Annotated in this window: 28 protein-coding genes and 1 pseudogene (1 of these 29 running past the window's edge); 22 read left to right on the top strand and 7 right to left on the bottom strand. The window is 51.1% G+C overall.

The window, feature by feature from the left end; genetic code table 11:
• Window positions 1–57: 57 nt before the first annotated feature.
• The 4 genes from PEH01S_RS13725 to PEH01S_RS13710 form a co-directional block, all read right to left on the bottom strand.
• Window positions 58–375: a hypothetical protein gene (locus tag PEH01S_RS13725; protein WP_127486075.1), complete on the bottom strand. Its 318-nt coding sequence runs from the start codon at window positions 373–375 to the stop codon at window positions 58–60.
• Between the two features lie 423 nt (window positions 376–798).
• Window positions 799–1,482, bottom strand: a complete 684-nt coding sequence (locus PEH01S_RS13720) for a hypothetical protein (protein WP_127486073.1) — start codon at window positions 1,480–1,482, stop codon at window positions 799–801.
• A gap of 1 nt (window position 1,483) precedes the next feature.
• Window positions 1,484–2,353, bottom strand: a complete 870-nt coding sequence (locus tag PEH01S_RS13715) for an ATP-binding cassette domain-containing protein (RefSeq protein ID WP_127486071.1) — start codon at window positions 2,351–2,353, stop codon at window positions 1,484–1,486.
• Window positions 2,354–2,360: 7 nt separating this feature from the next.
• The gene (locus PEH01S_RS13710; protein WP_025846084.1) at window positions 2,361–2,729 is read right to left on the bottom strand and encodes a GntR family transcriptional regulator; all 369 of its coding nucleotides are present in this window, start codon (window positions 2,727–2,729) and stop codon (window positions 2,361–2,363) included.
• 242 nt (window positions 2,730–2,971) lie between these two features.
• On the opposite strand from PEH01S_RS13710, the gene PEH01S_RS13705 reads away from it, so the two are divergent.
• From PEH01S_RS13705 to PEH01S_RS13660, 10 genes are all read left to right on the top strand, one after another.
• Complete coding sequence (locus tag PEH01S_RS13705; RefSeq protein WP_127486069.1) at window positions 2,972–3,676, top strand: ABC transporter ATP-binding protein; 705 nt, start codon at window positions 2,972–2,974, stop codon at window positions 3,674–3,676.
• Window positions 3,677–3,678: 2 nt separating this feature from the next.
• The gene (locus PEH01S_RS13700; protein WP_127486067.1) at window positions 3,679–6,003 is read left to right on the top strand and encodes an ABC transporter permease; all 2,325 of its coding nucleotides are present in this window, start codon (window positions 3,679–3,681) and stop codon (window positions 6,001–6,003) included.
• 541 nt (window positions 6,004–6,544) lie between these two features.
• Window positions 6,545–8,335, top strand: coding sequence for a cache domain-containing sensor histidine kinase (locus PEH01S_RS13695; protein WP_127486065.1), 1,791 nt, complete (start codon window positions 6,545–6,547; stop codon window positions 8,333–8,335).
• Complete coding sequence (locus PEH01S_RS13690) at window positions 8,328–9,869, top strand: response regulator transcription factor (RefSeq protein ID WP_127486063.1); 1,542 nt, start codon at window positions 8,328–8,330, stop codon at window positions 9,867–9,869. The genes PEH01S_RS13695 and PEH01S_RS13690 overlap by 8 nt, the downstream gene beginning before the upstream one ends.
• A 141-nt stretch (window positions 9,870–10,010) precedes the next feature.
• Window positions 10,011–10,955 (top strand): ABC transporter permease, encoded by a 945-nt coding sequence (locus tag PEH01S_RS13685; protein WP_036712759.1) that lies wholly within the window; start codon window positions 10,011–10,013, stop codon window positions 10,953–10,955.
• Window positions 10,956–11,030: 75 nt separating this feature from the next.
• Window positions 11,031–11,870, top strand: coding sequence for a carbohydrate ABC transporter permease (locus tag PEH01S_RS13680; RefSeq protein WP_246062917.1), 840 nt, complete (start codon window positions 11,031–11,033; stop codon window positions 11,868–11,870).
• Window positions 11,871–11,953: 83 nt separating this feature from the next.
• Window positions 11,954–13,630, top strand: a complete 1,677-nt coding sequence (locus PEH01S_RS13675) for an ABC transporter substrate-binding protein (RefSeq protein ID WP_025846094.1) — start codon at window positions 11,954–11,956, stop codon at window positions 13,628–13,630.
• 108 nt (window positions 13,631–13,738) lie between these two features.
• Window positions 13,739–16,267, top strand: a complete 2,529-nt coding sequence (locus tag PEH01S_RS13670) for a beta-mannosidase (RefSeq protein WP_127486061.1) — start codon at window positions 13,739–13,741, stop codon at window positions 16,265–16,267.
• A gap of 47 nt (window positions 16,268–16,314) precedes the next feature.
• Window positions 16,315–18,471 carry an alpha-galactosidase gene (locus tag PEH01S_RS13665; RefSeq protein ID WP_127486059.1) on the top strand — a complete coding sequence of 719 codons (2,157 nt, stop codon included), beginning with the start codon at window positions 16,315–16,317 and terminating at the stop codon, window positions 18,469–18,471.
• A gap of 293 nt (window positions 18,472–18,764) precedes the next feature.
• Entirely contained in the window at window positions 18,765–20,876 is a 2,112-nt protein-coding gene (locus PEH01S_RS13660) for a glycosyl hydrolase (RefSeq protein ID WP_246062914.1), read from the top strand.
• 144 nt (window positions 20,877–21,020) lie between these two features.
• Here the strand turns inward: PEH01S_RS13660 and PEH01S_RS13655 are convergent, their stop codons facing one another.
• Entirely contained in the window at window positions 21,021–23,768 is a 2,748-nt protein-coding gene (locus PEH01S_RS13655; protein ID WP_174807133.1) for a glycoside hydrolase family 3 protein, read from the bottom strand.
• A gap of 126 nt (window positions 23,769–23,894) precedes the next feature.
• Window positions 23,895–24,695 carry a helix-turn-helix transcriptional regulator gene (locus PEH01S_RS13650; protein WP_246062916.1) on the bottom strand — a complete coding sequence of 267 codons (801 nt, stop codon included), beginning with the start codon at window positions 24,693–24,695 and terminating at the stop codon, window positions 23,895–23,897.
• A 392-nt stretch (window positions 24,696–25,087) separates the two neighbouring features.
• Between PEH01S_RS13650 and PEH01S_RS13645 the strand changes: the two genes are divergently transcribed.
• A complete protein-coding gene (locus PEH01S_RS13645) occupies window positions 25,088–25,885 on the top strand; it encodes a GH12 family glycosyl hydrolase domain-containing protein (protein ID WP_025846107.1) in 798 nt (265 codons plus the stop codon).
• Between the two features lie 56 nt (window positions 25,886–25,941).
• A complete protein-coding gene (locus PEH01S_RS13640; protein ID WP_127486055.1) occupies window positions 25,942–27,609 on the top strand; it encodes a cellulase family glycosylhydrolase in 1,668 nt (555 codons plus the stop codon).
• 105 nt (window positions 27,610–27,714) lie between these two features.
• Here PEH01S_RS13640 and PEH01S_RS13635 read toward each other — a convergent pair whose 3' ends face one another.
• Window positions 27,715–28,737: a DUF3231 family protein gene (locus PEH01S_RS13635; RefSeq protein ID WP_246062913.1), complete on the bottom strand. Its 1,023-nt coding sequence runs from the start codon at window positions 28,735–28,737 to the stop codon at window positions 27,715–27,717.
• Window positions 28,738–29,069: 332 nt separating this feature from the next.
• Here PEH01S_RS13635 and PEH01S_RS13630 point away from each other — a divergent pair, with 332 nt between their 5' ends.
• The 10 genes and pseudogenes from PEH01S_RS13630 to PEH01S_RS13590 form a co-directional block, all read left to right on the top strand.
• The gene (locus tag PEH01S_RS13630; RefSeq protein ID WP_127486051.1) at window positions 29,070–29,789 is read left to right on the top strand and encodes a 3-ketoacyl-ACP reductase; all 720 of its coding nucleotides are present in this window, start codon (window positions 29,070–29,072) and stop codon (window positions 29,787–29,789) included.
• A 209-nt stretch (window positions 29,790–29,998) separates the two neighbouring features.
• Entirely contained in the window at window positions 29,999–38,554 is an 8,556-nt protein-coding gene (locus tag PEH01S_RS13625) for a non-ribosomal peptide synthetase (RefSeq protein ID WP_127486049.1), read from the top strand.
• Window positions 38,551–39,429, top strand: a complete 879-nt coding sequence (locus PEH01S_RS13620; RefSeq protein WP_025846115.1) for a glycosyltransferase family 17 protein — start codon at window positions 38,551–38,553, stop codon at window positions 39,427–39,429. Before PEH01S_RS13625 ends, PEH01S_RS13620 begins: the two co-directional genes overlap by 4 nt.
• 235 nt (window positions 39,430–39,664) lie before the next feature.
• Window positions 39,665–40,021 (top strand): annotated as a pseudogene (locus PEH01S_RS36145) (DUF6597 domain-containing transcriptional factor); the annotation flags it as partial.
• Between the two features lie 48 nt (window positions 40,022–40,069).
• Window positions 40,070–40,483 (top strand): helix-turn-helix transcriptional regulator, encoded by a 414-nt coding sequence (locus PEH01S_RS34585; protein ID WP_161782214.1) that lies wholly within the window; start codon window positions 40,070–40,072, stop codon window positions 40,481–40,483.
• Window positions 40,484–40,573: 90 nt separating this feature from the next.
• On the top strand, window positions 40,574–40,951 hold the full coding sequence (locus tag PEH01S_RS13610; protein WP_025846117.1) for a VOC family protein: 378 nt from the start codon (window positions 40,574–40,576) through the stop codon (window positions 40,949–40,951).
• A gap of 617 nt (window positions 40,952–41,568) precedes the next feature.
• Complete coding sequence (locus PEH01S_RS13605) at window positions 41,569–42,444, top strand: carbohydrate ABC transporter permease (RefSeq protein WP_025846119.1); 876 nt, start codon at window positions 41,569–41,571, stop codon at window positions 42,442–42,444.
• Window positions 42,441–43,274, top strand: a complete 834-nt coding sequence (locus PEH01S_RS13600) for a carbohydrate ABC transporter permease (protein ID WP_025846120.1) — start codon at window positions 42,441–42,443, stop codon at window positions 43,272–43,274. The genes PEH01S_RS13605 and PEH01S_RS13600 overlap by 4 nt, the downstream gene beginning before the upstream one ends.
• Window positions 43,275–43,419: 145 nt before the next feature.
• Entirely contained in the window at window positions 43,420–44,718 is a 1,299-nt protein-coding gene (locus PEH01S_RS13595) for an ABC transporter substrate-binding protein (protein ID WP_025846121.1), read from the top strand.
• 179 nt (window positions 44,719–44,897) lie between these two features.
• Window positions 44,898–45,724, top strand: the 5' end (the start) of a protein-coding gene (locus PEH01S_RS13590) for a sensor histidine kinase (protein ID WP_127486045.1). 1,033 nt of this gene lie beyond the right edge of the window; the window shows 827 of its 1,860 coding nt (coding positions 1–827); it begins with the start codon at window positions 44,898–44,900; its stop codon lies off the right edge, out of view.

Here is a 45,724-nt window from a genome sequence, read left to right as displayed (position 1 = left end):
CATTTTCCGGATACCGTATGCATGCAGGCGACCGGATTCGTGAGCTGGTTTATGCCGCTATGTACTCGGGGAGTCCGGCTTCGCCCGCAGACAGGCCGTCGGACTTCCCCGGGATGGTTTTTGCCGCCTGCACCCCGGACACACGATCCGCCCTCCCGCCGATACGCTGCGGTACGTCGTGAGCACGCTTCCGCCGATATGCCGCAAGTCCTCCCCTGACTGGCGAATGCCGTCGTACACTTGGTGCACTCGGTCCGGCTGTCCGCCGTCATGCTTCAGGCCGTCGTTAGGAACCGGCAGCTGCCGTACCGTCGTTTTCCCTTGGCTGATGTATGCAGTTGTGCACCCGGGACGTGCGGCTTCACCTGCCGTCACTCTTCCGGATGCCACCCGAAGGCTGCCGTCGGCGCCAATATGTGAGTGGCGTTTTTTTAATGCGGCAAACATTCTGCTCTAAGTGATACATCTGCTTCCCCAGCTACGACTGGCCGCGAAACGGCCATAGTCCTTCACGGTACCGCCTGCACCTTGGGCCTGTGGCTTTGCCTCTTATTAAACAACCGGTCGTTCGGCTATTGCCCGCCGTCATACAGTCGGTTTTCGTAGGCATGCAACCGTCACCGCCGCACCGCTGGTTTCCCCGGTCAAGTCGTCCATCGTTAGCCACTATATTCCACGGTCGCCTGTCATTACCCAGTCGATCATTTTACTTTTTATGACCAATCACATGTGAAGAATCATATAAAGTGAGAAATCCACATTTATTCGATGTAATGCATAACCATTCACCGAGTTTATTCAATGCGTTCTTCCCCTGGTAAAAAGCCAGCCGCCGGCCACGAAAACGAAATAAAGCATAAGGGTAAATCCGACGCCCTCCGGCAGCGAGTCGTTGAATAACAGTGCTTTGAAAAAAAAGACGACATGAACGCGCAGCGAAGGAATTGCCGTTCCGATCGGGATCGCCGCAATGAGCAGCGCCCACAGCAGCCAACCGACAGGGTGGTAGGAACCGGAGATCAGCATGCTTAGAAGCGCCATCGCCATCAAATAAAAGGCGGTTTGGTATAGAAAAGAACCTGCCAAGCCAAAGTTATCCCAACGAAACGCTTCAATCAGATCAACAGTGTTCGTGTAATTCCGGATCACATTCACTTCAAGCACAAACCATAAAGAATTAAACAAAGCGATGGCTGCTGCCCAGACGGCAAAGACGAATTGAAGTCCCTTATAATATTGCTCTCGGCTTGCGCCCAAATGTACGATGCGTTTGTAATAACCGATCGGCAGTACGATCGCGAAAAGGAGCAAAATGAGAATCAGCATGTTGCCGTCCGAAAGGATAGTACTTTGGCTGCTGTCTATAAAGAGGCTAACAATGAATTCTGCCAGCCTTCCAAGAAGGATAAGAATAATGACGGCCCAGATGTAAAGCCTCATTTGCAAATAGGTTGCCTTTAAATGAACGGCCCATGCGCCCAACTTAGTGACCTCCTTCGATCAAATACGAGAAAAACTTTTGAAGTGTCAGATTTTCAATCGAAATGTCCATCGCGCGCGCCTGCTGCATGTCCCCATCGTCCAGCTTTTCGTAAATAGCGGCAAGTGTGCCGCGGCCATAGGTTTCCGTATGTAATACTCGCTTTCCGGCTGTAAACGAAGCCACCGCTTCCGAATTTCCCCGGATCAGATGAGCTGACATGCGTATCCGGTCCATCTCATCATGAAGCAGGAGGGAGCCCGCTTCAATGATGTAAACTTTTTCGGTGACTGTGGCGATTTCGTCAATCAAATGCGTAGACAGTAAAATCGTGCGAGGGTGATTGGCGTAATCCTCCAGAAGCGCCTTGTAAAACCTTTCCCGCATCAAGACATCGAGTCCGAGCACCGGCTCGTCGTATAACGTCAGCGGCGCCCGGCTGGCCAGACCGATGATGTTTCCGACGAGCGATTCCGTGCCTCTGGATAGCTGTCTGATTTTTTTGTGCGGATCAAGCTGAAACGTTTTGATCAACTCATGAGCATACGTCCAGTCCCAATTCGGATGAAAATTCGCAGCAACCTGCAAAATCTCGATAACCCGCGCTCCTCCGAAGTGTTTGTTTTTCTCGCGTACGAAACAGAAATCCTTCGGAAGTTCTCCTCTGCCCAGCTTTTTTCCTCTTACCTCGATGGTGCCGCAGTCCGGGAAGATTCCGCCTGCGATCATGTTGAGCAACGTCGTTTTGCCGGCGCCGTTTCGCCCGAGCAAGCCGTAAATGACGTTTTCCTCCAGCTGCAGATTCAGATTCCGCAATGCGTAAGTTCGACCGTATTTTTTGCTTAAATTGCCGCAAGTCAATGCTATGCTCACGGTTCGTTCATTCCTTTCTCAACTGTTTGATCATGTCCATGATCTCTTCGGTTGTCAGCCCGAGTTTGTCCGCTTCATTCAGCAGATTGGACAACAGCTCCTTGTAGAAACGATCTCTTCGCTTCATCTGAATCTTCTGTTTCGCATCCATCGCGACATACATGCCAAGTCCTCTTTTTTTGTACAGGACACCTTCATTGACGAGCAGGCCGATCCCCTTCACTACGGTCGCCGGATTAATTTGAAACAGCTGAGAAAATTGAGCCACCGAAAGAATTTGCTCGTCTACGCGGAAAGTGCCGTTCAGAATATCGTCCTCAATGATGTTGGCTACTTGTTGAAAAATCGGTTGTTTATCGTCGAAAGTGATGTTCATTGCCCCACCTTCAGTATATCGGTATGTTATCCATCCAGCATACCATAATTTATATGCAAACCATTGTCAATAACCGGTCGTTCGATCGAGTAGAGGGGCGGATTGGGCGGTATTTATTGACAACGATTAGAACATGCATTATAGTGTGCTACATGAGTAACATACTAATATGCTAAGAGAATAAAACTGACAAAGGGAAACTTGCGAAGTTTCAATAAGTATTTTTGGAGGAGATGTAAGAAGTGAAAAAGTTAATCGAATTCAAAAAAGTAACGAAAGAATACAAAATAGGAGAAGTGCCAATTAAGGCGCTTGATGGTGTTGATTTTTCCATTTCGGAGGGGGAATTCGTCGTTATTTTGGGAGCAAGCGGTGCCGGTAAAAGTACGATTCTGAATATCCTTGGCGGTATGGATACGGCTACCTCGGGCCAAGTGTTTGTCGGCGATCAAGAAATAACCAGCTTCAACGAAAAAAAATTAACCAAATATCGCGGGGAGAAGGTTGGTTTCGTCTTTCAATTCTACAATTTGATTCCGAATTTAAACGCACTGGAAAATGTTGAATTTGCCGCTGAAGTATGTAAAAAACATCTGGATGCTCAACATATTTTGCATCGAGTCGGATTAAAGGATCGAATCAAAAACTTTCCTTCTCAGCTCTCCGGAGGAGAACAACAAAGGGTGGCAATCGCTAGAGCTGTCGCCAAAAATCCTTTACTTTTACTCTGCGATGAACCAACAGGCGCTTTGGATTATGTTACCGGTAAATCCGTCTTAAAGCTTCTTCAAGATTTAAACAGGGAAACGAAAAAGTGCGTTGTATTGGTCACACATAATTCCGCCATCGCTCCGATGGCTGACAAAATTATTAAAGTAAAAAGCGGAAGGATCGAAAGTGTTGCGATCAACGATGTAAAACAGAGTGTGGAAGGGATTGAGTGGTAAGGATGAAATTAGTATTAAAATTAGTAAGGGATATTAAACTATCTATTGGGCAATTCATCGCCATTGTTTTGGTTATTGCAGTAGGAGCTTTTTTCTATGCGGGGCTGATCACGTATAGCGATAACCTTAGCGCTTATACGAAGGCTTACTTTAAAGAACATAATTTAAGCGATTTGAATGTGTATTACAGTCAAATTTCCAAAGATGAAGTGGCTGGTTTAAGCCAAATTGAAGGGATAAATAAAATAGAAGGACGTTACACGCTGGACGCCACGCAAGCGTTTGAAGGGTATAAAGCTTCCATAAAAATGCATTCGATCCCAGTGAACAATGAAATCAATACGCCTGCTATGGTGGAGGGGAGGACCCCGTCTAAAAAAGATGAGATCTTGTTAGATTCCCATTATGCCAAAGAACATCAGGTTCGTGTCGGCGATAAAATCAGCCTAAGTTCGAATAAAAAACACTATAGCTTTACCATCAGCGGTTTGTGCGAGAATGTTGAATATGCCAAAAAGAACGAAATCCAAGACCACAAAACGTTCGGAGTAGCTTATATGGCCGAAGACACGATCCCTGAAATGGTAAACGGCTTTTTCTATAACGAAGTTCTGATTGATGCCAAAGAAGGTTATGATCTTGACCAATTAGGCAAATCCATTGAAGCACAATCCAAACAACTTTCCTATTTAAACCAAGTAAGTAAAGAAAGGAGTTTCAGCTATTCTAAACTAACGGAAACGATCCATAATAATAACTTGATGAGCAAGGTGATCCCTTTCGTTCTCTTTTTGATAGGAGCTATTATCCTATTCCTTACCATGTCGAGGATGATCGATTCACAAAGAAATCAAGTAGGTATTATGAAGGCTTTGGGTGTAAAAAACAGAACGATCATGCTTCATTACATGGGATACCCTTTGCTGGTAGGGATTATAGGCTCAATTCTAGGTTGCTCCATAGCCGCTATGGTATTTATTCCTTTAGTAACTGCGTCGAGTTCTAGGGCTTACTCTCTGCCAGACATAAAATTCGCTCTTTCTTTTTACTCGTTCCTTCCTCCCATGATATTCTCAAGTGCTTTTGGGCTCCTCTCGTGTTACTTAAGCGGCATAACCGTATTAAAAGAACGTGCGGCACAAGCTATGCGTCCTAAACCGCCCAAGAAGATGAAAATGCTTCTTATCGAAAGAATTCCGGGTATTTGGAGCCGCATTTCCTACAGCTACAAACTCATTGTGAGAAATATATTCCTGAATAAACAAAAAGCTTTAGTGAGCTCGGTTGGTGTTGTTGCAAGCACGGTTTTATTGATAACGGCCTTCGGCACTCATACGGCCTTGCTAAAAGTGGCTAACCAGATTGAAGAGGTTTATGCTTATGATTTAAGAGTAGATTATGCGATAGGAGCATCTTCCGATGCGTCAAACCTCCCCTCCGGTATTAAACAAAAATTTGATTTATCCGCCTATCCTGTTGAATTCATACAAGATGATAAAAAAGAAAAGGCCACTTTAACGGTTACTGAAAAAGAAAACAAGCTCCTTCATTTCTTTGACGAAAATAATAACAAACTATTTCTGGAGAATAATGGTGTCCTGGTGCCCCAATCTTACGCCGACAAATATCGTATTGCAGAAGGGGATCTCATCCGGTTAAAGTTCACAGCGCCAGAGTTTAAAAATAAGATGATCGAGATGAAGGTTTTAAATATATCTACCCAGTATTCGAATCCGTCGTTTTATAGCACGCCAGCCTATTTGCGGAGCTTTGACATAGCCTACAATCCTTCCTCGCTTTTAGTTGAAGCCAATAGCTCTGCAGATCTTGTAAGCGTTCGTAACTTCTTTGAGCAAGATCCTCATGTAGATAAGATTACGGATAAGAATGACCTTAAGAAATCAGCCCAATATATTCTGAAGCAAAACAGCTTTGTTTTTATCATGTTTATCATTTGTGCCGTCATCCTCTCCTTTGGCGCCATTTATACGATATCTTCCATAAACATTTATGAAAGGAATCGTGAGCTTGCCACACTTAAGGTATTAGGCTATCCAAAATATAAAATAAACAGACTCATATTTCTTGAAAACATCATCCTAACCACATTTGCGGTAATGGTTGCTTTACCGATTAGCGGCTATATGTACACAATTATTGTAAAGGCGCTCTCCAGCGCCCATCAACAAATCCCTGATCAATTAAACGTTTTCGTATTGTTGGCAGCTGTTATTGTTGGATTCTTCCTTACCATTCTGGCAAACTTGCTGCTTAGGAGAAAAGTAACCCAAATCAATATGATTGAATCCTTAAAAAGTATAGAATAATGGGAGTTGAGCAAGGCGAGAAGCAAATAACAGAAGCCGCATGAACAGACAACACGCTGCCTGGCGTCTCCGTCGGCTGAGGCAGGAGAATCGGCGCTTGTGGAGACACAGGTAGCGGCTGCGCCACCGCTGTTCGTGCGTTGCTTCTGGAATTTGTGAGTTTAAACCTATATCGCTGCTCCCAAGAAGCCTCCATCGGTGCTTCCTCGATGCAGCGCAGCAAAGGCCGGAGTCACCAAGTTCACCTGCAGTCTCTCTTTCATGCCCCGTTTGATCCGTCCCCATTAATTAGGCTAAAACTAACGATAATTTAACTAAATTTGATAACGAAAATAATAACAAAATGATGAACTATAAATTTATAATCGCCTTATTTATTGATCTAAATCAGAACGAGGCGATATAATGTTCTTATATCGATGTTCGTTTTAGAAGTCATGTTCACATTAATGTACGGGAGAATCCTAATTTATCTTGTTTTTATTGATAACAAAAAAAACAAATTTTCTCGACAGGCCCGTTTTGAGGGGGGTGACCGCAGATGAAATGGGTGACCTTAAAAACGAACAATATCCAGATTAGAAAGAAGCTGATCCTATCTTATCTTCTTGTTGTGTTTATTCCGGTCTTAACGGTCGGGTTACTGTTGACAGAGTCCTTGAAGCGGATGGCTGTCGAGCATGCCGTTCAGCAGTCGATCAACAACGTCGAGAAAATTAAGAAGCGTGTCGAGGAAACGTTAAAAGTGCCGACGGACATTTCGAATAAGATTTATTTTGACAGGCGGTTGAAGGAGCTGTTGAGCAGAACGTACGAGTCCAATCTGGAGGTATACCAGGCCTATTCCGGGTTTACCGACTTTAACGATTATATGCAGCTGTTCAAAGAAATCAAGGGGATCCGGTTTTATACCTTTAACACGACGCTGCTGGAAAACTGGTTTATTTTCCAATTGGACAATCGGATGGAGCAGCAGCATTGGTACAAGGAAGCGCTTAGAAACCGGGGGAAAACCGGATGGTATTATATCCCGGATGAGACGAACCGAGGCGAGCCTTATGTCAGCCTTGTCAGGCCGATCTATTACAGCAATATGACCTATTGCGGCATGCTTGTGATTACTGTTAACCCGGCCAGCCTTCAATCGATAATTAGTCAGGAGCCGTTCGAGACGTTGATTATCTCCGAGCAGGATGAGGTGCTGGTATCCAAGGATCAATCCTTTAACGGCAGCCTGCTGGAGCAGCTGCAGCTTACGGATTTACCGGATAGTGAAGAAATTAAAGTGGCGGATACCGTCTATCAAGGGAATCCGGTGAAGGTCATCATTCAATCGATCCGCCCCGACAACAGCACGAACCACCTGCGGGTTGTCAGTATGATTCCGCTCGAATCCATTCTGAAGGAATCGAAAAGCATCAGCTACTTGGCCTATTCCATTATCCTCTGCAGCCTGCTGGTAACGATCCTGTTTATCCTGATCTTTTCGAGAGCGCTTACCAAACGTATCGCTTTGTTAATCCGGGACATTCGAATGGTTGCGAGAGGGGATTTGAAGCATAACTCGATGGTTCAAGGCAGCGATGAGATCGGGCAGCTGTCACGCCATTTTAACATGATGGTCGGAAGTATTGACGAATTGATGAAGCGAGTGGATGAAGCGCAGCGTCAAAAGCATGCGCTTGAAATCAAGCAAAGAGACATTCAGTTTAAGATGCTGGTTAATCAAGTGAATCCTCACTTCTTATTTAATGCGCTCGAGACGATTCGAATGAAGGCTGTCATTCAGGAGGAGGGAGAGATTGCCGATTCGATCAAACTGCTCGGAAAGCTGCTCCGTCATAATTTGGAAATCGGGGATGGGCCCGTGCCGCTTGCTTCGGAGATTGATTTGGTTCGAACCTACTTGGAAATTCAAAGGCTTCGCTTTGGCGATAAGCTGACCTACGAGCTGCCCGAGCCGTCGCAGGCTGAAGGGGTCCTTGTGCTTCCTATGCTCATTCAGCCGATTGTAGAAAATGCGATCGTTCACGGGCTGGAGAATAAGATGGGGAAAGGCTCGGTGAGTATCAAGCTAGAGCGGGGATCACAGCACTTCCGTATTGTTGTCCTTGACGACGGCATAGGTATGGATCCGCAGAGGTGCGAAGCGCTTCAGGAGGAGCTGCAAAACACGGAGGAGGCGCCGGGACAGCGAATCGGCTTGCGTAACGTTCATCAGCGCATAAGATTGCATTACGGTTCGAATTACGGCGTGTCTATCAGCAGTATTCCCGGTTTAGGGACAAAGGTCATCATTGAGCTGCCATGTGGAGGTAAGGAAGATGTATAAATTGGTCCTGATTGACGACGAGCCGATGATTCGCCAAGGCTTGCGGAAACTGATCGACTGGGACGCGTACGGCATTACGATTTGCGCGGAAGCGGACAACGGCATGGACGGATTGCGGCTGTGTCAGGAGCTTATGCCGGATGGCGCTATCGTAGATATTCGAATGCCGGGAATGGATGGGCTTGGGCTCATCGAGGCAGCAAGATCCTGTGGACTCGCCACGGATTTTATGATATTGAGCGGCTACTCCGAGTTTGCTTATGCCCAGAAAGCTACCGAGTTTGGCGTTCGCTGTTATCTGTTAAAGCCAATCGAACAGTCGGAGCTGCGTTCCCGCGTGGAGGGGTTGTGTGAAGCATGGAAAAAGCGGAGCAAGCAGCAGGAGCAGCTTCAGGCCTCCAGACAAGCCGTGGCACAGCATACGTTACAAAAATTCATGCTTGACGATCTCCAGGATGGGGCAGAGATGGAGCAGCTTACGGCACATCTTCAACTGCCATGGTCCACCTATCAAGTGATGCTGCTGGACGCGGAACGGCGGGAGCTGGAGTCCGGGAAGCTGCAGCGGCTTATTGCGCAGCTCCAGAACCGGTTAGGGTCGCAGCACAGAGCCACCGTATTTCCGATACGAAACTATATCGGGATTGTGACCGAATCTGGAGCGGAGGAGTTAGTTAACGAGGAGCTTTCGGCGGCGGAGGCGCAGCTGGGGCTGCAGCTGGTGCTTTCTCCGGGTCCTGAGGTGCATAGTTTTGACAAGATTCCAGACTCCTATCAGGCCGCCTATGAGCGGTTAAGGATGAAGTTCCTGTACGAACGAAAAGGAAGCATGCTCGTCTATTCGAAGCGGCTGACGCCGGAATACAAGCTCGACACGCCAGGCTTTGTGCTGATGAACTTTGCAGACCATGCCTCAAAAGCTATTATCGCGCATAACAGGGAGCTGCTAGTCAAGCTCTTGGAGGAGACGGTACACGCGATGCTGCAGCTTGGTTGGTATGAGAAGCAAATCAAGGCAAGCTATGCGGCCATGTATACCGAGCTGATCAAGCTGCTATCGGCTGCCGACGAGCGGGTGCGTTCCGTGGTGCCGGCGATTCACGAGACGGTGGAAGCCTTGGACAGCCAAACGACGCTGACTGCGGCCGTAGCCTTTATGGAGCGGCAGCTGTTCGCGCTTTGCGAGCATTGGAGCAAGGACAAGAGAAACGGCGGCTTCGCAGGCATCCTCGAATACATCGCGACCCATTACGGGTCCGAGCTGAACCTTGAGCTGCTCGCGGAGCTGTTTCATTACAACAGCTCCTATCTGGGAAAGCTGTTTAAAGCGCAGACGGGAGAAACGTTCCATTCTTACCTGGATCGGACGCGCATTGAGAAGGCCAAGCAATTTTTGTTGGACGGCTACAAGGTTTATGAGGTGGCGGAGATGGTCGGGTATGCGAGCGCGGACTATCTCCATATCAAGTTTAAAAAGGTAGTGGGGGAATCGCCGTCGACCTTCCGGGAGAGATGGAGAGGGAAACCGGGGTGATGGCTTTTCCGATAGATCCATGTCTAATTTTCACATGATTCATCTCCGATCCGTGGGGTACTGCAAACGCTTTATTTCTTTTATAGTTACAAATGTAAGTACTTACATTTGTGAAAGGAGGAGCGCTTGGTGGATACCTTGATGAAAACGCAGAACGCTGCTTCGTTAAACCGCAAAAAATCGAAGTGGAAGCTCGTCGTGGAGCAAAAATATTTGTTTCTGATGTCGCTGCCGTTTGTGATTTGGTTGATCATCTTCAACTATGTGCCGATCTGGGGATGGACGATGGCTTTCCAGAACTACAAGCCGGGCAAAGCGTTCAGCGAGCAGACGTGGGTGGGGTTCGACAATTTTATCAAGCTTTTTCAAGAGCCGCATTTTTATCTCGTGTTGCGGAACACGCTGGCCATGAGCACCATGAGTTTGATTGTAGGCTACACCGTTCCCATCTTATTCGCCATTTTGCTTAATGAAATCAGGGTGGTGGCTTTTAAGCGGACGATGCAAACGATTTCCTATTTGCCCCATTTTGTCTCGTGGGTTGTTGTGGCCGGGATTATTACAAAGATGCTGTCAACCGACGGCGGGATCATAAACGAGATTTTAGTGGGCTTGCATCTCATCGACAAGCCGATTCAATTTATGGCGCAGGGGCATTGGTTCTGGGGAATCGTTACTTTATCCGACTTGTGGAAGGAAATGGGATGGAGCTCGATTATATACCTGGCCGCGATTGCAGGGATCGACCCGGAATTGTATGAAGCCGCGAAGGTGGACGGCGCAGGGAGATTTCGTCGAATTTGGCATATTACGCTGCCGGGAATCCGGCCGACCATTATGGTTATGCTGGTTCTTTCCATCGGCTGGCTAACCAGCATCGGCTTCGAGAAGCAGTATTTGCTCGGAAATTCCATCGTACAGGACTACGCGGAAGTGCTTGATTTGTATGTGCTGAATTACGGCATCAAGCTTGCCCGGTTCTCGTTCGGTACGGCTGTAGGGATTGTCAATACGATTGTCTCTATTGCACTTCTTCTGGCGGCCAATTGGCTTTTTAAGCGTTTGACCAAAGAGAGTGTAATCTAGGAGGCGATCAAAGTGAATGCGAAAATAGGAACGAAAGTAAGCGACTATGTCTTTGATTTATTTTTGTACTTGTTCATGATATTCGTCGGGATCGTCACGATTTATCCGTTTCTGAATATCTTGGCCATTTCCTTTAACGAAGCGATGGATACGGTCCGTGGCGGGATTTATTTGTGGCCCCGGGTCTTTACGTGGGAAAACTACAAACAGATCTATACCTATAACAATTTGCTGGTCGCCTTCCAGAATTCCGTGCTGCGGACGGTCATCGGGACAGCGCTCGGCGTACTCAGCTCGGCGATGGTTGCCTATGTGCTAAGCCGCAAAGACTTTGTCGCCCGGAAGCAAGTATCGTTGATCTTCGTGCTTACGCTGTATTTTTCCGGCGGATTGATTCCAACCTACATGCTGATGAGAGACCTGCACCTGATGAACACGTTCTGGGTCTACATTTTACCGGGGCTCGTCAATGCATGGAACATTTTCGTCATACGATCGTTTATGGAAGGACTGCCGATCAGCCTGCAAGAATCCGCCAAGCTCGACGGCGCAAACGATTTGACGATTTTCTTCAAAATCGTATTGCCGCTCTGCAAGCCGGTACTGGCGACGATCGCGCTGTTCATTGCGGTAGGCCAATGGAATTCCTGGTTCGATACGTTTCTGTATAACAGTACCTCGGAGCATTTATCTACGCTGCAGTATGAGCTGATGAAAATTTTGGCGAACACGACCGCAGGCTCAAGCAATGCGAGCGTTGCCCGAAGCGGCAATCCGTCCCTCGCGGCTCAGGTTACCCCTGAATCGATTCGGGCTTCCATTACGATGGTCGCTACTCTGCCGATTTTGCTCGTTTATCCGTTTTTGCAAAAGTATTTTGTGAAGGGCTTGACCTTGGGCGCCGTTAAGGCTTAAGGCACGCAGCAGGGTCGAACCATCCGGTATGCGCGGATTTTCGGCCTGCTTATATCCTGGATTTGGAACAAGGAGGCATTCCCATGGGGAAAATTAGAAAAACGGCTGCAGTAACCTTGGCAGCGGCCTTAGCGTTAGCCGGCTGCAGCAGCGATTCCGGCACAAGCACAAAGAACGCGGGAACGGGCGGCGCGAAGGACGACAAGTCGCCGATTACCTTCACCATGTTCGCCGTCGATCCAAACACGAACTACGAGAATATGCAGAGCCCGGTAGGCAAAAAGATTACCGAGCTTACCGGTGTAACGCTAAAAATCGACTATCCGGTTGGCGATCCCAAGCAGAAGATTGCGCTTATGGCGGCAAGCGGCGAATATCCCGACCTTATCTTTGCGAAAAACGATTCGAATCTCATTGTCGATGCAGGCGGCTTTATCGATTTGGCTCCGTTGATTGAAGAGCACGGTCCAAATCTGAAGAAGCTGTACGGCGATTATTTAAAGCGGCTGAAATGGAGCACCAAGGATCCGTCCATTTACTTTCTCGGCTCCTTCGGCGTGAACGAAGTGCAGTGGGAACCGAAGGACGGCTTCCAGCTGCAGCATCAGGTTGTGAAAGAACTGGGCTTTCCGCAATTGAAAACGTTGCAGGATTATGAAAACGCCATCAAGACATTCAAGGAAAAGCATCCGACCATTGACGGAAAGCCAACCATCGGCTTGTCGCTGCTCGCGGACGATTGGCGGATCGCCCAGTCGGTTACGAATCCTGCTTTATTCGCGACCGGCGGATCGGATGACGGCGAATGGTACATTGACGAGAAGACGATGAAGCCGGTGCTGCACATTACCCGGCCTGAAGAAAAGGAGTATTTCAGGTGGCTTAACCACATGAATGACGTCGGCCTGTTGGATCCGGAAAGCTTTGTTCAAAAGTATGACCAGTACAAGGCGAAAATTTCGTCCGGGCGCGTGCTTGCGATCATCGACTCGAAGTGGCAGTACAGAGAGGCGGAGCAGTCCTTATTGCAGGCCGGCAAGCCGGAGCTTACTTATGGCATGTATCCGATTACGCTCAATGAGAAATACAAGAACAAAAACTTCCAAAGTACAGGTTATTCCGCAGGCTGGGGAATCGGGATCTCGAAGGATTGCAAGGATCCGGTCCGGGCGATCAAATTTCTGGACTGGCTTGCTTCCGATGAAGCGCAAATTTTAAATAACTGGGGCATTGAAGGCGTGCATTACACAATCGAAAACGGCAAGCGCGTCATCTCTAAGGAAGAGATGGAGAAGCGGGTGAAGGACCCGCAATACGGCAAGAAAACAGGCATCGGCGTATACGGCTATCCGTTCCCGGAATACGGCTTCGGCGTCAAGGACCCGTCCGGCCAAACGTATAAAGTCGACAGCCCGGAGCAGATCATTGAGAAATACTCGGATATCGAGAAGGAAGTGTTGTCCAAATATAACGCGAAGATGTGGATGGATCTTTATCCGAAGGTTTCCGATTTCCCGGTTAAGCCGTACGGCGCCGCCTATCAAATCAATATTCCGCAGGACACGGATGGCGCGATCATTTTGCAAAAATGTCTGGAGCTCATGAGAAAGCGAGTGCCCGAGGCGATTTTGGCCAAGCCGGAGAAGTTCGACGAAGTATGGGATTCGTTCCAAAGCGAGCTTGAGCGGGCGGGTGTGAAAAAGCTGGAAGCGCAATTTGAAGAATTGTTGAAAGAACGCATCAAGCTCTGGAACTCCTAATCTCCGAGCATTCAAGGAGCTTTCACGGGTGTCAAATCGACGTAGTGAAAGCTCTCTTCCTAACCACTTTACATTTATCCAATGCGGATTACACATACGGAGGGTCAGATGAGTGAAGTTAGCTTCATCTTAAGCCAATGGAGTTTCAAAAACAGCAGAGCCGAGGACTGGATGCCTGCACAAGTCCCAGGATGTGTCCATATGGATCTGCTGAAAAACGGAAAGATCGACCATCCTTTTTACGGGATGAACGAAAGCAAGCTTCAGTGGATCGATAAACAGGATTGGGAGTATCGGACAACGTTCGATTTTCCGGAGGAGCTGAGGTCTGCCGAGCGGGTGGAGCTTGTATTTGCGGGGTTGGATACTTATGCCGATGTATGGGTGAATGACCGGCTGGTGCTGTCGGCGGACAATATGTTCCGGGAATGGAAGGCGGAAGTGAAATCGCTGCTCAAGGAAAGAGGGAATGTGATTCGGGTATGCTTCCGTTCGCCGGTCGGTGAGGATTTGCCGAAGCTGAAACGATTGGGCTATGCGCTGCCTGCAACGAACGATCAATCGGATGTCGGGGAATTAGGCGAAAGCAAAGTTAGCGTATTTGCCCGAAAGGCGCCGTTCCATTATGGATGGGACTGGGGACCGCGCTTTGTCACCAGCGGGATATGGCGTGAAGTTCGTCTTGTCGGCTGGCAAGGGAACCGGATTCTTGACGTGTTTATGGAGCAGGTAAAGGTAACCCAGGCGGAAGCCCGGCTTAAGGCGCATGTGGAGCTTGAAGCGGCAATGCCGGGAGTTCGCGTGGTGAGGATCTCCTCGGATACGCAAACCTGGGAGCGGGAAGTGATGGTTTCCGCCGGCGTCAACACGGTGGAGGTTGACCTGCAGATCGATCAGCCGAAGCTGTGGTGGTGCCGGGGTCTGGGGGAGCCTGAACGGTATACCTTTCAGGTAGAGCTCATCGAAGGAGACGTCATCCAAGCGGTTAAATCGGTTCAAACCGGACTTCGTCAGGTGAGGCTCGTAACGGAACCGGATGAGAAGGGATCGACCTTTTATATCGAATTGAATGGCGTTCCGGTATTTGCAAAGGGTGCGAATCATATTCCAAACGATAGCTTCGTTACCGAGGTTACCTATGAGCGTTATAAGCATGAAATTGTTTCTGCGGTGGATTCCAACATGAACATGCTCCGGGTGTGGGGCGGGGGGATTTACGAAGAAGAGGCGTTTTACGACCTGTGCGATGAATACGGCCTGTTGGTGTGGCAGGATTTTATGTTCGCCTGCAGCATGTACCCGGGCGATGAAGCCTTCTTGCACAACGTGCAGGCGGAAGCCGAATATAACATTCGTCGCCTGCGGAACCATCCGTGTATTGCCTTATGGTGCGGCAATAATGAAATCGATTCCGCATGGGCGCATTATGACGAGAACGGCGGTTGGGGCTGGAAAAAGGATTACACGGAGCAGCAGCGCAAGCAGCTATGGGCGGATTACGAGGCTGTGTTTCATCGCATTTTGCCCGAAGCGGTCGAGGCTTTCGCTCCCGGCGCGGCGTATTGGCCTTCCTCTCCGCTTTGCGCGTTAACAGGGAACATCGAACAACATGCCTATCCGACGTCGACTCGCGGAGATACCCATTATTGGGGCGTCTGGCATGCGGTTGAGCCATTTGAGAATTATAACGTAAAAGTAAGCCGATTTGTCAGCGAATATGGGTTCCAGTCGTTCCCGGAATACAAGTCCGTTCGGACCTACGCGGAAGAAGAGGACCTGATGCTGGAATCTCCCGTGATGCTGGCGCACCAGAAAAATAACCGCGGCAATCAGCTCATTCAAGAATATATGGATCTCTATATGAAGCAGCCGAAAGATTTCCCATCGTTCTTGTACATGAGTCAAATCCTTCAGGCGGAAGCCATAAGAACCGCCATTGAGGCGCACCGCCGGAAGAAGCCGTTCTGTATGGGCAGCTTATACTGGCAGATGAATGATTGCTGGCCTGTCGCGTCGTGGGCCGGGATGGATTATTACGGCCGGTGGAAAGCGATGCAGTATCATGTCAAGCGCAGCTTCAAGGACATTAGTCTCAGCCTGTACGATAATGGAGCCGGGAACATCGAGGTATACGTGATTTCCGACCGCCTGGCGGATCTGTTCGGTGATCTGACGGTTAAACTGCTGACCTTCGGCGGGTCCGAACTCAAGACCGCATCTTTACCGGTTTCGGTGACTGCAAATACCGGCAGCGTGGTCTTTTCCGTTGCAAAAACGGAATGGTTGGCAGATGCGGATCCGACCCAAGTCGTTTTACTGGCGGAGTTGAAGACTGAGGGCTTGGTCTTGGATCGGAAGGAGCATTATTTTGTAAAAGATAAGGAGCTTACCCTGGCGAAGCCCCGGATTCGTGTGCAGGAGCTGTCGGGTGGCCCCGAGCCGGAATTGTGGCTTGAGACGGACGTGCTGGCGCGGCAGGTCTGGATTTCTACCGAAACGGAAGGACGCTTTTCGGATAATTTCTTCGACTTGATTCCCGGCGTGCCTCGTAAGGTTACATTTTATCCCCGCGGTGAGGCGCAGTCGGGTCCTGCCAAGCTGGAGATCCGTTCCATGTCGGATTTTATTAGCTGTTGACCTGCTATGGAAGGTAATCCGGTAATGAAAACAAGGAGTTGATTCATATGACGATTCATTATGTCGAAGAGGAACAATTATTTCATTTGCAAGCAGTGGATACCAGCTATATATTCCAGATCGTAAATGGGTATCCGGTACATCTATATTGGGGACGCAAGCTTACCCATGATTCGAGTCTGAGCAGATTCCTTGATTATCCTAAGCAGGCTTGGATCGATAGGCTCCCCCAAGAGTACCCGCAGTACGGATCCGGCGATTTTCGGCATCCGGCTTATCAAGTGCAGCTGGAGGATGGAAGCCGCATAACCGAGCTTGTCTACCAATCGCACCGGATCTTGAACGGCAAGCCGCGGCTTCAAGGCCTTCCCGCCGTCTACACCGAATCGGACGAGGAAGCGCAAACCTTGGAGCTGGTGCTGAAGGATCCCTATTCGGGTTTGGCTGTTATACTTCTTTATTCCGTTTTCCGCGATCATAACGCCATCACCCGCTCTGTCCGCTTCGTTCACGACGGGAAAGGGACGGTTCGTATCCTTCGTGCGTTAAGCGCCAGCGTGGATCTTTTTGATTCCGATTATGAGGCGCTTTATTTGGCCGGAGCCTGGACGAGAGAATGCCATATTCAGCGAAGAAGAATCGGGCCCGGCACGACGCGCATTGAAAGCCGAAGAGGGGCAAGCAGCCATCAGCTGAATCCGTTTATGGCGCTTGTCCGGCCGAATGCGGATGAGGAGCACGGCGAGGTTTACGGACTGAGCCTGGTCTATTCGGGGAATTATTCCGCGGAGGCCGAAGTCGACCAGTACGGTTCTACCCGTTTTTCCATCGGATTAAATGCTTTCGATTTCTCTTGGAAACTGGACCCGGGCGATAGCTTTGAGACGCCGGAGGCCGTCATGGTTTACTCGGGAGAAGGAATCGGAGGCATGTCGCGTAGCCTTCACCGTCTCTATCGAACGCGGCTTGTCCGAGGTGTACACCGGGACCGGGAACGGCCCATCTTGGTCAACAATTGGGAAGCGACCTATTTCAATTTCAATGCGGAAAAGATCGAATCCATCGCCAAAGCGGGAGCGGAGCTCGGAATCGAGCTGTTCGTACTGGACGATGGCTGGTTCGGCAAACGCAACGACGATACGACGTCGCTCGGGGATTGGGTTGTCGATCGAAACAAGCTCCCGAACGGCTTGACCGATTTGGCAGAGCGTGTCAACCGGCTGGGACTTCAATTCGGTCTATGGGTAGAGCCGGAGATGGTATCCCCCGACAGCGATTTGTACCGGCGCAATCCCGATTGGTGTTTGCATGTCGAAGGCCGGCGCCGTACGGAAGCGCGAACACAGCTGGTGCTTGATTTGTCCAGACAAGAGGTTCGGGACTATCTCTTCGAAGCGTTGTCGGAGATTTTCTCGACCGTACCGGTCTCTTATGTGAAGTGGGATATGAACCGCAATATGACGGAGATCGGATCGGTGGACTATCCGGCGGAACGCCAGCCGGAAATTGCGCATCGGTATATGCTGGGGCTGTATGAGCTGCTTGAGCGGCTGACAGGGCGCTTCCCTCACATCTTATTCGAGAGCTGCTCCAGCGGCGGAGGACGGTTCGACCCGGGGATGCTCTACTATATGCCTCAGACGTGGACCAGCGATAATACGGATGCGATCGAACGGCTGAAGATCCAATACGGCACGAGTATCGTATATCCCATCAGCACCATTGGAGCGCATATTTCGGCGGTACCGAACCATCAGGTAGGAAGGATTACGCCTCTTACAACCCGCGGAGACGTTGCCATGTCCGGCAATTTCGGTTATGAGCTCGATTTGACCCGTTTTACGGACGACGAGAAGGAGACGGTCAAGCAGCAGGTTAACCTCTATAAGGAAATTCGGTCGCTGGTACAGCAAGGCGATTTGTACAGGCTGAAGGATCCTTTTCAGGGAAATGAAACGGCGTGGATGTTCGTTTCTGAAGATCAAACGGAGGCCTTGGTCTTCTACTTCCGCGTGCTGGCCGAGCCGAATGCTTCCCATAAGCGACTTCGCTTGAAGGGGCTTCATCCCGATTATCAGTATGCGATGATGGATTCGGAGTTGATCTTGACCGGCGACAGTCTTATGAATTTCGGTCTGACGGTTCCTCACCTGCACGGCGATTTCACCAGCACCTGGTTCCGGTTGAAGCAAAAGCAGGCTTGACAAACGGAGGAGTTCAGAGTTCACCATGGGCGGGAATATTTTACATAAAGCCTGAGTTCGGTTAAGGTTCCGCCTGCGGGTCTCGCGTAATGGCATCTGGCAGGCTCATGTCGGCTTCTGAGAGGAAACCGATATGGGCCGTATCGGATGCGGCAGTAAACCTTGCTCGCTGAATTCTTGATAAAGCAGCGTCTACCTGTGAACTGTATGGAGGTGATGCTAGCCGTATAATCATTTTTGAAAACGCTTCACCAATGCTTTAAACAAATTCACGAAGAGGACAGGTGAATGGAATGAGGAAAAAAATCAAGTGGATGAGCGGCATGGTCGCGGTTTCGCTGTTCGCTGCTCTGGTTACTCCGGTGATGGCCGCAGGGAATGCTGATTCAATTACCTGGGGTCCGGGGGCAGGAAAGTCCTCGTATATGGCGAATGTCCGGGTCGAGAACCTGGTTGACAAGCATGCAACGGCGGAGACGCGGTCGCTGTTTGCCTACCTGAAGGATATCCGCGGCAAGGAGATTCTGTTTGGGCAACAGCATGCGACGACGGAGGGCCTCTCGATTACGGCGAAGGACGGCACGCAGTCTGACGTACTGAACGCTGTAGGCGATCTGCCGGGACTGTTCGGCTGGGACACGCTTAGCCTCGAAGGCCATGAGAAGCCTGGCGCCGGAGGAGCGCCGATGGGGCAGAACCGCGACAAACTGATTGCCGTGATGAAGTTAGCTTACAAGGAAGGAGGCGTGCTGACGTTAAGCTCTCATATGCCGAACTTCGTCACCGGCGGCAGCTTCTACGATACGAAGGGCAATGTGCTCTCACACATCCTCCCGGGCGGAGACAAGAATTCGGATTTCAACCGGTTCCTGGATATGATAGCGGACTTTGCGAATCATCTGAAGGACGAGAGCGGCAGAGCGATCCCGGTCATCTTCCGTCCGTTCCACGAGCAGAACGGGGGCTGGTTTTGGTGGGGGGCCCCATACCGCACGAAGGAGCAGTATATCCAGATCTACCGTTATACTGTGGAATATTTGCGCGACAAGAAGGGTGTCCATAACTTCCTCTACGCCTTCTCGCCGGGCAGCCCGTTTAACGGCACGGAAGCCGCATTCCTTGAGACGTACCCGGGTGACGATTATGTCGATATTCTCGGCTTCGATACTTATTATGACGGCACGAGCGCCGGGTGGTTCGATACGGTCGTGAACGATGCCAAGCTGATCTCAAGACTCGCGGACAGAAAAGGAAAGATCGCGGCGTTTACCGAGTTCGGCTATTCCGGTGTAAAGCAGACGGGAGCAAAGGACCTGCAGTTCTACACGAAGCTGATCGGGGCGCTAAAGTCCGATCAGGATGCGAAGCGTATGGCTTATATGCAGACTTGGGCTAACTTTAACACGGACTCGATTTTCGTTCCCTACCGGAATGCGCCGAACGGACTCGGAGACCATGAACTGCTGCCGGATTTCGTGAAATACTATACCGACTCCTACACGTCATTCAGCGATGTAGTACGGGCGGGCAAGCCTTACAGCAGGAAGGTGCTGGCCGCCAGGGAGCAGCCGTTCATGCACATCGTCACTCCAACAGGGAACCAAACGGTGCCGATGTCCTCGCCAACGGTGCTCCGTGCCCGGGCGGTCAACCAGAAGGTTAAGAAAATGACATACCGAATCGGCAACGATCCAGCCGAGTATCCGATGATACTGGACGCAGAAGGCTTTTATTATACGGCGGACTGGTCTCCGAGCGCGGCACTCGAAGAGTCGGGCACGACAATGACCGTGAAGTCCTACGGGAAGAATGGGACCGTCTTGTCGCAGACGATTCAGGTGTTCGTCGGCGATGTGCAGGGCAATACCGATCCGCTGGTTGTCGACACGTTCGATACGTACAAAGGCAGCAAGGAGCTGCTTGACGCGGCATACAGCCCGGCAGGAGATCTCAATACAATCACACTGGATCCGGAGCACAAGAACGGGGGCAAATACGGCCTGAGGTTCGATTATAACTTAAGCGGACAAGGGTACACCGGTCAGATCAAAAACATGAATAATGCAGATTGGTCGGAGGCGAACAAGCTGAAGCTCTGGCTTGCGCCGGATGGCAGCAACCAAAAGCTTGTCATCCAGGTGAATGCGAGCGGCATCTCGTTTGAAGCCTATCCATCTCTGGCAGCAGAGACGGCCGGTGTGGTGGAGATTCCGTTTAGCCAGTTCGCGCCGGCTCCATGGGATACATCTAATGCGGGGAAAGTGATGAGCAAAGAGAATCTCAAGGACATTCGCTCCTTCGGGATCTATGTCAACAAGAAGGAGGGAACGGCCGGGAACAGCGGGACGCTATACTTCGATGAAATTCAGGCCTATAATGACGGAACGGGCGGAGTGCCAAACTGAGGTGCGGGCCCCGGGAAGCATGTGGGTTGGGGACAGAATCCTCAACCCATTTTGTTGCAATCTTAGATCTGGCCGCTTTGTCCGCCGCGTCTACCGATTTACTTTGAATAGGAGAGCATTATGGCGATTTGCCTGATTCTTGCTTTATGAAATAAATCGAAACCAGCTGATCTTAATATTGCCTGTAAATTTCAGAAAGACGGTGTGCTTGCCGGATGAGCCGGTAATTGTGCAAGCGTGTGTCTGCCACTTTTGCTTGCTGCCGGCCGCTGGAACCGGGCACGTTCCGATCAGCGTGCCGTCAGGGCTATGAAGCCGTACTTCGATGCTGCCTCCATCGCTGCTGGCAGCGCGCGCTTCGAAGAAATGCGGGCCTTCGCCCAAATCCGCATCCTTGTAGCATATCCAATCGCCGTCTCGTCCGGTCACACAGACGCCCGCCAACCTTGAGCCGCCTGGACCGGCACCTGTATCGCGGCATTCGTCCAACCGGATACCGGAATAATCGTCGTAATTTTCGGCTTGGGTGATCTGAAACAAGTTTCTCGGCGGAACCGTTTCACCGTTCACTTGAATGGCGGATTCCAAATAAATATCCGCGGAAGACCCGCCGACCATGAGGGTGTAAATTCCGGTTTCGACCGCATACCGGTTGCGGCTGACGTCCCAATAAGCCAAGTCCGTTCCGGAAAGAATGAATTCCACTGTCCGCTTCTCGCCGGGCCGCAAATGGATGCGCTTGAAGCCCTGCAGCTGCTTGAACGGGCGTTTTACCCGGGATCCGTTAGCCCGCAAATAGAGCTGTACCACTTCATCCCCTGCACGCTGCCCCTTATTTTCAACCGTTACTCTCACGTTCACCTTCTCATCGGCAGACATCCTCAGCTTGCTGATTTTCAAGTCTCTGTATTCGAAGCTCGTGTAGGAAAGACCGTACCCGAACGGATACAGCGGGTTGCCGTCAAAATACATATAAGTGCGCTTTCCTTTGATAATGTCGTAATCCATCATATCCGGCAGCTGATCGGCGGATCGGTACCAGGTCATGTTCAAACGGCCGGCCGGGTTATAATCGCCAAACAGCACATCCGCAATCGCGGTTCCCAGCTCTTGGCCGCCATGGGCCGTGTAGACGACGGCCGGAATATTTTGCTGAACCCAGTTTAGAGCGAAGGGATAGCTTCCTACAACGACAACCACGGTATTCGGGTTGGCCTTGTACACCTCTTGGATGAGCTTTTCCTGATGCGGAGGAAGCGTAAGATCCGGGCGGTCGATTTCTTCCTTGCCGTTAATGAGCGGGTGATTGCCAACGACGACAATGGCAGTGTCACTCTCGCGAGCGGCCTTCACGGCTTCGGCGATCCCGTCGACGACGGTCCGCTTTACAAATTTTTCGGCTTCGCCGATATGCGTATCGTCCTTCACGCGGAGAGACTGTTCATCCGCCGACACAATCCTGCCGTTCCACGTGTGGATCGCGACAGTTCCGTCATCCTGCGGATCGAAGGTGAACTGCTCTTTGACGAACCACCCCCAAATTTCTTGGGACGCTGCGCTTACTACGCGGTCGTTGGTCGTCATGTAATTGCCGTTAGCGATCGCCCGCAACGTGTGGCTTCCCCATCCCCAGTCGGTTACCTGAAACCATTCTCCGCTGCCCGCAGCCGGCTTATCCGCTGCTAGCGTTCCGTCGGCATATCCCTTCGGACCGACATAGTGCCGATTGGCGGCGGACTGCAGCGTAACCAGATCGCAGCCGTCCTTGAACAGAACGGCTTGCGCAGACAGCTTGCTTACGATGCCTTGCAGAGGCGAAATCCGGTAAGGCGGATGTCCTGTATACCAGTCGCGGCAAACCACATCGGCCAGCGGACCGATGACGGCCAGCTTCCGAATGTTCTCTCGTTGGAGCGGAAGCATGCGGTTTTGATTCTTCAAGAGTACGATGGACTCGCGTGCCGCCCTTAGCGCTAACTCGCGATGTTCCGGATGATAAATAACGGTTTCGGGGATTTGCGCATAAGGATTATTTTCCTCAGGGTCAAATTGCCCCAGCCGCATGCGGATTCGGAATACGTTACGCAGTGCCCGGTCCAAGTCCGCTTCCTCAAGGAGCCCTTGCTCCAAGGCTTCGCGAATCGATCGCATCACAAGTCCGGCATTGTCCGTTATGCAGTCAATGCCGCCTTTGATCGCCAAGGCCACGGCTTCGGCATAGGTATCGCAGTACTTATGCTCGTCAACGGTCTGATGCATATCCTCTCCATCGCATACGATGAAACCGTCCAGTTTCCATTCCTCCTTCAGGATCCCATTCACGTCGGGATGACAGATCGCCGGGGTACCGTTAATCGAGTTGTAAGCCGTCATTAAGGAATGAACCGCGCCTTCGCGGATCGACAGCTCGAACGCCCTCAAGTAATACTCCCGCTTATTTCGCGGATCGATGACGGACGAGCTTGTCAACCGGTCCTTCTCGTTGTTATTGGCATAAAAGTGCTTCAAAGTCGCAACCGCTTTTATGTAGAAGGGATGGCTGCCGCGCATCCCCTTGGCAAAGGCTGTCGACATGCTTCCCGTTAAGTGCGGGTCCTCGCCATAGGCCTCTTCCGTGCGTCCCCATCTCGGATCACGAGCCATGTCTACGGTAGGAGCCCAGAGCGTGAGTCCGTTCAGACCGTTTCTTTTCTTGTAGCAGGCACGCGCCTCATCGCCGATCACACTGCCGATGGACTGCATTAACTCCGTGTTCCAGGTGCAGGCTAAGCCCAACGTTTGCGGGAATACGGTCGTCACACTGTCGCGCGCGACCAGACCGTGTGCGGCCTCCCCGCCAACCCAGTACTCGGAGATCCCAAGACGTGTCACTGCGGCCTGTTTGGTAGGCATAAGCGAAATTTTCTCCTCGAGCGTAAGACGGGATACAAGGTCCCGAACACGTTCTTCCAAAGGCAAATTCACATTTTGAAAAGGATAGGAAATGGAGGTTTCCAAGCAGCTTTCACTCCTTTGTAGTTAAGCTTGCCGATATTGGTCGGGCGTAATGCGCTCATGCTTGCGAAACGTCGCGATAAAATTGCTTGAATTGCGAAAGCCGGTCATTTCCGCTATTTGCTGTACGGACATGGAACGTTTGCTGCCAAGAAGCTCCTTCGCCTTGCGGATCCGGAGGTTAAGGAGATATTGGTACGGTGTGAAGCCGAACGCTTTTTTGAACAGGGAGTTCAGATGTCTCGGGCTGATCCGGACGTGGTCGGCCATATCGGCCGTGCCAAGATCGGGATTGCGATATTCTGCATCAAGATAGTGAAGCAGCGGCGTCAAACGTTCGGCAAGGCTCTGTATGGAAGGCGCCCCATCGGTTCTTCCATGTCTCTTCAGTTTGACAAGAAAACGATAGACGGCGATCGAATTATCCAACCCCGTTACATCGTGGGTAACAAGAGCCGATTCCAAGGCTTGTTCAATCACTTTCTCCAATTCCGTGTCCGCCGACCAGCAATAGACCGTGGATACACGAATGCCCAGGATCGACAAGAATGGGGCGACTTGCGGTCCGTCGAAGGTCAAATAGCAGGTTGACCATCTGTCCCCGTGCATATGATAGCGATGCGCGACATGCGGCATTAACAGAATGCCGTGGTTGGGAGGAAGCAAGTAGGACCGGTCGCCCAAGAAGATTTCTCCCTGGCCTGAAACCGTTTGCAACCAATGGTAATAACCGTAACCTTCGTGACGAATGACGGTCTCCTGTTCCGGATTAAATCCGATGCATTCAATGAAGAAGGGAATGGTCTGTTCCGGCGTCGTTAACATCAAGTGTGTCTTCATCCCGAACATCAGTTTGTTTCACCAAACTTCCGTATTTTATTATTTTGAAAGCCAAACGCATGATGTTTAAAGGATAATGGAAATTATATCTTAAGATTATTACTGGATGTGAAGGGTTGTCAAGTGAGTTTAAGCTCTGCGGCACTAAGTTCCGTTTTTTTGTATTTCTTTAATTTAATATTTTTTTCTGGGGGAGAGGAGTAATAAAATGGAACTAACGATGGCGGGGCGCCGAAGGACATCCAGAGCGGGAAGGCTGCAGCGGATCCACGAAGCTTCGGCGGCCTCTGCCGAGGAAGGGAGGGACAACTTTACTGTTTTGAAGGCGCTTTCTAAAGACTTGAGTATAACATTTTTCAGAGGAGTGATCTTTTATTGTGAAAGCTTTTTTCGGTAAAAAAGTGAAGGTATCTTTCCTGATTGCAACTGCGATCATGCTGCTGCTCGCTTCCGCAGTGTATGCCGCTTCGACCTCTACCCCCGGAGCGAAGCTGTATTGGGGGAACGGCAAGTATTATGTTTTTAACAATACCTGGGGCAGCGGCAATGCCGGAAGCGGTTGGTGGCAAACGGTGTATCACAATAACGATAACGATATGGGCTGGACTTGGGATTGGAAAACTGCTAATCCTGGCAGCGTCAAAGCGTATCCGTCCATCGTCTCGGGCTGGCACTGGACGAACGGCTATACGGCGGGAAGCGGCTTTCCCGCGCGAATTTGGGATAACAAGAGCATCAACGCTTCCGTGAACTATTCCATCAGTGCGAGCGGATCTTATAATACCGCCTACGATATATGGATGCACGACACGAACAATGCCGGCACCGGCTCCAGGCCGACCGATGAAGTGATGATTTGGCTGAACAACACGAATGCGAGTCCGGCCGGCTCTTATGTTGAAACCGTTTCCCTCGGAGGCAGCTCCTGGAATCTGTATAAAGGCTTCATTTACGATAGCGCTGCACAAACTACGGGCTGGAATGTGTATTCCTTCGTCCGGACTTCCAATACAACCAGCAGCAGCTTGAACCTCCGGGATTTTATAAACTACATCGTTTACACTAAAAAATGGATGAGCAACGCCAAATTCATCAGCAGCGTGCAGTTCGGTTCGGAAATTTTTACAGGCACCGGTCAAATGCACATCAACCGCTACAGCGTTAACGTTCAATAAAACCGGATTGCTGTCTTATTTCCGTTATTTTGTATATTCGGAAAAGGAGAAAACAGATGACAAAACGCAGAAAATCATTACTGTCCCTCATGATGGCCCTTGCATTGATGCTGTCGCTTTTTTCGCCCGCGGCATCAGCCGCACCCAGCATGCAGGCCTATGTTAGCGCGATGCAGCCCGGATGGAATTTGGGCAATTCTCTTGACGCGACAGACAGCGAAACGTCATGGGGCAACCCTGAGATTACTCCGTCGTTGATTCAACAAATTTCCGCCCAGGGCTTCAAAAGCATCCGGATTCCGATCACATGGAGTCACCGGATGGGCGGCGCTCCGGACTATACGATCGATCCGGCGTTCATGGACCGGGTACAGCAAGTTGTCGATTGGTCGCTGGATGCAGGTCTGTACGTCATGATCAATATCCATCACGACTCGTGGCAATGGATTAACGCGATGCCGGCGAAACACGACGAAGTGCTGGCCCGCTTCAATGCAGCATGGACACAACTCGCCGACCGATTCAAGAACCATTCCAGCAAGCTGATGTTCGAAAGCGTGAACGAGCCTGTTTTTGAGGGTGTCGATGATGCAGCGCAAATGGCACTGCTCGACGAGCTCAATACATCCTTTTTTCGCATCGTCAGGGCTTCCGGAGGCAAAAATGCCGTTCGTCCGCTCGTGCTGCCGACGCTATGGACCAACTCCGGACAGGAATATCTAAATTCGGTTTCCACTACGGTGTCCAATCTGAACGATCCGAATTTGATCGCCACCGTGCATTATTACGGATACTGGCCGTTCAGCGTCAACATCGCGGGTGAAACCAGGTTCGATGATTCGTCGATTAACGATATCGTTACCTCGTTTGACCGTATCCATCATACGTTTGTCGCTAACGGTATCCCCGTTATACTGGGCGAATACGGATTGCTCGGCTTCGACAAAAATACGGGAACGATCGAGCATGGCGAGATGCTGAAATATTTTGAGTACCTGACCCAATATGCCAGGTCGAAAAAGATCACCCACATGCTGTGGGACAACGGTCAGCATTTTAACCGGAACACGTTCCAGTGGAACGATCCGGAGCTCTACAACGTGATCATGGCAAGCTTGACAGGCCGTTCGTCCACCGCCTCGACCGATCTGATCTTCCTCAAGCAAGGCGCAGGGGTCACGGATGCTGCGATCGACCTTAACTTGAACGGGAACAGGTTTGTCTCGCTCAAGAACGGAAATACCACGTTGAAATCCGGCAGAGATTATAAGATCAATGGAAACGTATTGACCATCAAAGCCAACTATCTCTCCAAGCTGATTTCCGGCGGGCTCGGGGAGAAGGCGGTATTGTCGGCCCAATTCAGCGCGGGCGCCAATTGGAGCTTCCATGTGCTCCATTACAACACGCCGAAGCTTGAAAACGCTTCAGGCACGACCGGCTCCTTCGTGATCCCGACAGCGTTCAACGGTGACCGTCTTGCTACGATGGAGGCCGTTTACGCAGACGGCAGCAATGCCGGTCCTCAAAACTGGACGCCATTCAAGGAATTTGGCTACGCGTTCGCGCCTTCCTACTCCGAGAACCAAATCACGCTTACACCGAATTTCTTCAAAGAGGTGAACGACGGAGTGGTGAATCTGAAATTCCACTTCTGGAGCGGTGCCGTTGTCAATTACACGATAACGAAGAACGGTGCGGGCGTTTCAGGGACAGCTTCGTAAAAGTCAGATCGTATTTTGAGACCGCACCTTCCGGTCTCTTTTTTCATGCTAATTAGAAAGGATTGAGGTATGCGCAAAAGGTGAAATAAGGCGATGCCAAACGATTCACTCATGTCTGCCTACGCTTGCTAGAGCTTCGCGATCTGCAGCTTGGGGCGGTTGCTCCAACCAGCCATGATCAATCAAAATATTGGCGCCATCCTCGACGTAATTCCCCACTTCCAATAAAAGACGTCCATAGGCTGCTGTTACATCATGTCTTGCGGAGAAGGCTAAGGCATTTCCATAACCACGTATCCTCATTGAAAACATATCCAGTTTATGGGCCAGCATTAGTTTATCTGAAAATGGAGGGATTGTGGAAGTCGTTACCAAGGGATCAAGAATGGAAGGCGATGATAAATTCTCCTTTTCAAGCATTTTGCTGCAGATGTCATAATGTTTGGCGGCAATTTGTTTGCCCCTTAGAAAAAAAGATTTAGCTTGGTCTAATTGGGCGACTTGACTGAACCCGATTAAAATACACTTGCTTATCGCGTTATTTTCTATGTTGTCGAATAGATGAGTGATCTCCAAAGCTTGTAGTGGTCTGACATCTCCCAAAAAACCGTTCAGATAGCTTTGTTTTTTTATAAAATCGACCTGGCTCGGATAAGGAATATAGGGAGCTTCTGCTACAAAGCCTTTTTTACTCAACATCTCGTTGACCTGATTGATCAATTTCGTTGTTGAGTTTAAACATTGGGTAAAGAAGACCCGAATATCTGGTCTTGTCATTAAAGGGAGAGCGATTCCATAAATACTTAATCCAGCTTTGCTCGTATATCTCAAATAATAAAGATAAAATTCGTCAGCGAACAACCTTGGTGCCCTTACATTAACATCATCTTGTGTGAATCCGATGGGAAGGGGATAATGTTCTTGGATAAATAGATCCTTGACACCCTGTACGAATTGTTCTGTCAAAATAAGCGCATTCTCCACGACTTTCTTGATTTCCTGGTCTTCAACATGGTGGAGCATATGACTTAAAACGCATGAAGCCATCGAATTTCCCATGTAAGTCGCCCACAGCTTGGCCTGCTCAGCTGAATTTAATTTTTTGTTTGTATTAAGCTCGATTTTCATCATTTCCTCCATTTTGATAAAGCTTTACCCGACCCATTATTAATAAAATGTTGGTTTTTTCGAATATTATTCATGAATAAAATCGCCACCTGGCGCCTCATCTGATGGAGTGCAGGCCAGTCCGGAGTTGCGGCGCTTCATGCAGATGACTGCTTGGCGTGTTTCAAATCAGTGATTTGAAGCCGGGTAGTATATAAAAGGTAACTATCTTACGAAAAAGTGAGTACTTGATTTTACTATTTTGATGTAACATAATCACTCTGCATGCTTAAAGGAAAAACTGGGGATCATGCCTAAGTATGCAGCCATTATATCCATAAGGAGAGGTCATCATGGAATTGAAACATAAAACAGCGATCATTACCGGAGCGGGAAAAGGGATTGGCAAAGCGATCGCCGTGCAGCTTGCCAAAGAAGGAGTAAATCTCGGTCTGACGGCCAGAACTTCGTCCGATTTGGAATCGCTTCGCGCGGAGCTGGAAAGCACTTATAGCGTCAAAGTATTTACCGCAACCGCAGACATTGCCACAAGAGGGGCGGCCGAGCAAGCCGTCGAATCGCTCATCGGCAGCCTCGGCTCGCTTGATATCTTGATCAATAATGCGGGGATCGCACAGTTCGGGACTGTGGCCGATATGGAGCCTGAATTGTGGGAGAGCATCATTCAAACAAACCTCATGGGTACCTATTATGTGACTCGCGCCGCGCTGCCGACGATGCTGGCACAAGCGAGCGGCAGCATCATCAACATCTCCTCTACGGCCGGGGAGCGGGGCTTTGCGACCGGGTCCGCCTATTGTGCGTCCAAGCACGCGGTGCTGGGTTTTACGGAGGCGCTGATGCAGGAAGTGCGGAAATCCAACATTCGCGTAACGGCGCTTACGCCGAGTACGGTCAATACCGAGCTCGCGGCGAACGCCGGACTCAAAATCGGTGACGAAGACCGGATGATGCAGCCGGAAGACGTGGCAGATCTTGTGCTCGCCGCATTGAAGCTGCCAGCGCGCGTTTTCATCAAAAATGCAGGGGTTTGGACAACCAATCCGCAATAGGATATCCAGGCGAGTTGGAATAATCTATTTTACGAAATGGTAAATATTTGTACAAAAACGGAGTCTCGCGGGTTTGCGGGCTCCGTTTTTTGTAATTCGCTACCATCCAAAATAACACAACCATAATTAAGTATGGAAATAAATCCATGTTTTGGACTATAGTAGAGTAATAGAAGACAAAACCAAAAGAGAGGAGAGAAAGTAACCCGATGACACCTGCTGACGGAACAGCACGGAATGAGGTTTTGGGCGGCAGCCAATGCTGCTTGCCGTTGTTCTCGAAACCCGGAAGCCAGGGCGAACCCGTGGGCGATTACGTTTTCCATACCATCCGTTTAGGGAACAACCGGTTCAAAGCCATGACGGAATTCATTCGCCGGCATCAGCTTTGCATGCCTTCGTTTTTAGCGGCGGTATGGTCTGTCCTGCTGTCCCATTATGCCAATCAATACGAGGTGCCCGTTTTGCATTCCGTCATGCCCGACGAAGAAGAAGAGCATCAGCATTATCCGCTGTTCGTCCACATTGGAAAAGAAGATGGTCTTCTTGATTTGGTGCGCAGGGTTAAAAGCCAATTGGATGATCGGAAAACGGAGGACGGTTCCCGGAGGGCAACGTTAGCGCCGCAAACCGAAGGGACTCTTTCGGCACCGGGACGCAGGGAATTCTTTAACGTCGGCATCGTGGAAACGCGCGCAAGGAATTTGCTCCCGGCCGCCAAGGACTCTCGCCGCGGCGTTGATCAGCCGGAGATTGCACTTCGCTATCGTTACCGTGCCAACGAGCTCGAATGTGCGGTTCAGTACGACGGCAAGCGCTTCGGCAAAGCGCAAATCTCCAGACTCGCAGGGCATTTCCGGGTGCTGCTGACCAATGCACTGAATGCGCCGGAGAAGCCCATACTTTTCCATCCGTTCCTGACCGCTGGCGAGGGGAGGCGATTGGTTCGATGGAACGATACGGACAGGACGTATCCTGCGCATAAAACCGTCCATCAAATGGTAGAGGAACAAGCGGCCAGGACGCCGGATGCGGTCGCCTTGGAGTTTCGTCGGCAGAAGCTGACCTATTCCGAATTAAACCGCCGGGCTAACCGAATCGCCCGCATTATATTGGAGGCGTATCGGCAGAACGAGCAGGGCGATCCGCCGCGGGGCATGCTGATTCCGATCATGATGGAGCGAAGCGCAGATGTGATTCCGGCCATGCTGGGCGTCATGAAGACGGGAGGGGCTTACCTTCCGATCGATCCCCAGTATCCCGAGGAGCGCATTCGGTTTATTTTGGAGGATGCTCAAGCCCGAATCATGGTTATAACGAGCCCATTGGCCGCCAAGCTGAAACCGGTGATATCTCAAGCCGGTATGGAGGAGAAGGCGCTGATTTGTATCGACGAATGGCTTGCCGAGCCCTGCCATTCCGTTGAAGATTTGAACGTCGAGGTCAAGCAGGACGACCTGGCCTACGTCATTTATACGTCCGGTTCCACCGGAAAACCGAAGGGGGCGCTCATCGAACACGCCGGCCTTGTTGCGTTGATTCCTTATCTTATCGACAGGTTTGGCCTGACTTCGGATACGAGAGTGCTGCAGTTCGCTTCGATCAGCTTCGACGCGTCGGTTTACGAATGGATCGGCACGCTGACGGTCGGCGGAACGCTCGTTGTCCTGTCGGAAGAGGAACTGCCTCCCTATGCCGATATTTCGGACGTGCTTGAGCAAAAAAATATTCACCTTGCCATGCTGCCGCCCGCCGTCTTGCGAACGATGAGTAAGCGGGAGTTACCCGGCTTGCGGGCAATCGTGTCAGCCGGGGAAGCTTGTACGCCGGAGATCGTGAAGGATTGGGGAAAGGACCGGATATTTCTGAACGCCTACGGTCCGACGGAAGTAACGATTATTTGTTCCGTGGGACTTTGCCGTCCGGGGAAAAAAGTGACGATCGGGCGGCCCGTTTATAACAAACGGCTGTTTGTCCTGAATCCGTTCGGCCAACCGGTTCCGGTCGGCGTTCCCGGCGAGCTGTGGGTGGGCGGCGTCGGGCTGGCCAGAGGCTACCTGAACCGCGAAGAGCTGACCAAGGAACGGTTCGTCCACAAAGAGCTTGTGATGGGGGACGGACATGCTCCGCAAATCGAGAGGTTATATAAAACCGGAGATAGCGTCAAATGGACTTCAGGCGGGGAATTGATCTTTATCGGCCGCAGCGACGATCAGGTCAAGATTAGAGGCTACCGCATTGAGCTGGGGGAAATCGAGCATTGGCTTCGGCAATATCCGGGCATCCGTCAATGCATGGTCCGGGCATGGCAAGACGGACCTTATCAGAAGCTGGCGGCTTACTATACCTCCTTCAAAGAGCTGGAAGAGGCCGAATTGACGCGGCATTTGAGCTCCGTTTTACCTTCTTACATGATTCCGTTCTATTTTTGTCGATTGGAAGCGTTTCCTTTGAATCCAAGCGGTAAAGTGGACCGGTCGGCGCTTCCTCATCCAAGCGCGGCTTGGAACCGCTCTTCCGAAGAGGCGGCGGAAGCAGGCGAGGACGAAATGGAGAAGCGGCTGCTTCACATTTGGCGGCACCTGCTGAAGCGGCAGCATATCGGGGTCAACGATCATTTTTATGCCGTCGGGGGTGACTCGATCCTCGCCATTCAGACGGTATCCATGGCTAGGGATCAAGGGATTGTCGTGACTCCCAGACAAGTGGCGGAGCATCCGACCGTGAAGGATTTGGCTGCCGTGGCCGCTTGGGTGGACGACGGGAAGCAAAAGAAGCAGGCCGTCGATTTGGCTGGCGAATTCGGACTGACGCCGATTCAGCACTGGTTTTTCGAGCAGCGGTTCGAAGAGCCGAACTATTTCAATCAGTCTCATATGCTGCTGCTCAACCATTGCGATCCTGCAAGGCTGGAGGCTGCCCTCAACCGGTTGGTCCGGCTGCATCCGGAGCTGGCGGCGCAATTCATAAGACGCGGGCAAACGTATATGCAGCGTTATCGAACAGACGCTGTCGTGCGGCTCGCTTCCCACACGCTTCAAGAGACAGACCGCGCCGACCGGGAAATTGCCGCCATCTGCGCGAAATGGCACCGTCAACTGGATTACGAATCGGGAACATTGCTTCGTGCCGGTGTGATCGAAGGCCACCCCGACGGTAAAATCCGCCTATTTCTCACGGTTCACCATCTGGTCATTGACGGAGTTTCCTGGCGCATTTTGCTGCAAGAGCTGTATTCGTTATATCAAGGCGCTGAGCTGCCGCCGGTTCCAAGCTCTTTTAAAAAGTGGCAGGCTGCGATCACGGACTATGCGCAACACGAGCGTCTTCGCGCTCATGCCGGCTATTGGAGGAACGTGCTGACCCGTTCTGCCGCGTTCCAATTACCGGTGGACCGCTGCACGGATAACAGAAGCAGCGCCGAAACCGCGGAGCTTGTTGCAGCGCTCCCGTCAAGCGATACGCAGCGGCTGCTGCATCAGTGCGCCCACGCTTATCATACGCAGATCAACGATCTGCTGCTCAGCGCCTGGTCTCTGATGCTGTCCGCTTGGTCCGGGCAGGAAACGGTCGCCTTCCGGCTGGAGGGTCATGGACGGGAGCACTCCGTATCCGACATGAATCTGACCCGGACCGTCGGCTGGTTCACATCGATGTTTCCCGTATGCATCCGCTTGTCGGCTGACGCTTCATTGGGAGAGACGATCCAATCCGTCAAGGAGCAGCTGCGCCGTATCCCCGACCGCGGCATTTCGTATGGGGCTCTGAGGTATTGTCATGCGGACGAGACAGTCCGAACCGCTCTGACGGCGCCCGAGCCGCAGGCGTTGTTCAACTATTTGGGCCAGTTTGATCACGCAAAAGCCGGGGAAGCGAACGAATGGCTGAGCTTCACGCGCGATGCCGCGCAGGATCATAGTTCGCCCCGGAACCACGGAACAAGTCTTTTGGAGCTTAACTGCTCCATCGTTCACGGCCAGCTGCATGTGTTCATGAAATACAGCACACGCCATTACGAGGAAGCGACAATTGCCCAGCGGATCGAATCTTTTATCGCTTATCTGCGTTCCATTATCGAGCACTGCGGGGGAAAGGAGGACGAAGGGTTTACGCCAAGCGATTTTCCGCTCGTTTCCCTCGAACAGCCTTCGCTGGACCGGATCGTAAACACGTACCATGCGCAATATGGCCTGGATAAAATGATGCCGCTTAGTCCGCTTCAGCAAGGTTTGTTGTTCCATTATTTGGATCACCCGACCTCCGACCAATATTTTGTACAGACGAGCTGGAAATACGAGGGCAGGCTGGAGGCGAACCTTTATCGGGAAGCGTGGAGGCGTGTCGTTGCCGAAAATGATTGTTTGCGGACCTGCTTCGTCTGGGAAGCGCTGGACGAGCCGGTGCAATGCGTCGTCCGAGCAGCGGAACCGGATTGGACGATCGTAGATATCGGTTCACACCCTGCGGACCGGCGGCAAGAGTACCTCGAACGGTGGATGACACTGGACCGCGACCGCCGTTTCGACCTGCGCCGGCCTGCATACCGTCTTGCGCTGATCCGCAGCGGACTGGAAGAATGGACGGTAGTTTGGAGCTACCATCATATTTTGCTGGACGGATGGAGCCTTCCGCTGCTGCTTAATCGGGTCCACGACCTGTATGAAAGCAGCTTGCGGGGCATAACGCCTCACCGCAATCCGACGCTCCCATTCGAAGCTTACATTCGATGGCAGATGGCGAAGGACCGGACGGAAGCCGAATCGTTCTGGAAGGCTTATTTGGCTGACGTTACCGAGCCGACCCCGCTGCCGATGGAGAAAAGCGGCCTGCGCTTCGATACGCACCGGCCGATCCGCAGGCAGCAGACCGAGACGCTGCAGCTGGACCCGGCCTTTACCGGGCGCATGACGGCGTTTGTGCAGCAGACGCGCATATCGCTCAATACCTTGGTGCAGTTCGCTTGGGGAAAAGTACTGCAGGTGCTTCATGATGCGGATATAACCGTATTCGGCATGGTCGTGTCCGGCCGCGGGTCCGATCTCGCCAAAGCGGACCGCATCACCGGCTTGCTGATTCATACGCTTCCTTTGGTGATGCATTGGAATACGGACCAAACCGTCGCCGGCTATGTCAAGGAGCTTCATCAGACGATTCAAAAGCTGAACGATTACTGCTGCGTCAGTCTGAACGAATTGAAGGGCTGGAGCTCCGTGCGAGACCATACGATGTTCCACAGCATCGTCGCTTTCGAGAATTATTTGAACGACTACCGGCAGCCGGCCAGCGGACTGTACATGTCGGCGATGGAGGAGCGCGAGAAAACGAATTATCCGCTGACGATCACCATCGCGAACGATGGAGACCGGCTCGTCATCAAGCTGATTTACGATGCGGACCGGCTGGAGCAAGCAACGGTTCGCCGGTTGACGGAGCATCTGCGTCAGGCTTTGCATATGGCGGTGGAGCATCCGGATCGCGCTGTCGGAGATATTGGCTTAGCAGCCGAAGACGAATACGATCGAATCGTTTACGATTGGAACCGTACGTTCACGGAATACCCAAGGGAGAGCTCGGTTCCCGAGCTGTTCGGGGAACAGGTCCGGCTTCGGCCTGCCGAGCCGGCGGTGATCGCCTACGACCGGGTCGTGACTTACGATCGGCTCGACCAATTATCCCGGCATGCGGCGAGCTTGCTCCTCGCAGACGCGTCGGGTCGCGGAAAGCGCATCGGCGTGTGTCTGCCGCGTTCGCTCGAATTTATCGTTGCCATCCTGGGCATTTTGAAGGCGGGATGCGCCTATGTGCCGATCGATCCCGATTTCCCGGCGGAGCGCCTGCGCGACGTGATCCGGGACGCCGGACTGGACACGATCATCACCTCCCGGAGCGGAGCGGACAGCCTGACGGAAGCGTGTCAGGATCATCTTAGCTTAAAGCTGATCTGCGCCGAGGAGTTCGACAACATCACATCCGCTGGGCAGGAAGAGCAAGGGAGCGCCCCCGCTGCCGCTTGTGATCTTGCTTATCTAATGTATACGTCCGGTTCAACAGGGAAACCGAAAGGGGTGATGGTCGAGCATCGCAGCATCGTTCGTCTGGTCAAAAACACGAACTATTTCCCGTTTTCTCCGGATATCAAGCTGCTTTATACGGGTTCGCCCGTTTTTGACGCTTCCACGTTTGAGATTTGGGGCACGCTGCTGAACGGAGGCCGCCTGTTCGTTGTGTCCAAAGACGATCTGATGAACGTCCGTCTGCTGGAGCAGCGGATGAAAGCATGGGGCATTAACGCGTTATGGCTCAGCGCCGCATTATGCAATCAGTGGACCCAGGAGAACGAAGCGATGTTCGCCGGACTCCGTTGGCTGCTCGTAGGCGGCGAAGCGTTATCGCCGAAGCCGATCAATCGTTTGCGGCTGGCATATCCGTCCCTTACCATCCTCAACGCCTACGGTCCGACGGAGAACACCACCTTTTCGACGAGCTATCCGATCGAGCGGACTTTTGAACGTGACATCCCTATCGGCAAGCCGATCAGCAATACGACCTGCTATATTTTGGACAAAAGGGGACGTGTCCAGCCTGTCGGAGCGGCCGGAGAAATCTACGTAGGAGGGGACGGCGTCGCGCGCGGCTATTGGAAGCAGGAGGAGCTGACGCGGAAGGCGTTTGTTCCGAATCCGTACGCTTCCGCCGAGGATCGGGAAAAAGGACGAAATCTGGTGCTGTACCGGACAGGGGATCGCGGGAGATGGCTTCTGGACGGCAACATCGAATATATCGGACGGAGCGACGGCCAGCTGAAGCTTCGCGGCTACCGGATCGAACCGGGAGAAATCGAGCACCGTCTCGGCTGCTATCCCGCCGTCAAACAATGCCTCGTCGTCGCCCGCGAGCTCTACGGGGAACTCCGGCTGATCGCTTATTATACATCGGAAACGGATGAACAGGGTGTCCAGGAAGAGCGGCTGCAAGCCTTTATGGCCGAGGGCCTGCCTTCGTATATGCTTCCTTTCCGGTACGTCCGGCTGGAGTCGTTTCCGTTAACGGTAAACGGGAAAATCGACCGGGCAAAGCTTCCTTTGCCGGAGGTCCGGCCTCCCGGACCGGCGTCCGAATCCGGTGCCAAAACCGGGCTGGAACTACGGATAGAGCAGATCTGGCGCAGCGTGCTTAAGCTCGATCACATCCGCAAGGATGAAGATTTTCACGCGTTGGGCGGCCATTCGCTCCATGCGCTGCGCATCGTCAGCCTGCTGCAAAAGCACGGGTATCCGGTGACGGTCAACCAGATTTTCCGGGAACGAACGATCGAACGCTTGGCCCGTTCCTTGAACGGCACGCTGTTGGCTTTGGCTTCGGGCCCCCGCCCGGATACGGAAGTGGCGTTACGGCAGACGTATCCGAATGACGGCTTTCCGCTGTCGGCCGTGCAAAGGCGCTTTTTCAAACGCGACTTGAAGAACCGCAACATGTTTAACGTCCCTTATCTGGCTTTGCTCAAGCGGCGGATCACACAGCAAGAGATGAACCGTGCGCTGCAGCTTCTGATCGGCCGGCATGCGGCGCTTCGGCTAACCTTTGCCCGGCTCGATCACGGAGAATGGTACCAATACGAGCGGGACATCGAAACGGACCAGGCTTTTGCGTATGTGGATTTGCGGGAGCCCGCGGCATCCCATGACGCCTTTATCTCGGATTACTGCTCGAAGCTTCAGCATGAATTTGACATTGAGACCGGTCCTTTGTGGAAAGCCGTATTGTTTGACCATTATGGCGGCGGAAGCCGGCAGGTGCTGCTGCTTTTGTTCCATCATTTGATTTTTGACGGGATGTCGATGAATATTTTTTTGGATGATTTCAGACGGCTCCTATTAACGGGGGCTGATGGAGAGCTCACCAGCGAAGCGGGAAGCGGCTACCGCGATTGGTGCCTGGCACTGACGCAATACGCCGCCGGCGGCATTCCGTCCGAAGCGGCAGCTTATTGGAGAGGCGTAGTCGGAGGAGGCCAATCTTTGCGGGTCGACTGGGAAGCGCAGGAATGGCCGGTGCACCGTCATATGGCGACGGTCACCTATGATTTGCTGGAAGGCACCGAGCAGGTCGGCCAATTGAAAGCATTGGCGGCACAGCGGCAGACTACCCCGCTCGGCGTCCTGTTAGCGGCCTTGTCCCAGGCCTGCTTCGACTTGAAAAAGCAGCCGGACCTGCTGCTTCATCTGATGTCCTACCAGCGCGAGTCCTTCCTGCCGGGCATCGCGATTGACCGCACGATCGGATTTTTTGCCGGGGCGTATCCCGTACGAATCCGCATCGGGAAGCAGGAGCTTGCAAGCGGTACCGAGGCGCTGCTGGAGCATGTCAAGCGGATGCTGCACGATATTCCCAAGGAAGGTACGGACTATTTTGCTTTGCGGCATATCATACCGGAGCTTCATCCGGAGGCGGAGCCGCTTTTGGATGAAAGCCGCATGCTGTTCCACTACCAATCGGAGGAAACGGCTTGGCAGGCCGACGACTTCTATGAGCCGCTGACCCTTCCGTACGGAAATACCAATGCGCCGGACAACCCTTCCGCTTATTGGTTGAACATGACGGCTTGCTTGAAGCGGGACAGGCTGAGCTTGACATGCTATTACAGCACGCTGCACTACGAAGAACAAACGATGGTCGGGCTGGTGCGCCGGTTTGCCGGACATTTGCGCCAATGCATCGAGGTTGACACGCTCACAATGACAGGAGAAGGGAGCTTCCGGTCATGAAAATTTATGAATTTTGCCCGTTTTTTAACGAAAACCGGGTGGCGGAGATCAAACTGAAAGAAGATGCCCGCTGGATCGACGAGCTCCATGTAATCGAGGCCAACAAGACATTCAGCTATGCAGACAAGCCTCGAAATTTCGATCCGGCTCATCTTGGTCCGAAGGTAATTTACCATTCGCTTCATGCCGACAATGCGTTTCGCAAGCCGGAGCGGCACCAGCTGTACTTCAACCCGGAGACTTGCCAAGCGGCAAACTTTGACCGCTGGTATTGGCGCTTGCTCAGCTACAACAGCGCATTTCATAACGAGGCCTGCCAAAGAAGCAGGTGCTCCGACATTTTGCGGGAGCGGGTGGAGGATGACGACGTGATCATCCTCGCTGACTTCGACGAGATCATCGATAGCCGGATGGCGGACCGGATTGTCTCGGAGGTGAAAAGACGTCAAGTCATTACCGTCAAAATGCACTATTCCGTCTTTTTTCTGAATCTATTCTGCCGCTCCAACCATGGCGCTCCACACTGGAGCTACCGCGTGTTCGCAATGACCGGACGCTTCTTCAAGAGCATGCCTTTCTCCGCGGATTATTTGAGGAAGAAGGGGATTGCCGAAGGGCTGTATCAGGACATCTACTGCCTGGAGGAACCGGCCGGGTTTCATCATTCGTGGCTGGACTACCGGCAAACCGCGCTGCCCAAGCTTCAAGCGTTTGCGGCCAATGTCAAGGACAAAAGCATCGTGAACGAGGAGTACATCAAGCAGTGTCTGGACGATAAAAAGCTTTACTATCTCGATACCGAACTGTACGTGGATAATGAAAAACCGTTTTTGACCGCTCTGCAGGACGTTCAGACGGCGGATCTGTGGTATTGAAGTTAACGAAGAACCCGAAGCGCATCGGGTTCTTTTTTTACAGCGGAATAACCTTACAACGAAGGTGTTTGACCGTGCTCGTCGAAGTAATCCGTATGCTTTCGTCCCGAAATATCATTTTGTTACTCATCTATGGCAGGTTGTTGCCCCAACATTGTTCATGGCTAAACCCAATCGAATGTATTACAATGAATAGTTGGCCAAGCCTATTAAGTGGAACTAAAGCGAGGTTGCCATGATGCATTCCTATCGTCCTGTACAATCGCCGAAATTGCAGCCGGAGCTGCATCGTCCCGAGTACATTTACCGGGAATATGTGCCGAGCCTTCAGTTAGCATCGCATATTGTTTGTTATTGGACAATGGATTTTCAGGCCGGCGCCGGAAATCAATGGCATCGGATCCTCCCGGACGGCTGTGTCCATATTATCGTGGATCTTCACTCCCCCTCTTCCGGGAAGGCCGCGTTTGTCGATGGACTATCGACCCGTTACAAAGTTTTACATTTCACCGAGGCGCGTTCGGTATTCGGCATCCGGTTATATTCGGAGTCGGCCCGGGCTTTTTTAAAATATCCCCTCTCGGCGTTTGGTGGACACCATGTTTTCCTGGAAGAGATCTGGGGTGTTGAAGGGCGGCTTATGGCCGAAGAAATAATGGCCGCAAATACCGCTTCGGACATCATTGCCATCGTTGAACGCAAACTAAGCCAAATGCTGGCTTGCAGCGATACTTCTATCCCTTCCCTGGTGTACCAAAGCACGCGGTATATGTATGAATTCAAAGGGAATCTGACCGTAACGGATTTGGCCGAAAAGCTTAACTTCAGCGAACGGCATCTAAGAAGGGCATTTGATCGGGAGCTCGGCTTGAGCCCGAAGGAGATGCTGGGAATCGTCCGGTTTCAAAGCCTATTGCAGGAGTTTTCCAGCGGGGGCTATTCCAGCTTGACGGATCTGGCGCTAAAATACGGTTACTATGATCAGTCGCATTTTGCCAAAGACTTTGCACGTTATTACGGGCTGCCGATAAAACGAATGATGAAAAAGGGCTGAAGAAGTCCGTTTTTTACTATTTTGACTGTCAGTACAAGATATATGATAGGGGGGAAGAAAATCAAATCACAACGATTGGAATGGTGAAGCATGGCGGTTAAATTGAAAAGAATCGGGATTTTCGTGAAGGATATGAGAAAGGCTTTGGATTTCTACCGTATGCTGGGTGTGGAAATACCGGAAAGTGCCGACGAAGAAAATCACGTTGAGGTGGAACACAACGGGCTTCGCTTGGCCGTGGCCACACGGGAATCGGCACAAGTCGTTTATGGTGGCTGGGAAGAGCCTTCCGGATATCGATTCGAGCTCGCCTTTCAGTGCGACAGCCGTGAAGCGGTGGACGAGCTGTACCGTCAATTGACGGAGCATGGACACATCGGACATCGCGGGCCGTTTGATGGGTTCTGGGGAGAACGCTACGCAATCGTGCAGGACCCTGACGGCAATCTGATTAGTCTTGTCGCTTAGCTCATATATGAAAATATTAAAGCCACTCCGTCGGAGTGGTGAGGTTGTTGAGAAAGTGATCAATTGAAGCCATAGATGTTACGAGGGGGTGGGGTATCTACTTCCGGTCGCTCTTGTCAGCGGGAAACTTTGATTGAAGCCGCTTAGCAGCGGATATTTCCCGCAGACAAAGGCGAACGCTATCGCTCCTCCAGTAGATACCCCACCTCCGTATGTTTTTCTATTTTTTATATGACCACTTTCTCAACATTCTGGCCACTCCGTCGGAGTGGTTTTTTGACTTTAAAGAAAGATCTATTATATATGTTATTTAATTCAATTGTTACCGTTTATTGAAAGTATCATTGTTGCGCTGAAGCTCATCGATCATTTCGATAATTAAAGACAAGAAATGCTTACTGAGTGCATTTTTTCGGAGGACGAACCGATCTATAATCAATCATGCAAGAGATATTCCATTGATGCTGGGAGGTCAAGGCATAGCAACGGTAATAAAAAGGAGATCCCGGGGGGAGCGCCTCGTACGCAAAACAAATTTGGTGAGACTCGCACAAAAAGAAAGCGCATACTTGTTTTTGAGGAGTACGAAATAGCTAAGGATTGGAGGGGCAGCGTCTATGAACTATAGCTACAGCACGCAAAGAACCATTATCCTTGTCAGTTTTTTAACGGTGCCGCTGCTGCTGCTGCTTACGTTTTCTTATTATCCGCTGGTCAGTTTGTTCTATTACAGTTTCATGGAATGGGACGGGCTGACGGAGAAAGTATTCGTGGGCCTTCGGAATTACAGGGAGATTTTTACCAATGCGGAGTATTTCGGCGTATTGAAGAATAACGCTTATTATTTTATCGGCGGGTTGCTTCAAACGTCGCTCGCCCTTTATTTTGCCGTGCTGCTCAACAGCAAATTGAAGGGAAGAAACGGGTTCCGCGTGATCCTGTTCCTGCCCTATATCATGCATAGCGTCGCGATCGTCTTTATGTTTCAGGCGCTTTACAACAACCAATACGGCACGCTCAATGCTTTTCTGGATCTGGTTGGGCTTCAAGGCTTGAAGCGGGATTGGCTTGGCGACCCTTCGGTCGTTAACTATGCGCTGGCTTTCGTTTCGATGTGGAAATACATGGGGCTGAGCATGGTGATTTTTCTCGGAACTTTACAATCGATTCCGCAGGATATCTACGAGGCCGCCCGGATTGATGGCGCTTCCTCCACACAGCAATTCCTGCATATTACGCTCCCCGGTATCCGCAAGGTGATGGAGCTTCTGCTGCTGCTGACCCTGACCGGTGCTTTGGAAGCGTTTGAAATTCCGTATATCATGATGCTCGGCGCCAACAATACCGAAACGTTCATTATCAAAACGGTCGATGTAGCCTTTAAATTCCAGCAGGTTGGTTTAGGTTCCGCGCTGGCCGTGGTGATGCTGATGATTGTCCTCGTCTTCGTGGGCCTGCAGCGTCTGCTGGTGAAAGGGGGAGATGAAGCATGAGAGAGCAATCGGTTTTGGTCCGGGTGCTTCAGTATGCATCCTTGTTTATCGGGGCATTCGTCGTATTGTTCCCGCCCTATACGGTATTTATCACCTCGCTGAAGACCAAGCAGGAGTACCTTCAGAACCGGTTCGCCCTTCCGGCTAATTGGTTCCACTGGGATAATTATCAGTTCATTTTTACCAAAACAAAAATCTTAACGACGGCATTCCCCAACACGCTGTACATCATCGGACTTTCTGTGGCGGGGAACATCATTCTTGGCACGATGGTTGCTTATGCGCTCGGCCGCTTTGACTTTAAGCTGAAGAAGGTCATCATCGGCATGTATCTGCTCGCCTCCGTTACGCCTCTTGTAACGACGCAGGTGGCAACCTACGGGCTCATGAATTCCCTTGGGCTGATCAATAATATTCATGCGCCGATTCTCTTGTATCTGGGCGCCGATGTCATTTCGATTATGATCTACCTGCAGTTTATCCGCAATATTTCGTACTCGCTGGACGAGAGCGCTATGCTGGAAGGGGCTTCCCTGTTCCGGATTTATTGGAACATTATTTTCCCGCTGCTGCTGCCCGCGACCATTACGGTCGTGATTCTCCGGACGATTTATATCTATAACGATTTTTACATTCCTTTTCTTTACCTGACGAAAGTCAATCTGCAGGTGGTTTCCACTTCCATCTTTCAATTCGTCGGCCCTAACGCGGCGAGCTGGAATTATATTGCGGCCATGATCATCGTTATTTTCGTACCGGCGATTATCTTGTTCCTGTTCTTGCAAAAGTTTATTTACGCCGGCGTCACCAGCGGTTCCGTTAAAGAGTAATGGATTTCGTTTTTTTTGTTAGCGAAAATGAGTAATTCAAGACAACTTTTGATAACAAAAGCCAATGAATTTTACTAACAATATTATACAATATGGATGTAAGCGATAACAATAACAATTAACAAACGAAAAGGGGATTCGGCAAATGAAAAAAATGTTCGGTACGGTACTCGCCGTTGCTCTTGCTTCGTCCGCGTTAGCCGGCTGCGGAGGAAGCGCCCAGCCGACGAATGAAAGCGCTGCGAAAAGCGAGCAGGGCGCAGGCGGAAACGGCGATATCAAAGGGAAAATCACCTTCATCACACAGCGTACGGACCTCGTGAATGACGGTACCTTCGACAAATATGAGGAAGCCTTCAAGAAAAAATATCCGAATGTCGAGGATATCGAATTCGAAGGGATTACAAACTACGAATCCGATATGCGTGTCCGCTTGTCCGCGAACAATGTCGGTGATGTCATGCTTATTCCGACCAATATCGCTGCCAAGGATCTCGGCAAATTTTTCGCTCCGTTGAACGGGCTGGCCGATAGTCTGGGCGACCTGTATTTTAAAAATTACAAGGCCGATAACGGCCAAATTTACGGGATCGTCTCCGGGGTTTCGACGGAAGGGATCGTCTATAACAAGAAGGCGTTCGAGAAAGCGGGCATTACCGCGGTACCCAAGACGCTCGACGAGTTCTATGCGGCCTGCGAAAAATTAAAGGCGGCCGGGATTGTGCCGATCTACATCAACAACGGAGCGCAGTGGCCGATGAAAATGTGGGGCGAGGTTCTCGTACAATTTTCCAGCGGAGATGCCAACTATTTGGACAAGATGGTGGACACGGACGAGCCGTTCAAGCTGGATAACGAATTCGGCAAGGGCTTTACCATCTTAAGAACATTGAATGAAAAAGGCTACGTGGAAAAGGACTTGTACTCGAACGTCTGGGAAGCGTCCAAAGGCGAAGTGGCGACCGGCAAGGCCGGCATGTATTTCCTCGGCAACTGGGTTATTAACCAAATTATCGGGGCAGGGGCGGCCAAGGAAGATATAGGCTTTTTCCCGTTTCCGTACGATAACAGCGGGAAGCTGAACGCTCTGCTCAGCGCGGATTACTTCTACGGCATCAATGTGAACAGCAAGAATAAGCCGCTTGCCGAGGCTTGGATCAAATTTATGGTAGAAGAAGCGGGTTATGTGGAGGCCTCGGGTTTTATCCCGCCGCAAAAATCCAAAGAGCCCGGTCTGGCGCAGCTCAAGGAGTTCCAATCGTATAAGCCGGCATTGATCGAGAGTGTGCCGACTTCCTCGAAATGGAACGATATCGGCAACAAAGCCAAGATCGATTTCTTCGGCGGCAAGTATATCCAGAGCATCTTGAAAGCGAAAGACCTTAAAGCGGAGTTGGATGGGTTGAACCAGAAATGGAAGGAAGCAAGAGCGGCGGTGAAATAAGCCTCATCACAGCTTAGCCGGTTTTCGTTAGAGCAGTAAAGGGGCATAACCCGGAAGAGGAGGAGATCCTGCTTTCGGGTTGTTTTTTTGAAACAACCGATGGGGGGCTGTGCTACAATAATACCGGAAGCAGCAACAAGTTTGGCCGTCTTATGCGGTATGCGGTAAGGAGAACCGGGATGCAAAAACGAATTCGACATCTTTTTCCCCGGCTGGGGAGCATGGTGCAGTTGGCTCAGCTTCGGATGGAATGGAAGCTCATTATTGTTTTTGTCAGTCTGCTTATCATTCCGATCTCGCTGCTCAGTTATTACTCGTATCGGACCTATCGGGACTCGGTACAGGATCATACGGCCGCTTATGTCCAACAGGTCTCCAAAGAAATGGCCAACCGGCTCGACGAATACATTCAGGATATGGAGAAGCTTTCGACGATTCCGGCGTATGTGGAGGAGATCAAAGAAAATTTGGAGCTCTCCAACCGGTATTATGAGAGTCTGAGGGACGAATCGGCGAAGATCGCGTCGCCTTCCCCTTCTCTTACGCCGTCTTCCTTGGACATTCGGCAGCGCATCGAATCCAGCATCAATTTCCTGAACAATATTAAGGAAGATACGACTTCCGTGTATTTATTCGATCAATACGGCAATGCGTATTACCGCTACAAGAGCGGGGTGCGTCAGGATATCAACAAGCGGTATGCGGTCTGGAAACGGGCGGTGGAGCGGGACAAGGGGCTTCCGGCTTTAATCCCTACGGAGGAAGTGATCAACAACACGAATCGGCGCAACTATCTGTTCTCGGTTGTCCGTGAAGTGTTCAACAACGCTTACGAACCGATCGGTTTGGTTGTCGTGGATGCAAATATGGCTTCCTTTGAACGTCTGGTTAAAGATATGGATGCGGTGACCCGGGGAAAGACGTTTATTATCAATAATGAAGATATCGTCATCTACGATAGCGACCGCGCTTTCATGACGCGGAAGATCGAGGAGGGCCACTGGCT

Origin of the sequence: Paenibacillus ehimensis NBRC 15659, assembly GCF_004000785.1 — a bacterium.
In the GTDB taxonomy this organism is placed as follows: Bacteria; Bacillota; Bacilli; order Paenibacillales; family NBRC-103111; genus Paenibacillus_G; species Paenibacillus_G ehimensis.
Note: the sequence above shows the minus strand (reverse complement) of the source record. Positions and strands in the feature narration are given on the sequence as shown.

Coding starts and splice junctions, on each gene's coding strand:
- PEH01S_RS13620 (WP_025846115.1), top strand. CDS start 38,551: ATGAAAATTTATGAATTTTGCCCGTTTTTTAACGAAAACCGGGTGGCG.
- PEH01S_RS13710 (WP_025846084.1), bottom strand. CDS start 2,729: ATGAACATCACTTTCGACGATAAACAACCGATTTTTCAACAAGTAGCC.
- PEH01S_RS13605 (WP_025846119.1), top strand. CDS start 41,569: ATGAACTATAGCTACAGCACGCAAAGAACCATTATCCTTGTCAGTTTT.
- PEH01S_RS13685 (WP_036712759.1), top strand. CDS start 10,011: ATGAAAACGCAGAACGCTGCTTCGTTAAACCGCAAAAAATCGAAGTGG.
- PEH01S_RS13600 (WP_025846120.1), top strand. CDS start 42,441: ATGAGAGAGCAATCGGTTTTGGTCCGGGTGCTTCAGTATGCATCCTTG.
- PEH01S_RS13610 (WP_025846117.1), top strand. CDS start 40,574: ATGGCGGTTAAATTGAAAAGAATCGGGATTTTCGTGAAGGATATGAGA.
- PEH01S_RS13595 (WP_025846121.1), top strand. CDS start 43,420: ATGAAAAAAATGTTCGGTACGGTACTCGCCGTTGCTCTTGCTTCGTCC.
- PEH01S_RS13655 (WP_174807133.1), bottom strand. CDS start 23,768: ATGCCTACCAAACAGGCCGCAGTGACACGTCTTGGGATCTCCGAGTAC.
- PEH01S_RS13670 (WP_127486061.1), top strand. CDS start 13,739: ATGAGTGAAGTTAGCTTCATCTTAAGCCAATGGAGTTTCAAAAACAGC.
- PEH01S_RS13665 (WP_127486059.1), top strand. CDS start 16,315: ATGACGATTCATTATGTCGAAGAGGAACAATTATTTCATTTGCAAGCA.
- PEH01S_RS13635 (WP_246062913.1), bottom strand. CDS start 28,737: ATGAAAATCGAGCTTAATACAAACAAAAAATTAAATTCAGCTGAGCAG.
- PEH01S_RS13640 (WP_127486055.1), top strand. CDS start 25,942: ATGACAAAACGCAGAAAATCATTACTGTCCCTCATGATGGCCCTTGCA.
- PEH01S_RS13680 (WP_246062917.1), top strand. CDS start 11,031: ATGATATTCGTCGGGATCGTCACGATTTATCCGTTTCTGAATATCTTG.
- PEH01S_RS13695 (WP_127486065.1), top strand. CDS start 6,545: ATGAAATGGGTGACCTTAAAAACGAACAATATCCAGATTAGAAAGAAG.
- PEH01S_RS13690 (WP_127486063.1), top strand. CDS start 8,328: ATGTATAAATTGGTCCTGATTGACGACGAGCCGATGATTCGCCAAGGC.
- PEH01S_RS13650 (WP_246062916.1), bottom strand. CDS start 24,695: ATGTTAACGACGCCGGAACAGACCATTCCCTTCTTCATTGAATGCATC.
- PEH01S_RS13625 (WP_127486049.1), top strand. CDS start 29,999: ATGACACCTGCTGACGGAACAGCACGGAATGAGGTTTTGGGCGGCAGC.
- PEH01S_RS13660 (WP_246062914.1), top strand. CDS start 18,765: ATGAGGAAAAAAATCAAGTGGATGAGCGGCATGGTCGCGGTTTCGCTG.
- PEH01S_RS13630 (WP_127486051.1), top strand. CDS start 29,070: ATGGAATTGAAACATAAAACAGCGATCATTACCGGAGCGGGAAAAGGG.
- PEH01S_RS13700 (WP_127486067.1), top strand. CDS start 3,679: ATGAAATTAGTATTAAAATTAGTAAGGGATATTAAACTATCTATTGGG.
- PEH01S_RS34585 (WP_161782214.1), top strand. CDS start 40,070: ATGGCCGAAGAAATAATGGCCGCAAATACCGCTTCGGACATCATTGCC.
- PEH01S_RS13675 (WP_025846094.1), top strand. CDS start 11,954: ATGGGGAAAATTAGAAAAACGGCTGCAGTAACCTTGGCAGCGGCCTTA.